This window comes from Duganella sp. Dugasp56 (assembly GCF_047304105.1).
Classification (GTDB): Bacteria; Pseudomonadota; Gammaproteobacteria; order Burkholderiales; family Burkholderiaceae_D; genus Rugamonas; species Rugamonas hordei.
Genome location: NZ_JBGLYQ010000026.1, coordinates 1 through 55774 on the forward strand (window position 1 = coordinate 1; position 55774 = coordinate 55774).

Sequence of the window (55774 nt, forward strand, 5' to 3'; positions counted from 1 at the left end):
TTTTTATTTTACCCCTTCTTGCCTATATTTTAAAATAACACAACCGCTTTTATTTTTTTGGCCCCCGGTTTGGTTCCCCCCCCCGGCCATTCAAAAAAACCGGGGGGGGCCGGGGGGGGGGGGCCGCCGCGTAGGCGGGACTGGGGGATGTGGCGCGGCTTACTTGATGCCGAGTTGCGCTTTGGTGTAGAAGCCGTCGGTGACGACCAGGTCGATGTTGGCCTTGGTCAGCGCGGTCGGTTTGAGCAGCAGCGTATCGACTTGTTTAAAGCCGTTCTGATACTGGGAATTGTAGGCCGGCTTCTCGCCGCGCACCAGCTGGATGGACAGCCGGGCCGCTTCCGAGGCGATCAGCTTGAGCGGCTTGTAGACGGTCATCGTCTGCGAACCGGCGAGCACACGCTTGACGGCCGCCAGGTCGGAGTCCTGGCCGGAGACGGCCACTTTGCCGTCCAGCTTTTGCGCCGCCAGCGCCTGGATCGCGCCGCCGGCGGTGGCGTCGTTCGACGCGACCACGGCGTCGATCTTGTTGCCGTTGGCGGTCAGCGCGTTTTCGATGATGGACATCGCCTCGGACGGACTCCAGTCCTTGACCCACTGCTTGCCGACGATCTTGATATCGCCCTTGTCGACCAGCGGCTGCAGCACCTTCAGCTGGCCTTCGCGCAGCATCTTGGCGTTGTTGTCGGTCGGCGCACCGCCCAGCAGATAGAAATTACCCTTGGGCTTCACCGCCACCACGCCCTGCGCCTGCATCTCGCCTACCATCTTGTTATCGAAGGAGATGTAGGCGTCGATGTCCGCGTTGAGGATCAGGCGGTCGTACGAAACGACTTTGATTTTCGCCTTCTTCGCTTCGCGGATGGCGTTGTTCAGCACCGTGGCGTTGAAGGGAACGATGACCAGCACGTCCACGCCGCGCGAGATCAGGTTCTCGATCTGGGCGATCTGGCGCTGTTCGCTGGCGTCGGCCGACTGCACGAACACCTTGGCGCCCTGCTGCTCGGCGGCGGCGACGAAGTAGTCGCGGTCGCGCGCCCAGCGCTCCAGGCGCAGGTCGTCGATCGAGAAGCCGATCTTGGGATTCTTGGCGTCGGCCATGGCGTTGCCGCCGGCCGTCGCCATCATGACGGCGATGGCCGCCGCGCTGAGTAATTTCTTCATTGATTCCGTCTCCTGTTGGCCTGGGTCTGAGCCCCAACAGCATATTAGCTTATCCAGCTATCAAGCGCCGTACCAACCGGCGTCGACGAAATATTCGCGGCCGCTGCAGCGGCCCGCCGCATCGGAGGCCAGGAACAGGGTCAGCGCCGCCACGTCCTCCACCTCCACGCGCTGCGGCAGGCACTGGCCGGCCAGGATGCGCGCCTCTTCCTCCGGCGTATGCCACAGGGCTTCCTGGCGCGGCGTGCGCACGGCGCCGGGAATGATGCTGTTGACGCGGATGTTGTGCGGACCGAGATCGCGGGCCAGGCCGCGCGTCATGCCTTCGATGGCCGCCTTGGCCGTCATGTAAAGGGTCAGCTCCGGCAAGGCCAGGTGCCACGAGATCGAACCGAAGTTCAGGATCACGCCGCCGCCCTGCTCGCGCATGCCGGGCACCACCGCCTGGGCGCAGAAATAATGATGGCGCAGGTTGACCGCCATGCGGTTGTCCCAATAGCCCTGACTCACATTACCCACCTTGTGGCGGTCGTCGTTGGCGGCGTTGTTGATCAGGATGTCGACCGGGCCGATGTCGGCGAACACCGACGCCACCTTGTCGAGATTCGTCAGGTCGCAGCGGATGTAGCTTGGCGGCGTGGGCAGGATGGAAAGCGCGGCCTGCAGCGCGAACGATTCCTGCTCCGCGATGTCCAGGAAGTGGACGCGGGCGCCCTGGCGCGCAAACGCCTCGACGATGCCGGCGCCGATGCCGCTGCCGCCGCCGGTGACGACGACACGCTTGCCGGCCAGGCCGGGGTAAATTGCATTGATATTTTTTTCCAAGGTCTTATCTCCAGGCAAACTGCGTGGAGGATTCTGACCCGATTCACCAGTGACGGCAATTATGAAACTCACCAATCCCGATCATGATTTAGGCGACGCTGCGCAGATCCGTCACAGTCGCGCCGTCGCCTTTGGGCGCGCAGTTGAGCATCGCCCGGTCCTGGTAGGCGCGCGGCGTGCAGCCCAGCTCCCGCTTGAACACCGCGTGCATGTACTGCACCGACGTGAAGCCGCAGCTGAGCGCCACGTCGGAGATGCTGCGCTCCCCGCGCGCCAGGATATCGGTGGCGGCGTCCAGCTTGAAGCGCAGGATCACGTCGTGCACGCTGCAATCGAGCTCCTGGCGGAAGTACGACTCCAGCGACGAGCGCGAGATGCCGACATACTCGGCCACCTGGTGCGTCTTGATGCCCTGGCAGGCGTACTGGCGGATGAAATGGCGCGCCCGCATCACGTGCGGGTGCTTCGGCGTTTCGTGGCGGGTCGAGGTCAGCACGTTGATGCCGACCGGCGGCACCAGGATGCGCGTGCCGGCCAGGCGCACGCCGTGCAGCATCTGGTCCAGCAGGTGCGCGGCGGTGCGGCCCATCTCCTGCGCGCCCTGGATCACGGAGCTGAGCGGAATGCGCGTCAGCATGCGCGCCAGCGGGTCGTTGTCGATGCCGATCAGCGACACCTGCTCCGGCACCTCGATACCGGCCATGATGCAGGCCTGCAGCAGCTGGCGCGCGCGGGCGTCGGTGACGGCGATGATGCCGACCGGCTTCGGCAGGCTGTGCAGCCACTTGATCTGCTGCTCCACCGCCTCGTCCCACGACGGCGCGCTGGTGCCCAGGCCGCGGTAGATCTGCGGCTCCATCATGTCCTTGCGCATCAGCGTGCGGAAGGCGGTTTCGCGCTCCTGCGCCCAGCGGTTTTCCTGCGCTTCCGGCTGGCTGAACATGGCGAAATGGCGCAGCCCGGCCTCGATCAGGTGATCGTGGGCCATCTTGATCAGCTTGAAATTGTCGGTGGCGACGTAGGGGATGGAGCCGGGATAGTCGGCCTCCCTGGCGTAGGAGCCGCCGACCGCCACCACCGGAATGCGGCTGCGCTCCAGTGCGGAGGCCACGGCCGGGTCGTCGAAGTCGGCGATGATGCCGTCGCCCTGCCAATGCTCGATGCCGGGCAGGCGCAGGCGGAAGTCTTCCTCCAGGAATAAATCCCAGGATGCACGGGTGCTGCTCAGATGAGACGCGATGCCTGCAATGACTTCACGATCAAAAATCTTGTTTGCATTAAACAGCAGCGCAATCCGATGTGACTTCTTCTGCATTTTTCATCCTACCTCGGTCAGGAAAGCACTGGATATTGTGCATGCCTACGAGAAAATACAGGAATGAAAAAAACGCAATCAGCTATATGAATTTTTTATAGGAGACGTTGCGGACGGCCAACAACGATGCCCCGGCCGGCCGTGCTCATAAAGACAACACCGAAGGTATTGGCGTCGCCGACGACGAACTGGGCGTCGCCGGGGCCGCCGTATTGATGGGCGTCGTCGTTGACGCGCAGCCAGCTGGCGCCGGTGTCGGTCGAGCGGAACAGGCCGCGCACCCCGCCCACCGAGCCCCAGATGTAGACGGCCGGATAGCCGGCGCCCGGCGCGGCCTTGCCGAAGCCGACCGCCGCCGCATAGCCGACGTTGCCCAGGTTGGCGAAACTGGCGCCGGAATCGGTGGAACGGGCCAGGCCGCCATCGTACAGCGCGACCCAGACATCCCCTTCCCGGCCCGGCGCCGCGCGCACCACCTTCGAGCCATGGGCCGACGCCAGGCCGCCCGCCGGCGCGAAACTGGCGCCGCCGTCGCCGCTTACCAGCATTTTGGCGCCGCTCAGGGCGTAGAACTTGCGCGGGTTGACCGGATCGGCGACCGGACGGCCGCCGTCCAGTCCCTTGACGGCGCTCCAGCTGTCGCCGGCGTCGGCCGAGTAGTAGCTGACGGCGGATTTTGCCGGGCTGTGCACGATGACCTTGCCGTCCGCGCTGAGGGCCAGCTGGCCCTGCTTGCCTTTCAGGCTGGCGGTTTTCTTCCAGCTGACGCCCATGTCGCCGGACAGGTACATCTCGCCGCCGACCCGCGCCACCACCTTGGGATTGCCGACGGCATAGTCCAGGCCCCAGGTGGTGCCCATGGTCGGCGTGTGGATGGGCGCGTATTGCGTGACGTCGGTGTGGCGGAAGCCGTCGTAGTCGCCGATGGCCGAGATGGCCGGTCCGCCGGGTATGCTGATCATGTTCAGCGGCACGGACTCCTCCAGGCCGGCATCCTCGAACTTCCACACCGCGGGCGCGGCGTGGATATCGGTGGACTTGAAGATGCCGTTGCCGGAAACGACCATGACGGTGTTGGTGTCGAACGGATCGAACTCGATGCTGGCGGTCCAGTGGATGAAGCTGCCGGCGATCCAGCTGACGCCGTTGGCGTCGATCCGCACGCCCTGGTCGACGATGCTTTTCCAGCTCTTGCCGCCGTCCAGCGTCTCGAAGAACTTGTCGCCCATGGTATGGGGCTGGCCGTAGTAGCTGACGGTGGAGACGATCATGCGGTCCGGGTTGCCGGGGTCGACGGTGATGCCGGCATAGGCGCGGTTCAGCGGCGGCGAGATGTTGCTCCACCTGGCGGCGGCGATATCGTACTTCCACACCTGGCCCTGCTCCATGCCCTCGCCGTGCGCCACGTCGCCCCACGGGCCGGCGCCCTGCGCGTAGACCACCACCAGGCTGCCCTTCGCCAGCACCGCGCGCTGCGGCATCAACGCGGTCGGGCCGCCGGCCAGCGCGGTGAAGGTCTTGCCGGCGTCGTTGGACATATACATGTTGGCGCCAACCGAACCATAGCGCGACACGCCGGCGAAGATGCGCGATGTTTCCCGGTCCTTGTCATCGGCCTTGCCGCCGGCGCTGGCCGGGTCGAGCACCACGAAGCTCACGCCGTTCTTGTTGGGCGTGGTGTCGACCTGCAGGGCGTCCAGGTGCCGCCAGGTCAGCCCCTCGTCCACGCTCTTGAACATGCCGTTGGCGCGCGTGCCGACGTACAGGATCTTGCCGTTGGCCGGATCGACCTGCAGCTTCTCGCCATTGCCGCGCCCCATGCCGTTGCCGTGCACCTTGAACTGCCCGGTCACGTCGATCTTGGTGAAGGTCTTGCCGTAGTCGCTGGATTTCAGGATCGCGCTGGCGCCGCCGTTCATGTAGGCGATGCCGGTGGACAGGTAGACCTTGGCCGGCGCGCTCGGATCGATCGCGATCGACTCCACGCCCAGCAGGCCGGTTTCCTGGTCCGATACCCAGTCCAGCAAGGGGATCCAGCGCTTGTCGGCGCCGTCCCAGCGGTAGGCGCCGCCGACGTCGGTGCGCGCGTAGATCAGGCCCTTCCCGGTCTTGCTGGTGATGATGCCCGAAACGAAGCCGCTGCCGCCGATGGCCACGTTGCCCCATGCGTAGGATTCGCCGGCGCCCATCAGCCGCTTCAGTTCCGGCGCCATCGACCGGGCCCAGATCTCGTAGCCCTTCTCGTTCGGATGCAGCAGGTCCGGCATGATGTCCTTCGACAACGTGCCGTCCGGCGTCAGGAATTCCTTGTTGATGTTGAGGAAGAAGACATGCTGGTTGTCGGCAAAGCCCGAGATGATGCCGTTGACCTGCTCATTGATCCGGCGCAGCTCGTCGTCGGGCGTGGCGCCGCGCGGGAAGATCGCCAGCAGCAGGATCTTGGTGTCCGGCAGGCGGCGGCGCAGTTCGTCGATATTGCGCTTGATGCCGATGGCCGTGGTCTTCGGATCCTCGTGGCGATGACCGGTGTTGTTGGTGCCGAACATCAGCACCGCCAGCTTCGGCGCGATGCCGTCCACTTCGCCGTGCAGCAGGCGCCACAGCACGTTCTCGGTGCGGTCGCCGCCGAAGCCCAGCGCCAGGCCGTTCATCGGCTTGTAATAGCGCTCCCACACCGGCGCGCCGCTCTTCTCCCAGCCCTCGGTGATGGAATCGCCGATGAAGACCACCTGCGCGCTCTTGCCCAGCGCCTTGGCTTCGGCCAGCTTCTTCTCGTGGCGCGGAGTCCACCAGTCGATAGACCAGGATTCGTTGAGCTTGTCCGGCGTGACCGACACCGTCTTGTAGTCGGGGCAGCTGGCGTTGGGCTTGCCGTTGGCCTGGTAGCGGATGTTGGCCACCGACACCTCGCCGGTGCCGGTGGCGTCAAGCAGGAACGGCCGCGTGATGGCGCTGAGATCGTCACCGTCGCGCACGAAGCAGCTGACCGGGAACACCACGTGCTGCCAGCCCTTGCCCTCCATCGCGCGCGCCGGGATCACGTACGGCACGTTGCGGCTGCATTTTTCTCCGCAGCCGAGCGCGAAGCTGAGGCCCCCGTGCGACATTTCCTTGACGTTGACGTCCAGCGCCAGCACCCCGCGCGCCAGGTAGGGGCGCAGATCGACCGGCTTGTCGCCTTCCACGCCCAGGCTGGCATACCAGGAGTCCTTGAAGCTCAGGGTCAGTCCCTGGCCGGCCTTGCTCGCGACGACATGGCTGGACGGTATCGTCAGCGACGGCGGGATCACGGCGGTGTCGCCGTCGAGCCGCATGGTCGTCTCGAAGTTCGCCACCGTCACATGCCCCGAATCCAGCGGCTGGCCGGTATAGACTTTCAATTCCTGAGGCGCGGCCGCCAGCGCGGAGGTCGACAATACGGCCAGCGACGCCGCCAGGCGCCAGTTCGGGATTTTCATAGGGGAATGTCTCGCTATTTTGTTATGAGGACATTCTGCAAGCTGCCCTATGGCGCGGCAATTGCGAAATTCACCAAGGGGGGCAATGATTTCAGTCGGGCGTACGGCGCAGCACAAGCTGGTCCGCTGCGCGTATCTTCGCATCGGGCGCCAGCACGCGGGTGATCACTTTCGGGTTGATGCCCATACCCTGCAAAAACTCCACGGCGCCGGGCGTACCGATATCCCGCTGCACTTCCAGCGCTTGCCGCACGATGAACTCAAGCGAGTGCCAGCCCGCAGTGTCCGACGTTTGCTGCGCACGCTGGCGTCTGTCGTGAACTGGATTCATGTTGTTTCCTCGTCCGGGACTGGTGGCTGCAATTGTATGCCAGGACGAATCGCGGTGTCGCCCGCAAGAGTCCACTAGTCGCAGCCGAATCGCTCATTGATATGTCTGACGGCTTGCGCAACCCCGTCCTCGAGCGCCATCGCCCTGGCAACGGCTTCCGCCCTGGTTGTCATTTCCGGCGTGTCTTGCACCAGCCTGAGCCGGCCGGCCAACTGCCTGGCTGTCAGGCTGCGCCGTTTGCTTATCCCGCCGGCCACGCCCATGCGCTGCAATTCCCGCCCCCAGTGCTCCTGCTCGCTGATGTGTGCCACCACAACGGATGGCCTGCCGGCGAGCGTGGCCGACTGCGTTGTTCCGGCGCCGCCATGATGGACCACGGCCTGGCATCGCGGGAAGATCAAGTGGTGCGGCCCGCCCGAGACATACAGCACCTGGTCGCTGGACTCGAAGCCGCATTCGCGCCAGCCGGGACTTTGGATAATGGCGCGGCAGCCCGCCGACCCGGCCGCATCGGTAAGCAGGCGCAGCGTTTCGCTCTGGCTGGCCAGGTCGCGCGGCATCCAGCTGCCAAAGGTCATGTAGACCGGCTTCGCGCCGGCGGCCAGGAACGATGCCAGCGTCTCGGGCAAACGCCCCTCCAGTTCGATGTTGGGCATATCCAGGAAACCGCACACTTGCAGCGACGGCGGCCAGTCCGGCTGCCGCTCGCATATCTGCGGGCTGACCGCCGCCAGCGTCAGGTGCGGCGACAGCCAGACTTCCGTCACGATATCCTCCGTCGGACGCATGCCGAGGCGTTTGCGCAGCCTGTTGGGATAATGGCCTGCGGCCCGATGCAGCAGCGTCCTGGTCAGCCACCACAAGGCCCGATTGCCCAGGCGGCCCAAAGGAATCCCCAGCGGATGGTTGAACGCACTCGGGATCGCCGCATGCGACAGCAGCACGCTGACATAGGGCCGGCCGGCTTGCTCGGCCGCGATTTGCAGCGGATGCATGAAGTAGTGGCCGATCAGCAGGTCGGCGTCCGCGCATAGCTGCTGGGCCGCCGCGAACATGGCCTCTTCCGCCGGCGCAAAGCACAGCCGCAGAATTTCGGCCATTTGCGTCATCGGATTGCGCGTATTATAGGCAGTCCGGGCTATCTTTTCGGCCTCGTCCGGCGAGATAGCGGGCGATGCGATCACGCGGATTGTTACGCCGTTCCGCGAAGCGAGTCCTTCATATGCAGCGTTATCGAAACTGGTGATCAACAACGTGACTTCGTGGCCCGCTGCCTGCAGCCCTTCCGCCAGCGCGAGAAACGGCCGGACATCGCCGTGGCTCCCCCATGTCTGCATGCCTATTTTCATGACGTCTCGCGTGATTGCAACAGCTGGGATTGTAGCTTGATCACCAATATTCAGCAGACGCCGGAAGAGAATCGTAGAATAGCGTATCGATCGACTTTCAATCCAACCGAAGAACCCATGACCGACGACCATCCAGCAGCAGCCCAGCCAACCCCGCGCCGCCAGAAAGCCTATCGCGTCAAGCGCTCGACGGTCCACGGCAACGGCGTATTCGCGCAACGCGACATTGCGGCCGGCGACCGCATCATCGAATACAAGGGCCGGCAGATCTCATGGGAAGAGGCGCAGGAACGGGCCGCGCTGCGAGGCGGCCCGCACAACCACACCTTCTACTTCAGCCTGGCTGACGGCGACGTGATCGACGGCGGCGACCACGGCAACGCCGCGCGCCTGATCAACCATTCGTGCGATCCGAACTGCGAGGCGATCGAGGACGAGGGGCGCATCTACATTTACGCGCTGTGCGATATCAAGAGCGGCGAGGAGCTCAGCTATTCGTATCCGCTGATCTACGAAGGCCGCCACACGCCGGCGATCAAGCGCGCCTTCGCCTGCCGCTGCGGCGCGGCCAACTGCAGCGGCACGATGCTGGCGCCCAAGCCGAGGAAAAAGAAGCAGCCGGTGGAACGCGAGAAGGAGCTGGAGCCGTTATCGATGGCGGCCAGCGTGGCAGAGGATTCGACAACTCAGGCATTGGTGGTTCCTCAAGGAGAAAAACATGCCGACCAAATACATAGACAACTATGAGATCGAGTTCTCGGCCGAGCCGCTGGAAGGCTGCAGCCAGTGGGGCGCCTACATCGCGGTGTTCGCGCCATCCAGCAATCCCATGCACCGCATAAACCTGCTGCACAAGCACCGCGTGGCGGTGGGCCAGCAACTGGCGGACGAAGCCGCCGCCCACGCCGCCGCCGAGGCCGCGGCGCCGGACATCGTCGCATCGATCAAGACCGGCAAGGCACGACGCCCTTAGCGAGCTCTTGCGGTACTTGCCCATCGGCTGATATTCTTGTCCCAATGCTACTATTGGGATGCCAGCCATGAGCCAGAAAGCCAGAGTCTCCCACCGCCACACGACACGCCATGCGGCAACGCTGACGATGATCGACGAGACCCGCCATGCCGCCAGCACGGTGGACTTGTCGCATGGCGGCGTCAGCCTGCAGACGGACTGCCAGATCAAGCTGGCGCAATACTGCGCCGTCTCGTTCCAGGTGCGGCTGGGAGATGCCAGCCACAACGTGCTGGCGATGGGACAAGTGGTCTACAGCGATGCGGATGCCGAACTGGGCTTCAAGACCGGCGTGCAGTTCCTGCGCATCGACGACGCCAGCGTGGACGTCATCAACCGCTTGCTGCAAGCGTAACGGGCGAACCGCCCGCATAAGGTCCATCTTCATCGATGGACATTTTTTTAAATATTTACATAAGCACTTATATAATGTGATAGCATAAACGCATGAAACAAGGACTCGGAACCCAATTGCGACACCTCATCGAACTGCTGGACGGCGCGGTCCAGCAAGCCTATGTGGACGCGGGCCTGAACTACCGGCCGCGCTACACGCCGATCATGCGCGCGCTGGTACAGCAAAAGAGCGCAACCATCGGCCAACTGGCCGAGCTGGCCGGCATCACCCAGCCGGCGGCAACGCAAACGGTGGCGCTGATGAAGAAGGAAGGCCTGCTGCTGGTCGCCGCCAGCGGCGAGGATGGCAGGCAGCGCGTGGTGCGCCTGACGCGCCAGGGCGAGGAACTGCTGCCGCATCTGCAGGCGTGCTGGCAAGCGACCAGGCACGCGGCGGACAGCCTGGATGCGGAACTGGATTTCCCCTTGTCCGAGTGCCTGGCGCAAGCCATCGCGGTGCTGGGGCAGCGCTCCTTTGGCGACCGCATCCGCAGCGCAAACAAGAAAGTACGCCCAACTCCCTAAGAAAGCGGCTATGGAAAATACTCTGGACATGACAAGCAACAAACCCACCGTGGCATCGCGCGTGATGGCATATCCGCTGGTCCGCATCGTGCTCGGCCTGGTGCTGACCTTTGCGCCGGTGCCGCTGACGATGATCATCGCCTCCAAGCTGGTGGACAAGCCCCACCGCATCGCGTGGCCGCAGCTGCTGGCCGCCGTGCTGGTGTGGTTCGGCTACCGCTACTATGTGCGCCGCATCGAAAAACGCCAGCCGGCCGAGCTGGCGACGCCGGGCATGGCGCGTGAACTGGGTGCCGGCCTGCTGCTCGGCGCAGCGCTTGTGGCGATGACTTTTGCCGTGCTGGCGGCGCTGGGCGTCTACCGCTTCGACGGCGTCAACGCGGTCGGCGTCATGATGCTGCTGCCGCTGGCCGAGCTGCTGCTGGTCGGCATGGCCGAGGAGATGATGTTCCGCGGCGTGATCTTCGGCGTCACCGAGCGCTCGCTGGGCAGCAAGGCCGCCATCGTGATCTCGGCGGCGGTGTTCAGCCTGGGCCACCTGCCGAACGAAGGCGTCTCCTTGCTGGCGATGGGCGCGCTGGCCGCCTATGGCGTGCTGCAGGCCGCGCTCTACATGAAGACGCGCCGCCTGTGGGTCTGCATCGGTTCCCACGTCGCGTGGAACTACTGCGTCAGCGAAGTGTTCTCGTCGACCGTGTCCGGCCACGCGGCCACCGACGGCCTGCTGCGCGGCGAGCTGGTGGGCAACGCCATGCTGACCGGCGGCGCGTTCGGCGTCGAAGGTTCGCTGATCACCCTGCTGCTGATTACGGCCGCCGCCGCGTTCTGGCTGCGCCGCGCCTTGCAGTCTCAACAGGCGCGCATATCGGATTGATGCAACGGAGCCGGGTGCTATGTCCGCTGGCGAACTCATCCTGATCCTACTTTATCAGCGGTATTGCGCTGATATGGTGCACGGTCCGGAGCGGGCATGATGATTACACCGATCGCATTTGACGGCGACGGAACCCACCCACAATCTGGAGATCATCATGAATTCGAATCAAAAATCAGGCAGCACCGGCACCAGCAGCAAATCGGATGACACGTCGGCAAATCGCTCTTCGTCCGCAGGCAACGCATCGTCCAAAAATGAAGGCTCCAGCAAGCAGTCGGGTAGCGGCGGCACCCAAGGCGGCACCCACGAGCAGCATGTGGAAGCCGGCCGTCAAAGCCACAAGAACGACGACAAAAACGAAGGTTCGAGCGGCGGCTCTTCCGGCGGCAACAAGCAGTCCGGCGGCAGCGGTTCGTCGTCGAGCAAATCGCGCTAAGCACCAGACACCGGGCCGCTTGACGGCCTGAGCGATCACAAGAGCCGCAGTCGCTCCGCTTCAAGGCGGACGGCTGCGGCTCTTGTCGTTATCGGTGCGCCATCAAGTCTGTGCGGCCATCCGCATCGGATTGACGCAATACGGCCGCTCGCGGTACTCGAAATAGTCGAAGTCGGCATGCAAGGCGCTGCCCGCCATATCCTGGCACGCCATGCCGACAAAGGCGCCGGTAAAGTTGGGCTGGCCGGGCGCGTTGGCTTCGTCCGACAGAATGCTGGCGTCGAATTGCTGCGCCAGCCAGTGCCAGTCGCCGCCGTCCAGCCGATAGCCGAAGTACAGGCGTTCCTCGTCCACTTCCACGCGCAACTGCACCGGCAGGCCCGGCGGCAGCGCGATCGGCGCCGTGAAGGTGTCGGTCTGCACGTGATTGGGCAGGCTGCTCATCACGCGCAAGTGCTTGCCCACCACCTCGTCATGCGTGATGTACAGGTAGTGGAACTTGGCGCCGCCGTAATAGCAGATCAGCCCCGCCTGCTGCTGGTAATGCTCGGGTTCGAATTCAACCACGGTGGACGCGCTGTAGCAATGCGCCTGCTGGCGGCGCGCCACCAGCGCCTGGCGGAACTGGCTGCCCAGGCTTTCGCGACCATACAAGCGCAGATGGCCTGGCCGCTCGGTCAGGCTGAACAACTCTTCCGGCCATGGCGTGCGCAGCCACTGGAAGGCTATCGGCAATTGCGCCGCATCGAACTCCTCGCGCGCAGGCTCGGCCTCGAAGCGGTGCTCCGGCAAGGCCGGCGCCGCGGCCTGCAACTGCGCCGTCCCTTGTCCATCGGCGGTGCGCAGCCAGCCATCCTCGCCCCACACAACCGGCTGGATGGCGGTTTCGCGCCCCAGCGTGCACGTGCCGCGATTGCGCAGCGGCCTGCCGCACAGATACACCATGTAGGTCTGGCCGTCCTGGGTTTCCACCAGGTCGGCATGGCCGGCCCGCTGCAGTTCGGCATCGGGGCGATGGCGCGAACTGAGGATGGTCCGGTCGGGGTGCAGCTCGTACGGTCCATGCAGGTCGCGCGAGCGCGCCATCGTCACGCCGTGGTTCCAGCCGGTGCCGCCCTCGGCGGTGAGCAGGTAGTAGTAGCCGTTGCGCTTGTACAGGTGCGGCGCTTCGGTCAGGCCGTGCGCCGTGCCCTTGAAGATGTTTTCGCGACGGCCGATCAGCCGCCCTTCCCCCACCGAGTACTCCTGCGCCACGATGCCGGCGAAGCGGTTGCTGCCCGGACGATGGTCCCACAGCTGGTTCAGCAGATACTTGCGGCCGTCGTCGTCGTGGAACAGCGACGGATCGAAGCCGCTGCTGTTGAGATAAATCGGATCGGACCATAGCCCATCGATGGCCGGACTGGTGACCAGGTAATTATGGAAGTCGCGCAAGGAGGCGCTGCCGGTGGCGCCGCCGGTCGACGTGCGGCCATAGCGCTTGACGTCGGTGTAGATCAGCCAGAACAAGCCGTCCGCATAGCTCAAGCAAGGCGCCCACACGCCGCAGGAATCCGGCGCGCCCAGCATGTTGAGCTGGCTGGCGCGCGTGAGCGGACGGCTCAGCAGGCGCCAGTTGACCAGGTCGCGCGAATGGTGGATCTGCACGCCCGGATACCATTCAAAGGTGGACGTGGCGATGTAATAGTCGTCGCCCACCCGCACGATGGACGGGTCGGGATTGAAGCCGGGAAGGATGGGGTTTTGAATCATGATGATGTTTTCGAGAGAGGTTCACGCACCAGGCACCACAGCAGCAACGCGGCCAGCAGGTCGAGCACCGCCAGGCTGACAAAAAACGGCGTGTAGCCGACGCGCGCCATCAGCCCGCCGATCAGCAGCGAAAAAATCAGCAGACCCAGGTTGCCGAAGGTGCCGCACATGCCGGCCACGGTGGCCACCTCATTGCGCCGGAACAGGTCCGACGACATGGTGATGACGGTGACGGACAAGGTCTGGTGCGCAAAGCCGGCCAGGCTGAGCAAGGCGATCGCTGCGTAAGGGCTGTCCACGAAACCGACAAAGGCCACACCCATCATCATGCAGGCGCCAAGCGTGAACGCGCCGCGGCGGGCGTTGATCAGCCGCACGCCGCGCTTTTGCAGCGCCAGCACCACCAGCGGCCCGAACAGGCAGCCCATGTCGGCGGCCAGGAAAGGCAGCCAGGCGAACATGGCGATCTGCATCAGATCGAAATGGCGCACCGTGGTCAGGTAGAGCGGCACCCAGAACGCCAGCGTGCCCCAGGCCGGATCGGCCAGGAAGCGCGGCAAGGCGATGCCCCAGAAATTGCGCATCTTGAGGATGCTGAGTATCGACGGCCGTCCGCCGTTGCCTTGCAGATGCTGCTCCTGGCCGGCGGCGATGTGCTGCGCCTCTTCGGCGGACAGGCGGCGATGGCGGGCCGGAGCGTCGTACAGCAGCAGCCAGGCCGCCACCCAGACCAGGCCCAGCGCGCCGGTGATGACGAAGGCGGACTGCCAGTTGTAGTGCAGGATGGCCCACACCACCAGCGGCGGCGCCAGCATCGAGCCGAAGGACGCGCCGATATTGAAGATGCCGCCCGCCAGTCCGCGCTCCTTGGCCGGGAACCATTCGGACACCGCCTTCATGCCGGCCGGATTGGCCGATCCCTCGGCCAGCCCCAGCAGGCCGCGCAAGGCAGCCAAACCCTGCCAACTGGTGGCCATGCCGTGCGCCATGCAGATGACCGACCAGGCCGCCGCGAAAATGGCGAATCCGTATTTCAGGCCGATCACATCCAGCACGTAGCCGCACAGCGGCTGCAGCATGATCGTGCCCTGGAACGCGGCGGTGATGTACGAGTATTCCTGGGTGGTGATGTGCAGGTCAGTGAGCAGCGTGGGAGCGGACACCGCCAGCGTGCTGCGGGTCAGATAGTTGATGATCGCCCCCAGCATGATCAAACCTATCATCCACCAGCGTAGTCCTTTGATCTTGAGCGAGGGCATGTTTGCGCAACCACTTTATTATGGGATTGCAACGATAGCACAATATCCAATCGAAATGGTTGCGCAAACTTCGCGACAAGCAGGGGCCGAACTACGTGATATCCTTATCGTCAGGAACAATAACGTTATTTGCCTTAAAGCCGGGCGCCGATGCATAGGCTCCCCAAATCTTGTCCACGTATCCAGCTGTCGCGCCGCCGGCATTGCTGAGATTATTCGGATCCGGAACGCTACCGGAGTTGTACTGCCTGAGCGCCAGTTTCCAGGCGTCGTCGCTGGAATAGCCTTTTGCCGCCCATTCATCGTGATAGCCCTTCATCAGCGCCGCCCCTGCCAGGAGATTCAAGCGAGGGTCGTTCTTGATCTGGTCCCAGCTGGCGTTCTTCAGTTCAGGCGGCAACTTGTCGCGGTTGTTTTTCTGGAAGTCTTCCCATGTGGTCTGCTGTATCTGCATCAGGCCAAAGCTCTTCCCGCCATCACCCAGTGAATTGGGATTGCCGCTACTCTCGGCCATCATTTGTTGATAGAGCAGCTCTGGCGGGATGCCGGTTTTCTTGGATGCGTCCAGGATTTGCGGCCCCCATTGACCGTAACTTGAATCGCCAGACGGCGACTGCCCACCATTGACCGTAGATACCCTCATGACTTTCTCCCTCTAAATTCGTTAAGAAATGGTTGGAACTAGTGAGGGACAAGCCTACGCATGGTCGCACAACGGCCAATCCGCGCCCTCCTGATTAGGTGAGAAAGCAGCACTGAGCAGTTCCATTCGTTATGGGGTCGGCGATGGAGAGGGACGGTTCGAAGTCTCCATGCCGCTGATTTAATCGATGTTCAGCCAGCAATCACCGTCGCGGCGGCGCCCGGCGCCGACCAAGACTCGTTCGGCAATGCGGTCCGGCACCCGGCTCTGCGCGAAATATTCTGCGGCATCAGTCGCGCCAAGCATTTCCAGGAACACGAGCCCGACGTCGATACGCTGCGCCGTCAAGCGGTCGCGCCGTCGGCACCAGGTGTGATCGATATTTGCGGGTGGCTTTTCCATTTGGAAATGATAGCCATATGCAAGTTGGTCCATTTGATGCATATCAAACTTGTTTATCATCAACGATTTTGTGACTTGCAAATATGTACACTCAGAATCAATTCTTCCCGATAACGAAAGGACTGACAATGAATACCCGCATGGCTTTGACGTCAACGTACGATCCAAGTAATCTGCTCGATACGCTAAAAAATATCCTTCATTTGAAGAACGATGCTGCCTTGTCGCGTACGCTGGAAGTCGCGCCACCGGTGATCAGCAAGATTCGTCACCATCGCTTGCCCGTCAGCGCCTCGCTCCTCATTCGCATACATGAGGCCACCGAGTTAAGCGTCGCAGACTTGCAGGCCATCATGGGGGATCGTCGAACAAAGTTCCGCCTTTCACCGGCACAAGGCCGGCCGAAGTAAGCGGACGACGTGAGCAGGCCGTCTAATTGAAGAGAGTTCTCTCATTCGAAACATCGTACTGGAGAAGCTCGCTTTTGAACCTGTCCGCCCACTTCGTTAAAAACTTCACCGTTGCCGGTGTTTCAAGATGAGCCTTCAGCGATTCCTGATCTTGCCAGCGCTGGACGAGCAGCATGCGCCCGGCGCCGGCATCATCCAAGGTGACGCTGTAAAACAGGCATCCCTTTTCTGCTCTCGTGCTGACAGAAACGGCCTGAGTATCGGCGACGAACTCCTTCACATCGGATGGATTCAGGTGAAGGTGACCCATGAGAATAATCATTTTGCGTGTCCTGTTCTGCTTGATTAAATCGGCAAACCGCCTCATGCGACCGTAAGCACGAGCTTGCCTTGAATATGGCCGCTCGCGGCGCGTTCATGCGCCTTGCGGGCATCGGCAAGCGGATAAATGCTGTCGACCACGGCGCGAACCGTCCCGGCGTCAAGCAACCGCGCAAGCTCTGCGAGCTGCGGCCCGCTCGATCGCACCTGGGTCGCCGAGACCGTGACGCCGAGCTTTTCCGCTTCCTCGGCGCCGGAAAAGCCCAAGGGGAAGATCGGGAACAGCGCGCCGCCACGCTTGAGCGTGCGCAGGAAGCGGCCGGTGGTCGGGCCGCCAACCGCATCGATGACGAGATCGACGCCATGGACGACATCCTCGGGAGTAGCCTTTGTGTAGTCGATGAATTCATCCGCGCCGAGGTCGCGCAGGAGCGCCTCGTGTTTGCCTGACGCTACCGCGATCACGCGCGCGCCCTTCCACTTGGCCAGCTGCACCGCGAAGTGCCCCACTCCGCCAGCGGCGCCGTTGACCAGGACTGTCTTGCCCTCGAGTGGCACGGGCACATGTATGTGCGGCTGAAGCGGGTTCGGCTCGTTGTGCCCGAGTTCTATCATGAACTGCCACGCGGTAAGCAGCGACATCGGCGCCGCGGCTGCATGCACGTGATCAATGCCGGCCGGCTTGAGCGCAACTTCCGATGCCGGCACGCTGACGTACTCAGCGTAAGCCTTGCTGTCCCCGGCAAGGCCGTTCGGAAAGCGCACCATTGAATACACTTCATCTCCGACGGTGAAGTCCTTCACGTCATCGGCCACCGCTTCGACCACACCCGACACGTCCGTCCCCAGAATAACCGGAAAGGACACTTGCGGCCGCCACTCGGGAGGCAGCATTTCATAGCCGTCGCGCAGGTACCAGTCGGGTGGATTGATGCCGACCGCGTGAACGCGGATCAGCACTTCGCCCGGCTTCACTTCAGGACGCGGCGCGTCCTCATAACGCAGAACTTCAGGACCACCGAATTCGTGCTGCCGAATCGCTTTCATCGTGTTGATGGACATCGCTTTCTCCTTGGCTACAAATGAGCTATCATTACCGGAGCAGCGCTCCGAATATAATAGAATATACGGAGCAGTGCTCCACTTGTCAAGGAAGTCTATGCGGGCCGATGCAAAAAAAAATTATGACCACATACTCGCCGTTGCGCGCGCGGTGGTAACCGTTGACGGAGCCGACGCTTCGCTACGCGACATTGCGCGCAAGGCGGATGTCGGGCTAGGCACGCTATATCGTCATTTCCCGACGAGAGAGGCGCTGCTCGAAACCTTGCTGCGCGCCAGCTTTGACGAGCTGACGGCTCAGGCACGCGAAGTGGAAACTGCGGGAGGAATCGATGTTGCGCTCGTGGCCTGGCTGCGCGACGTTGTCGCCTGCGCACGCAACTACAAGGGCGTTATCTCGGCAATGATGGCGGCCATGGAGGATGAAAACTCCGCCCTGCACGCTTCGTGCGTCACGATGCGTGCAGCCGGCACACGGCTTCTTGTGCGCGCCCAGGCCGAGGGGCTGGCGCGCACCGATATGGATGGAGAGGATTTGTTCTCGTTGGCTGCGGCGCTGGCGTGGCTGGGCGATCAGCCTTCGTCCGCGCCACGCGCGGAGCGTCTCTTCAATATCATCGCAAGCTCGATCTTGACGGAATAAGCACTCCGCTAGCCGCCAGACGGTTCGTCGCCCAGCGCGGCGGCACAGCGCTTGAGTAGTTGGCAAAGAAGCTGAGCCTCTTCAGTTGAAAGCGTAGATAGCATCTGGCGTTCCACCACGTCGGCTGCTTTCGCTCCCTCGGCGACGGCCTTTTGGCCTGCCTTCGTCAACTCGGTCATGATGACCCGGCCATGCTCCGGATGCGGGCTCCGCGTAATCAGGCCGCCGCGTTCGAGATTGACGAGGATTCCCTGCATGGTCTGCGGCGTCACGAACGCTGCGCGCGCCAACTCGGCATTCGAGATGCGCGGATTGCCGGCGACTGCAAGCAGGACTGCGTTCTGAGGTGCCGTGATGCCGAGCCGCGCGAGTTCGGCATCCAGTCGTTGCCTCAGCCGGTGTTGCGTGATCTTCAGGTTGTAGCCGATCCAGTCGGCTCCGCTCCGAGGCACTGTTTTCGACGTTGACATATCAGGGACCTTACATTAATATCAGGACCCTTATATTACTCAATAGGAGCTAGCATGACAACCCCAATCGGCCCAGACTTCATCGCCTTGCAAGTGCGCGACCTCTCCGCGTCCCGCAAGTTCTACATCGAGATTTTCGGTTTCGAAGCCTCGTCGCACTGCCCTCCCGGAGCGGTCATTTTCAAGACGGAGCCTATCCCGTTCGCGCTGCGAGAGCCTCTGCGCCCACTGCCCGAAGCGGGGCCACTCGGTGTGGGCATGGCACTCTGGCTCGCGTGCACCGATGCCGATGCGCTGCACGACCTGATTGTCGAGCGGGGCTGCGTGATCCTCAGCCCGCTCGCCGACGGTCCTTTTGGTCGCTTCTTCGTCGCTGGCGATCCCGATGGCTACGCGATCACCTTTCATACGGCGCGGAGCTGACCACACGCTTTACAAACGTCGGCTTTGCGGTGCGGATTCAGCCGGCCCCTGTCGGTTCGGTCGCGGTTCCGGTATCATTCGGCATGAACAAGATTTCTTTCAATCCATTTGTCATTGGTGTCGCTGGCGGAAGCGGCAGTGGCAAGTCAACGGTGTCCCAGCAAGTGCTGGCCTCGTTTGGCGCTGACATGGTCTCGGTCGTGATGCAGGACGATTACTACTGCGACCAAACCCACCTCACCCCGGAAGTCCGCCGCCAGCAGAATTACGACCATCCGCAGGCTTTCGACTGGCCACTGCTGGTGCAGCACGTTCAGGCCTTGCGCAACGGCGAAGCGATCGAGATGCCGGAGTACGACTTCACGATCGACAACCGCTCCAACCGGACCATTCCAGTCAAGCCAGCCCCGGTCATCGTGATCGAAGGCCTGTTTGCCTTGTATGACGCGGACTTGCGCGACATGATGTCGCTGAAGATCTTTGTCGACACCGCCTCCGACATCCGCTTCATCCGCCGCATGCAAAGGGATATTACCGAGCGCGGCCGCTCAGTGGAAAGCGTCGTCGGCCAGTATCTGGAAACCGTGCGCCCGATGCACAAGCAATTCATCGAGCCGACCAAGCGCTACGCCGATGTCATCATTCCGCATGGCGCCAATGGCCCGGCAGTCGATATGATCACCACCAAGGTGGCGAGCGTTATCGGCCAGTTGAAGCGACCCTGATTTTATCGGCGCGAGCCGGATCCGGCGAAGAGGTCATTGCGTAGCGCGGTAGCGGCCGTCGCGGCCTGTCCGGTCGCGCGGCTGATCTGGTTCAGGCCGGCCACGACGTCGCCAACAGCGTACAGGCCCGGGACGTCTGTCCGCTGGTGTTCGTCGACGACGAGGTAGCCGTTCCCATTTACCCTGGCCCCCAAGCCCTGCGCGATGCCGGAGGCGACTTTCGCGCCCAACGCCGGATAAACCGCGTCGAAGGCCAACTCCCCGCCATCAGTGGCAAGAACCAGCTGGCCGTCGAGCATGCGCGCACTGGTCACCGCCCTGTCGACCACCACGATGCCCGACTGCGACAGATCGCCCCGCTGCGCGGCGTCGAGGTCGGTCGCGCCGTCCCACGCCAGGAGCGTCACGTCGTCTGCATAGCTGCGGACGAACTTCGCCTCGCGGGCACCGTGGGCGCCACGGCCGATCACCGCGACCCGCCGGCCGGTTACCTCCAGGCCGTCGCAGATTGGGCAGTAGCGGATCAGCCCGGCCGCGAGCGCGGCGTCGTGAAGGTTTTCGTCGATGGGTGGGCGCACGTCGCGTATGCCCGTGGCTATGATCACCGCCGAAGCCTCGATCATCAGGCCGTTCCCCGCACGGCATTGGAACACGTCGCCGGATCGCTCCACCGTCGCCACTTCCGCAGTGGCGATCCGGGCGCCGTAACGGACCGCCTGCGTCTTGATGCGCTCGACGAGGTCGCGGCCGCTGATGCCGTCGGGGAAGCCCGGGTAGTTCCTCGTCAGCGGGATCGATGCGGCCCGTCCCGCGCCCCGGTCAATGACCTGGACGCTCAGCCGGAAGCGCGCCAGGTAGAGCGCGGCCGTCAGTCCAGCGGGACCGCCGCCGATGACGAGGCAGTCGACCCGCTGGACGTTCTCTTGTGTGCTCATCGAAGTCAGCCGATATCGACGCGCATGGCGATGTTGAAGGTGCCCGCGCCGTTTTTCGCCAGACTGATCATCAGCAGCCCGAGCGATTCGAGCGTCTGCGCCATCTGCAGGCTGCCGACATCCAGCGGACGCAGCCCCAGACTGTCGAGGAAGCCCGAGACGCGGGCCTTGGCCTCGGCATCGTCACCTGCGAAGAACGCATCGAGACGCCCGCCCCGCGCGAGGACGTGGCCGAACAGGGTGTTGAATGCCTTCACGACATGCGCGCCGGCGGGGAGGCCTTTGGCCGTCTCCTGCGCACCGGAACTGCCGTTGCGGGTCGCCAGGCCGGAGAGATCGGGCGCGAACGGATTGGTGATGTCGATGATCACCTTGCCGACTAGCGTCGCCCCGAAATCGGCCACCACCGACGCCGCACTGCCGTATGGCACGGCGAGGATGACGATGTCGCCCTTTGGTGCTGCGCCGTACGTCCCGATGGTCGCGCCAGCGCCAAGCTTGTCGACAAACGCCTGCGCCTTGGACTGGTCGCGGACCATCACCTCGACTGTATGCCCGGCTTTGATGGTACGACCCGCGATTGCCGTGGCCATGCCACCCCCACCGATGATGCTGATTGTAGTGCTCATATTGTTACCTCTTAAAGTTAGCGGATTGCTCGTCATTTCTTACCGGGGCGTCGCCCCGGCAAGACAGCGCGGGTCAGGCGACAGGGAAATAGTGGCCGTTGTCCATGTCGGCGAACAGGTCAGGCTGAGTGGGTTCCCAGCCCAGGGCCTGCCTGGTGATGAGGTTGGACGCCGGTAGATCGAGCGTGACCAGGCTTGCCAGGAAGCCAAAGTACCCCGGCAACATCAGCACGTCCGCAGGTATGCTTACGGCCGGCACGCCCAGGCGACTGCCAATGGCCTCGGCGATGGCGCGGAACGGGATGCCCTCACTCTCGACGCCGTGCCAATATTTGCCAGCCTCGCCCTTCTCCAGCGCCAGGCGGAATAAGACGGCGAGGTCACGGGCGTGCACGGCCGGCCACAGGTTCGCGCCTTCCCCCGGGTAACCGATGACGCCCTTTTCCTTCGCCAGCCCGATCAACAATGGAAGAAAGGCGACGTCGGTCGTGCTGTGGGCGATAGTAGGAATCCGCACGATCGACGACCGCACGCCCCGCTCCGCGAGGCCGATGACGGCGAGCTCCACGGCATTACGAACCCGCAAGGTTCCCTTGTACGCATCGCCGCCGGGAAGCGACGGGTCTTCCTCGGTGGCTGGTCGGCCCAGCTTTTCCCACCCGGGCGCGCCTATGCTCCCCGACACGACCAGCGGCTTGCCGCTTCCAGCCAGCGCTTCGCCGTACGCGAGCATGATCTGAAGTTCCGCAGCGGCCACGGCGTCTATCCCGCCGGAGGGAAGCAGGTCTTGCCTGTGCGCGACATGAATGACACCGTCGGAGTCGGCCGCCGCCGCCTTGAGTCCCTCGAGGTCGGAAATATCCCCGCGCCGCACCTTGGCGCCAAGTGCGGCCACCGCATCCGCGGCCTTGTCCGAGCGGGCAAGACCGGTAACTTCGTGTCCGGCCGCGACCAGCTCGGGAATGATGTACGAACCGATATGGCCGGTTCCTCCAGTAACGAAAACGCGCATAGTGCTGTTCCTTGTGAGTGATGGGATAGCAGAAGGTGGTGACCGCCCTCAACATGCAAACCATGCTAGTCATTTCACTTGTAAAAAGCAAGTGAAATTCCTAAATTTTACTTGCGCCGAGCAAGTGATGTTAAAATCGGCCCATGAAAACGACGAGTAAAGATGACCTTCGGTCCCATTGCGCGGTGAACTACGGGGTCGAGATGTTCGGCGACCGGTGGTCGCTGTTGATCATTCGCGACATCGTTTTTGCCGGCAAGAAGACGTATGGCGAGTTCCTGAAATCGGAGGAGAAAATCGCGACCAACGTCCTGGCTTCCCGCCTGTCCTTTCTTGAAGGGCAAGGGATTCTGTTGAAGGCGCCCAGCCCCGACGGACGCAAGGACTTCTACACGCTGACCGAGAAGGGCCTGGACCTCATTCCCATCGTGCTCAACATCGTCCTCTGGAGCGCGCAGCACGATGCGAAGTCGTACGTGCGGCCCCTCAAGGACTTCGTTGCGCGTATCAGTCAAAACCCCATGCAGGTGAGCGAAGAGGTGAAGGCACTGGTCCGCAACGGCGGATGTCTATTCCCTAACGGCAAAGAATGATCAGGACCGCAATCAGTCGACCTTGACCAGGTCCTTGAAGATCAGTTGACCCCAGCTATTTCCGCGCGCCTGCACAAGCAGTCCACCTTCCACAAGGCCGCCCAGTTTGATCGGCGCGAAACCAAGTTTTTCCGCAAGCGCAGCAACCTCCGCCGCCGCGCCGTCATCGTCGCTCGCCAGGAACACGACTCGCCTGCCACCATTTACGGACGGATCTTGCTCAAGGACGGCAGCAACCAAATGGTTGAAGCCCTTCACCAGTCTTCCACCAGTGAAGGCCTGCGCGACGACCTTGGCGGAAGAAGGCTGTCCTCCCAGTTCCTCACGCGGCACGCCATAGGCATTGGTCACATCGATGATGGTCTTTCCGGCCCAGGTGGGCAGCGCCTTCGCGACCTCCCTGTGCGACTCGAAACGGACAGCCAAAAAGACGATGTCCGCCTTGACGGCTTCCGCCAGTGTTTTGGGAATGATCCCGGGGCCGATCGCGGCCGCAGCGGAAGCGAAGCTTGCCGGGTCGCGCGTGGTTGCAACGGATACTTCGATGCCGCTTCGGGCAAACGCCTTGGCCAGTGCCTGGCCGAGCTTGCCGAAGCCGATAATTGCGTAGCTCATATATTTTCCTTGGGTTTAGCACGCCCTGCCGGCTCCGACTATCGAATGGAGTGACGGCGGGCGTAGCGAATCAGAGTTGCGCCAGGCCGCCGTCGACGGCGACCTCGCTGGCGGTCATGAAGCTGCTGTCCGACGACGCGAGGAAAGCGGCCGCAGCCCCGATCTCAGACGGATCGGCCATGCGCTGGAGCGGAGTCAACGAGGCGAAGAACTTCTGGCCCTCCTCGCCCAGCGCTTCCTTCGCGAGTTCGGTCGCTGTCGCCCCGGGCGACAGCACGTTGACCCGGATGCCGGTGCCCTTCAGATCTTCCGCCCAGGTCCGAGCGAGGTTGCGCACCGCAGCCTTGCTCGCGCTGTAGGCGCTCATGCCCGGGGCGCCCGTGGTGCCGGCGCTCGATCCGGTCAGGATGATCGAACCGCCCTCGCCCATCAGCGGCAGCGCCTTCTGGACCGTGAAGATCGTACCCTTCACATTGGTGTCGAAGGTTTCGTCTATGTGCTCGGCGGTGATCTTGCCGAGCGCAAGCTGGCTTCCCGCTCCGGCATTGGCGAAGACGATATCGAGGGTTCCGCGCTCGGCCTTCACCGCGGCGTAGAGTCGGTCGAGGTCGGCCTCATCGGAGACCGAGCCCTTCACCGCGCGGGCATTGGTCCCGAGGTAGGCCACAGCGGCGTCGAGCGCTTCCTGCCGGCGGCCGAAGATGAACACGAAGGCGCCCTCCTCGATGAAGCGCTTTGCCGCGGCGCGGCCGATGCCGGTAGCGCCGCCGGTGATCACGGCGGTCTTTCCATTCAGTCTGGTCATGATGTGCGTCTTTCCTTGCAGTTTTAAGGAAGCAGGGATTTGCTTCCTTGACCCCAATATAGACCCATGCTAACCTAAGGACAAGTATGCACTTTTTGGTAAGTACACTAACAACTACGGCAATGACGACCATGACGACTCACGAAACCTGCGGTACCGGCGGCTTCTCCTGCGGGCTCGACGCCACGCTCCGCATCATCTCGGGCAAGTGGAAACCGCTGATCCTGTTTTTCCTGCGCGACGGCCCAAAGCGCTACGGCGAGCTCAAACGCCTGACCCAGGGCGTCAGCGACAAGGTGCTGATCCAGCAATTGAAGGATCTGGAGGCCGATCACGTGCTGGCGCGGAATGATTACAAGGAAGTGCCGCCTCGCGTGGACTACACGCTGACCCCGCTCGGTCGCAGCTTGGCCGAGGCGATCGTCCCGCTGTGCACCTGGGGAAACGAGCACATGGAGGAAATGGCGAGCCTGTTCGCCAAGCGCGACACTTTGCGCTATCCGGATGCCCAGACGGAGGAATGAAATGATGCACACCGAGCTCGACTCGGTGCTCGCTGCGCTCAGGAGGGATGCAGGTGGTGTGTGGAAAATTGTTTTCCATCAGGGTACTTTATATCCTGATTCTCCAAGCGCCCATGAGGGGCAGTTCCGGCAATCTGGCAATGGTTAGGGGAATAGTTCCTTAGGGAATTTTTGCGCTGCGCGCGGCGCCTCCGGCGCGCCACCGCTTCGCGGTGGCAAACGGACGATTCGGAGAGGCTCGCCCCGGTAGGGGCGATGCCTTCGAATTCCCCACGCAAGCCCCGCAGGGGGCTTGCTTCTCTCCGCCAAGGCACAAAAACGAAAAGGCCACCCGAGGGTGGCCTTTCGCTTTTGTGTCCTTGGCGGAGAGAGGGGGATTCGAACCCCCGATAGGCTATGAACCTATACACGCTTTCCAGGCGTGCGACTTCAACCACTCATCCACCTCTCCTGCATCCTTCCCCTCTCGGAGAAGCCGCGAATTATAGCAAAGATTCCAGAGAGTACCAACATTATTTGCCTCTCCGGCCTATTGCCCGCATCTACGCGGAGCTCAAAGGCGTCGCAAAAGCAAACTCAGCATGGATTCCCGCTTTCGCGGGAATGACGTGAGTGAGTTAGACGCATGCGGGTGGTTATGACGTCTGTGCGCTGTTAGGACGCTTCCTTCAACTGCTCCAGAATCGCCGGATTCTCCAAGGTCGACACATCCTGCGTAATCACCTCGCCCTTGGCCAACACCCGCAGCAAACGCCGCATGATCTTGCCCGAACGCGTCTTCGGCAGGTTATCCCCAAACCGGATCTCCTTCGGCTTGGCGATCGGACCAATCTCCTTGGCCACCCAATTGCGCAACTCCAGCGCCAGCTTCTTGGCCTCATCCCCAGTCGGACGTGCCTGCTTCAGCACCACGAACGCGCAGATCGACTCACCAGTCGTCTCATCCGGCTTGCCCACCACCGCAGCCTCAGCCACCAGCGGATTGGCCACCAGCGCCGACTCGATCTCCATCGTGCCCATGCGGTGACCCGACACGTTCAGCACGTCATCGATACGGCCCGTGATGGTGAAGTAACCCGTATCCTTGTTGCGGATCGCGCCGTCGCCCGCCAGGTACATCTTGCCGCCCAGCTCCTCAGGGAAGTAGCTAGCCTTGAACCGGTCCGGGTTATTCCAGATGGTACGGATCATCGAAGGCCAAGGACGCTTGACCACCAGAATACCGCCCTGCCCGTTCGGCACATCCACACCGGCCTCATCGACAATCGCGGTCATGATGCCCGGCAGCGGCAAGGTGCACGAACCCGGCACCATCGGCGTCGCGCCCGGCAGCGGCGTGATCATGTGGCCGCCGGTCTCGGTCTGCCAGAAGGTGTCGACGATCGGGCACTTCTCGCCGCCCACCTGCGTGTAATACCACATCCACGCTTCCGGATTGATCGGCTCGCCGACCGTGCCCAGCAAACGCAGCGACGACAAATCGTAATTCTTCGGATGCACCTTCGGATCCACATCCGACGCCTTGATCAGCGAACGGATCGCCGTCGGCGCGGTGTAGAAGATGCTGACCTTGTGCTTGGCGATGGTCTCCCAGAAGCGGCCGGCGTTCGGGAACGTCGGGATGCCTTCGAATACCACTTGCGTCGCGCCCACCGCCGTCGGACCGTAGGCGATGTAGCTGTGGCCCGTCACCCAGCCGATATCGGCCGTGCACCAGTACACATCGGTCGGCTTGATGTCGAACGACCACTTCATCGTCAGCGCGGCCCACAGCAGGTAGCCGCCGCTCGAATGCTGCACGCCTTTCGGGGTGCCGGTCGAGCCCGACGTGTACAGGATGAACAGCGGATGCTCGGCATCGACCCACTCCGGCTCGCACTCGGCCGATTGGCTGGCGACCAGGTCGTGCAGCCAGATGTCGCGGCCTTCCTTGAAGGCGATGTTGCCGCCGGTGCGCTTGTAGACGATCACGTCCTTGATGGTGTCGCAGCCGCCCAGCGCCAGCGCTTCGTCGACGATGGCTTTCAGCGGCAGGTGTTTGCCGCCGCGCATTTGCTCGTCGGCGGTGATCACGGCCACCGCGCCGGCGTCGATGATGCGCTCCTGCAGCGACTTGGCGGAGAAGCCGCCAAACACCACCGAGTGCGTGGCGCCGATGCGCGCGCAGGCCTGCATCGCGGCCACGCCTTCAACCGACATCGACATGTAGATGATGACGCGGTCACCCTTCTTGATGCCGCGTGATTTCAAACCGTTGGCGAACTTGCAGACCTTCTCGTGCAATTCCTTGTAGCTGACGTTGACCGACTTGCCGTCGTCCGCCTCGAAGATGATCGCGGTCTTGTCGGCGTTGCCGTTCTGCAGATTGCGGTCCAGGCAGTTGTACGACACGTTCAGGTGGCCGTCTTCAAACCATTTGTAGAACGGCGCGTTGTCTTCGTTCAGGGTCTTGGTGAACGGCTTTTGCCACACCAGGTTTTCCTTCGCCAGGCGCGACCAGAAGCCTTCATAGTCGGCCTCCGCCTCGGCGCACAAGGCGTTGTAGGCGTCCATGCCGGCCACGTTGGCTTGGGCTACAAACGCTGCCGGGGGTTCGAAGATGCGGGATTCCTGCGGTCCTTGTTGGGTTGTAGTGCTGCTCATGCTTGTCTCCATCCAGTGTTGTAATCGTTTGGCATTAACTTAAACTTTATCGCTTACTGAGCCCTTACAGATTGGCGGTCCCCGGCGGAGGATGTGGCGCTCTAGGCAATTTTACCAATATTTCATCGACCGTACGCAGTATCAACACGCCGGTGCGATTGCTGAGCAGCACGTGTAAAATGTCGCCAGTCATAATATAAAGGAGTTCCGCCGTAATGATTGAGCCAAAACAGAAACTGCGCCCGCTGCCCGCCTTTATCTTCATGACGCGCTGGCTGCAGTTGCCGTTGTACCTGGGCTTGATCCTGGCGCAGTGCGTCTACGTATTCCATTTCTGGGTCGAGCTCAAGGACCTGATCGGCGCCGTGATGGGCAACGAAGCCTCGCTGCAGCACATCCTCGAAGCGGTCGCCGTGCACGCGCCGACGCCCGAAGCCGCGGCAGCCGCCGCCCACGCGCCGGCCAAGCTGACCGAAACCACCATCATGCTGGTCGTGCTCGGCCTGATCGACGTGGTCATGATTTCCAATCTGCTGGTCATGGTGATCATCGGCGGCTACGAGACTTTTATCTCCCGCATGAACCTGGACACGCATCCCGATCAACCAGAGTGGCTGTCGCACGTGAACGCCTCCGTGCTGAAGACCAAGCTGGCGATGGCGATCATCGGCATTTCGTCCATCCACTTGCTGAAGACCTTCATCAATGCAGCCGTCTACGACCCGCAAACACTGATCGCACAAACCGTGATCCACGTCGTCTTCCTTTTGTCGGCCCTGGCGATCTCCTACACCGACCGCATCACCACGCTGACCCACAACGAATCCCATTAACCACGCGAGAACATCATGACCATCATAAAGCAAGAAGACCTGATCGAATCCGTTGCCGCCGCGCTCCAGTACATCAGCTACTACCACCCTGCCGACTACATCGAGCACCTGGCGCGCGCCTACGAGCACGAGCAAAGCCCGGCCGCCAAGGACGCGATCGCGCAGATCCTGACCAACTCGCGCATGTGCGCGGAAGGCAAGCGCCCGATCTGCCAGGACACCGGCATCGTCAACGTCTTCCTGAAGATCGGCATGGGCGTGCGCTTTGAAGGCTTCACCGGCACCGTCACCGACGCCGTCAACGAAGGCGTGCGCCGCGCGTACAACTTCGACGACAACAAGCTGCGCGCCTCCATCGTGGCCGACCCGCACTTCGACCGCAAGAACACCAAGGACAACACGCCGGCCGTGGTCCACATGGAACTGGTCGAGGGCAACACCGTCGACGTCAAGGTCGCGGCCAAAGGCGGCGGCTCGGAAAACAAATCCAAGATGATCATGATGAATCCATCCGATTCGCTGATCGACTGGGTGCTGAAAACCGTGCCGACCATGGGCGCCGGCTGGTGCCCGCCAGGCATGCTGGGCATCGGCATCGGCGGCACCGCCGAGAAGGCGATGCTGATGGCGAAGGAAGTGCTGATGGAAGACATCGACATGTACGAGCTGAAGCAGCGCGGCCCGCAGAACAAGCTGGAAGAACTGCGTATCGAACTGTGCGACCGCATCAACGCGCTGGGCATCGGCGCGCAGGGCCTGGGCGGCCTGACCACCGTGCTGGACGTGAAGATCATGACCTACCCGACCCACGCCGCATCCAAGCCGGTCGCGATGATCCCGAACTGCGCCGCCACCCGTCACGGCCACTTCGTGCTGGACGGCTCCGGTCCTGCCTACATGACCCCGCCTCCGCTGTCGACCTGGCCTGACGTCAGCTGGGCGCCGGACACCGAGAAATCCAAGCGCGTCGACCTGAACACGCTGACCAAGGAAGAAGTGGCCTCGTGGAAGCCGGGCCAGACCCTGCTGCTGAACGGCAAAATGCTGACCGGCCGCGACGCCGCGCACAAGCGCATCCAGGACATGCTGGCCAAGGGCGAGGAACTGCCGGTCGACTTCAAGAACCGCGTGATCTACTACGTCGGCCCGGTCGATCCGGTGCGCGACGAAGTGGTGGGCCCAGCCGGCCCGACCACCGCCACCCGCATGGACAAGTTCACCGACATGATGCTGGAGAAAACCGGCCTGATCGCGATGATCGGCAAGGCCGAGCGCGGCCCGGTCGCCATCGAGTCGATCCAGAAGCACAAGTCGGCCTACCTGATGGCCGTCGGCGGTTCCGCCTACCTGGTGTCGAAGGCGATCAAGGGCGCCAAGGTGCTGGGCTTCGCGGACATGGGCATGGAAGCGATCTACGAGTTCGACGTGGTCGACATGCCGGTCACCGTGGCCGTGGACGCCGCCGGCACGTCGGTGCACAACACCGGCCCTGCGGAATGGAAAGCCCGCATCGAGCAGCTGAACGTTCCTGTCGTGACTGCCTGATGCAAACAGCCCGCTCCCCCGGCAGCCCGATCGGTGTGTTCGACTCCGGCGTGGGCGGGCTTTCGGTGCTGCGCCACATCCGCGCGCAGCTGCCGAATGAAGACCTGATCTACTTCGCCGATTCCGGCCATGCGCCGTACGGCGAAAAAACCGAACAATACGTGGTCGACCGCTCGCTGGCGATTGCCGCCTTCCTGCTGGAGCGCGGCGCCAAGGCGCTGGTGGTCGCCTGCAACACCGCCACCGTGGCCGCCATCAAGGCGGTGCGGGCGCGCTATCCGGATCTGCCGGTGGTCGGCGTCGAGCCGGGCCTGAAGCCGGCCGCGGCGGCCACGCGCAACGGCAAGGTCGGCGTGCTGGCGACGGCGCGCACCCTCAAGGGCGAAAAATTCCTGCAATTGCGCGAGCAGATCAGCGCGGCCAGCAAGGCCGAGTTCCTGCTGCAGCCTGCCGTCGGCCTGGTCGACCAGATCGAGCTGGGCGACCTGCAAACGCCGATGATCGACTCGATGCTGGAAAAATACGTCGCCCCGCTGCTGGAGCAAGGCGCCGACACGCTGGTGCTCGGCTGCACCCACTATCCCTTCGTCCAGACCGGCATCGAACGCGTGCTGCGCGACCACGGCCGCCAGGACGTGGTCCTGATCGACACCGGCGACGCAGTCGCCCGCCAGCTGGTGCGGCTGCTGGACGCGGCCAAGCTGCTGCGCCCCGCCCCTGCCGCCGGCGATCCCGCCGCCACGCTGCGCGGCTACACCACGGCCGACGTCAGCGCCCTGGCGCCAGCCTTCGCCAGCCTGCTGGGACTGCACCCGCCAGTGGAAAAGGTTGCAGTTTAAGCAAGACAGGCTTTTTGAAGAGAAACTTTGCATTTAGATTTGCAGGATTCAAAACTGGCTTGTATAATTCGGCACCTGTCTACGAAACACTAGGCGGAGAGAAGTAAATCAGTGGTGGCTGTAGCTCAGTTGGTAGAGTCCAGGATTGTGATTCCTGTTGTCGTGGGTTCGAGCCCCATCAGCCACCCCAAAAGACACCAACAAATCAAATAGTTACAGATGTTGATTTGTTTCACACAGTGATGAAAACAGCCAGCTTATAGCTGGCTTTTTTTATTTTCGCTGCCGTAGCGTAAACCACCGTTCTCCCAAATGATTATCGTATATACGAAAAATACTTGATCGATGTATTTTCCGTATATACAATTAATCACGTGCAGATCACATTTGACCCCGACAAAGACTGCACTAACCAACAGAAACATGGCGTTTCGTTGGCAGATGCGATCGACATCGACTGGGATACCGCGATAGAGGAACAGGACGACAGAGAGGATTACGGCGAGGACAGGTATAGAGCCTTCGGTGCCATCGGAGATAGGCTTTACTGCGTGGTATATGTAGACCGCGAAGATGGACGAAGGATTATCAGTCTACGAAAAGCAAATGCCAGAGAGGTGAAGAGTTATGTCGAAGCGAACCACTAACGAGAAAGAGGCGGCGCCAGCAGAGAGGGTACCGCAACTGGACGAGGATAGGCGGCGCGCGGTGGCGCGCAAAGCTAAAGCGCTTGCGCTCGTCATGCCTACGGAGGAAGAGGACGCCGCGATCACCAAGGCCGCCCTAGCCGACCCGGACAACCCGCCAATGACCGACGCAGAATTGGCCAAACTCAAGCCAGCGCGTCGTCCGCGCGGTCGGCCAACACTGGACGTGACCAAAGTGCCTACCAGCATCCGCTTTGACAACGTTGTACTGGACTCATTCAAGGCGCTGGGAGATGGTTGGCAGACCCGCATCAACGATGTGCTGTTGCAGTACCTGGTCGAGACACATCAGCTGAGCCACCGATTCCACGCCACGGTGCAAGCTGCCGGGAAAGAGCAGAGCAAACTGGATGAATTCCTGGTCGTGGCACGGAATGCTGTGCACGCCCAAGAAAAGGTGAAGCAACATCTGCTAGCTACCGGCCGCGAAGAGGCAGCACGCGGTGAAGTCTACACAGTGGATATGGGCAACGCCATGGTAGACAATCTGCCGATCATCATGTAACCGACATACGACCGCGTCTCAGTGCAACCTGAAAAACCGCCGTATGCTCGCCAAATAGTTGGCCTGTTGTACTTGCACTGGTTCTGGATGATCGCTGCGGATGGCGTCCAGCACCTGATTGCGGTCGCTGAGCACATGGGCGAATTCGTCGGCCAGCTCGGGACGGTCGTGCAGGATGTTTTCAAAGTTCTCCTTGTCCAGCCGATAGCACAGCGCATCGGTCCTGGCGGTGACCGTGGCGCCGCGCGGCGCGCCGGTCAGCAAGCCTATCTCGCCGAACACATCGCCGGCCTTGAGCGTGGCGCACCAGATGCGCTCCTTCCCTTCGGATTCGAACCAGACGTCGGCCTCGCCGTTGACCAGCAGATACAGCCAATGCGCCACCGCGCCTTGGCGGGTGATGATGTCGTCCTTGATAAACGGCGTGTTGCGCAGCGCTTTGGCCAGCTTGGCCAACTCCTCTTCGGTAAGACCGGAAAACAGTGCGACCTTGCTCAAGGCCTTCTTGCGGATATCCATTTCCGCCAGTAGCCGCACGCTCGAGCGCCGTTCCGAATCCGCATTCAGTCGTACGTCCATGCAAGGATGGGCCAATGAAAGATTCTGCCGCTGCAAGGCGCTGTAAAAATGGATGCGCACGGCGGAATCGGTGCCGTCGTCGTGGCCCGGATTGGTGAGCCAGTAGCGCACCGCGTACTGTATCAAGCCTTCGCGGTAGTCGGTGACGATGCATTCGGGCGGCCGCTCCGCCGAGATGTACTCGATATGCGTCTGGCGCAGGGCAGTCTGGACGGTGGCAATGACTTGCTGCGGCGGCACCCCATCCTCCACCCAGAAATTCACCCAGCGCCGGAACTCCGGCTTGCTCTCCCGGCTGTAGACGTCCACTTTCGATTTCATCAGCACGCTGTTGGGGATGACGATCAGGTTGCCGTTGTTGGTGCGCACGGCCGTGTGCCGCCAATGGACTTCCACCACCTTGCCGCGCACGTCGTCGATCTTGATCCAGTCGCCGATGCGCACGGAATTGTCGAGCTGCAGGGCCAGCCCGCCCAGGATATTGCCCAGCGTTTCCTGCATCGAAAAGGCGACCACGCCGGTGATGACCGCCGACGTGGTGACCAGTCCGCTCAAGTCCAGGCCGACCACGCGCAGCCACACCAGCCCCCAGACGATATAAGTGATCACCAGCAGGATGTCTTCCATGATGCGCGGCGGATGCATGCGCAGGGCCGGCAGCAGCGCGCGGAACGCGGTCAGGCCCAGGATGCGTATCAGCAGCAGCCCGAAGCCGAGCACGGAGGCGCTCTCGAGCAGGCTGGCGGCCTGGCGCTGGTCCATGTCCAACATCAGCTTGGAGGACAAGCTGAGCAGCAGGCACAGGCCGCCGAACAGCAAATTATTGCGGAACATGTGCTGGCTGTCCGGATCGGAGCGGGTCAGCAGCAGTTGGATCATGCTGCTGAGGAGGACAGCGCCGACCAGGCCGGCGTGCCATGGATTGATCCAGGGGCCATCAATCGTCAGCATCTTGTGTCCTCATCCGTTGCTTGCTTGCATGTATTGTGAACTCATCCATGCGCAATGTGAAACAACAACAGCGCGGAGGCTGGATGCTTTCAGCCAAAAACAACGCTTTTCCATTTGAGGGTCGCACTCGGCTGATTTACGGCGTATGCTCAAAGTGAGTATTGCTCCACAGCAGCAAATTTTACAAACAGATCACAACCCTACCCCGTTGTCGCATCGATTGACTTTGCCGCCGTCAGTGGCTCCACACTGATTTGCGCACAAATTTCACCGCAGCCAAATCCCGCTGCCAGTACATCATTTAGATCCTCACATTTGCTTCGCACGTAATGGGCGCGGCCCAGAACATATCGGGAAAAAAAATGAATATGACACTTAAAGCTCGCTTGAGCACCCTGATCGGCTTTCTTGCCCTGATCTCCATCCTCATAGGTTCGCTGGGAGTTTACGGGCTGAGCCAATCCAATGCGGACTTGAAGTCCGTCTACGAGGATCGCACCGTGGCATTGGAGCAGGTCTCGCGCATAGACCGTCTCCTGGTCAGCAATCGACTGAATTTAACGGAGGCTCTTCGGCAAACCGATGCTGCGGAGATCAAGGCAAGAACTGATCAGATTGAAAAAAATATCGCCGAGATCGTCAGTACGTGGGATAGCTACATGGCGACCGCCCTCACGCCGAAAGAAAAAGAAATCGCCGACAAGCTCGCTATCGACAGGAAGAGAATGACCAGCGAAAAAATGCTGCCGGCCGTCGCGGCATTAAAAGCGGGCCAGCCTGAAATGGCGGCGCAATTATCCGTGCAGCTGCAATCGTTGATCCCAGCAGTAACGGACGGCATCAATGCCCTGCGCAAGCTGCAAGTTGACGAGGCAAAGAACGAATACGAAGGATCGAAAGAGCGCTACGGCGTGATGCGCGGCATAGTTCTGGGGGCCATCGTCCTGGGCACGCTGGTGGGCGCCTCGGCTGGCTTCTTCCTGATCCGCGATGTCTATCATCAACTCGGCGGGGAACCGAAATACGCTTCGCAGATCGTGCGCAGCATTGCCGCCGGCGACCTGACCGTGACCGTCGACACCAGCAGCGGCGACACGCACAGCTTGTTGTTTTCGATGCAGACCATGCAGCGCAATCTGGCGCAAACGGTGGGCGAAATACGGGTCTCCACCGACGCCATCGCCACCGCCTCCAGTCAGATAGCCAGCGGCAATCTGGATCTGTCGACGCGCACCGAACAGCAAGCCAGTTCGCTGGAGGAAACCGCCTCTGCCATGGAAGAACTGACCTCGACCGTCAAGCAGAATTCGGAAAATTCCAATCATGCCAACCAGCTTGCCATCTCCGCCTCCACCGTGGCGCAGCAAGGCGGCAGCATTGTGGCGCAAGTGGTCGATACGATGGGCGAGATCAATGCGTCGTCGCGGAAAATCGTCGACATCATCGCGGTCATCGACGGCATCGCGTTCCAGACCAATATCCTGGCCTTGAATGCGGCGGTGGAGGCGGCCAGGGCTGGGGAACAAGGCTGCGGTTTCGCCGTCGTTGCCACTGAGGTGCGCAACCTGGCGCAACGCTCCGCCGCAGCCGCCAAGGAAATCAAGACCCTGATCGGCGACTCGGTTGAAAAGGTCGAGATAGGCGCCAAACTGGTCGACCAGGCGGGGTCGGCGATGCGCACCATCGTCGACAGCGTCAAGAACGTGACCGACATCATGGAAGAAATCACGGCCGCCGGCAACGAGCAAACGGCCGGTATCGAGCAGATCAACCAGGCGATAGTCCAAATGGATGAGGTGACACAGCAAAACGCCGCATTGGTGGAACAGGCCGCCGCTGCCGCGGCATCGCTGCAAGATCAGGCCAGCTGCCTGACGGAGGTGGTCGGCGTGTTCAAGGTCGCGGCGAAAAACGCCACCCGGCCCGCCATCCCGACAAACAACCGCCGTGCTCCGGCCGCCAAGCCAAGACTTGCTTTAGCTGGGAAGCGGCCTGCCTTGACGGCATAGGCGGCAATTACCAACTGCACTTGAAGTTACAATATTTTGCCGCCGCCTGTTGCCCACGGGAACTGGATTAACGCTACAATGATAACGTTTGCATGCGCATGCAAAGATCAGCCCACTCAGAATACTGCCATGTCCGAAGAAAAGACCCCCCTCTACGAAGTCAGCACCTACAGCAAGGACACGCCGGTCGGCCGTCCCGACACCGACGGCCGCGCCGCCGTGTTCGTGCCCACCGACCTGTACGACCTGAACAACTCCGCCGCCATTCGCAAGGGTGCCGGCATCGTCGGCTACGGCAACCCGGACGGTTCGCTCACCGTCTATTTCGAAGCCAACCGCTTCGACGACAGCAGCCTGCACAAGTGGGAAAACAAGGCCCGCAAGGCCTACGACCGCATGGTGGCCGGCGCGCCGACCGTGTCCAAGGCCAAGCTGGACTCCAAGTTTGTCGAGCAAGTCGGCATCATCGACGGCCGGGGCATCCAACTGAAGCAGCCGGAACGCCTGCAACACTGGCTGGAAGTGTCGAACGCAACGGACACCGCGCCGGAAGGCGCTATCGTCGTCTGGAAGACCAAGTAAAAGTTGGCAAAAAGATAGAGACGGGCAGTTGTCCTACATTTTGTCGGACTTTTTGCTGATGCCCGTCCGACATTTCCCGGATTATTCTGATCGCATGGTCAGTCCAATCTCAATCCGGGAGTTTGTCATGGCACGCTATCTCCATATCGCATTCGGCGCACTGTTGCTCAGCCTTGCCTGCGCATCGACCTACGAGCTGTGTTCGGAAAACGTGATGTCGCCTGTTGCCGCTGTGTATCAGCTGCGCTAGGCAACTACGCTAGAGTAGTCTTATTCCTTCAGGCCCAGCATATTCACCAGGCGGTTCAGGTCGCCCTCTTCCCGGATAATCTCGGCCATCAACTCGGGCAGCGGCATGCGCCCCCAGTTGACGGCACGGCGCAGCAGATACGGCGTCGGACTGTGCGGTTCCACCAGGCTTAAATAATCGGCGATCGCGCCCAGCGCGGCATAGGCCTCGTCGCGGTTCTTCCAGCCGGACATCAGCGCCACCGGCGGCGCCAGTCCCTCCGCCATCCCCGACGTTTCCTCGTAGTTGCCTGTCTCTTCCTCTGTCGCCATTTCCTCACCTTTTTGCTCGGGGATCAATTGCTGCAGCACGCGTTCCACCGCCACCAGCGTCCCCTTCAGTTTAGACAGATTCGGCGCCTGCGACCCCAGTTGCAGGTCGACAAAAGCCAACATGGTTTCCAGGCAATTCAGGCAGCGCTGCATCACCTGTTGCCGGTTGGCCAGCTCGCGGCCCAGCCGCTGGTGTGCGTAAGTGATCACTTCGATCCGCGTCAGCTGCGGTTCGCCGTCGTCGCCCGGCTCCATCGCGTGGCCCGCCAGTTCGCGCGCGGTCATGCGGTCCCAGTCGGACAGCGTTTGCGCCGGCGGCTTGCGGGTGGCGATCTTCAGGATCGGCATGTTCACCCGTACCGTCGTCGAGAACGACGCGTTGAGCCACTCCAGCGGCGCGATGCGGGCGTCGGCGTCGCCGTCCTGTATTACCGGATGCAACGGCTCCCAGTACTGGCGCAGCATGCGGTCGACCAGGCTCAGGCCCCGGTACAGGCCGTCGATGCCGTACTGGCGCGTCCACGATTCCAGCAGCCAGGCGGCGATCTGCAAATCCTTGGAACGGGTGGTCAGCATGGTCTTGCAGCGCGCTTCGATCAGCGGCCAGTCGGCCTTCTTCAGCGGCCGCTCCCACTGCCCCATCGGCAGGCTGGGATCGTCCTCCTCGCGCGCCAGGCGGATCTCGGTAAAGATCGGATCGTAGCGCAGCGCCGGGCCGCAAGGCATGTCCTCGGTGATGGGCTTCAGCAGCAGCTCCAGCTCCTGCTGGTTTTCCATGCTCATCAAAGAAAGCGGTATCGGCAGGCTCGGTGCGTTCATAGGGGCTATCGGGGTCGGGAAACTGGGTGTCTTGTCGTCGGAAATCAGGGAGCGCGCCTTGTCCACAAGGTTGCGCAAATTGTTCTTGATGGTCGCCATACGCCTCCGCTACGGTAGCAGCTTGCCGAGTTCGCGCGCAAAAAACTTGGCCGCCAGCGGCGACGTCAGCTTGTGCAGGTCCACCACCGTGGCGCCCGGCGGCACGTAGATCTTTTCCGACAGCGCCCGCAGCCTGCCGGTATCGAAACCTTCGTCGACCTCGTGCATGGCGATCACCACGTGGTCGGAGCCGTTGTCCAGCAAGGCCTGGAACGGATTCGGGCCGGCGTAATGCGACGGCCAGCCATCGTCTATGCACGGATGCAGGTTGTAGAAGCCCAGCCGCGGCACCTGGAACAGCCGCGCGTCGATGCGCTGGCCGAAAGTGGCGCCTATGCACAGGTCCGGCCGCCACTCCTCCTCGTATAGGCGGTAGAACTCCGGCGTCTTCACGCGGCCCTTGTAGGCGGCCAGGCCATGCGACTGCGCCAGCCGCTCGACCATCACCTCTTCCTCCGCACAGTGCGGATACGACCAGACGCGGCGCTCGCGGCTGACGAAGCCGGAGCCGACGTCGTCGGTCGCCACGCCGACCACGCGCACGCGCTGCGCCAGCGGCCCCTTCAGCAGCTCGCTCAGCACATGGAAGCCGCGATGGAAGCTGCCGAACACGGCAACACGAACCAGGGGCGGCAGCGATGACATGACCACTTCTCCGATCACCAGGCCGGTGCCTTGACCGGGAACACCGGCGGCCACACCAGCGGCGTGCGCTTGCCGGCCGCGCTGACGGTCAGCCGGATGAAGACCTTGGCGCGCGTGTCGCGGGTGGCGATCTTGCCGTCGCCGATGGCCGTCATCGGGAACTCGAACTTGAGCAACTGCGAACGCGCGCCGGTGGCAGGCGCGGCATCCGCTTCGCGGTAGGCCGACACCAGGCTGAACAGCGCCCATGGATCCTCGAAGCGGTAGCTGATGGTGCGCTCGTCCACCGACATGCCCGGATGGCCGCCCTCCGCCTTCGGTATCACCGGGCCGTCCTGCGCCACGCGCAGGGTCAGCACCACCGGCAGGCCCGGCTCCCAGCGCAGCGCCCGCGCCGGGTCGCGCTGGTGCAGCGTCTGGCTGCCGATGGTCAGCGCCCAGTCGATGATCTTGTTGCCTTCGCTTTCGACGGCGGTGTTGGCGCGGAATTCCACCATCACATCCAGTCCGACCGGCTGGCCTTCCTCGGTCGGGTACAGCGGCGCCAGGAAGTCGCGCACCTTCTGCATCTGGTCGTCCACCTTGCGCACCGTGGTGGCCGCGGACGGGCGCGACGGATCGCGGTCGGAAGCGAGCGCCAGCACGTGCACGCGGTCGAACAGCTTCAGCACCGAGCCGACTTCCTCGACGTCGGCCGGCACCTTGTCGCTGGCCACCTTGCCGCCGTCCGGCGTCAGCGCGCGGAACGGCGCGCGGTTGGCCAGGCCGCTGTTGAAGGCGTCGGCAAAGCGGGTCCAGGCATCCTGGTAGCCGGTCTGCATCAGCTCGCGGCAACGCGAGTACAGGCCGGCCTGCAGGCCCTGCATGCGCTCGGAGAACACGTCGGTGGCGCGGCGCTGAGCGGCGCGCGCGGACAGCTTGTCGAGACAGTTGCCGATGTCGATGTCGGCCGCGGTGGCCAGCACGAAGTGTTCGAGCGCGGTCAGGCTGCTGGTCGGACTCTTCAGTTTGTAGCGGTTCAGGTCGGCCACCGTGGCCTGCCAGCGTATCACCAGCGGATTGCCGGCCTGCGTGCCGCCCAGTTGCAGCAGCAGCCCTTCCGCATCCTTGCCGGTCGCCTCGATGAACGATTGCTGCTGCGAGACGTAGCCGGCCAGCGCGCCGGCATCGGCCGCGCCGAACGCGTCCATCAGCGGCGCCTTCTCGCCGTTCCACGAGCGGAACGAGCGGTCGCGCGGCACGAACACTTCGGCGCGGGTCAGCGTTTCATCCAGCTGCTGCAGGCGCGACAGGGCGTCGCGGCTGAGCACGGCGGACAGGTTGTCGGCCACGCCGATGGCGCCGATATCCTGCAGCCACGAGCGCACCCGCAGGGCGCGCGCGCGATCGGCCTCGGCGGACGGCGCCTGCACTTCGCGCGCCGATACCAGGTAGGATTGCGACAGCATGTCGCGCGCCGTCTCGCCCAGCGCGGCGTCGGCCAGGTGGGCGGCCGGCGCCTGCAGCATGGCCGGGAACTTCGGCAGGAACTCGGTCTGCACGCGCTTGCGCGAGTCGGCCAGCGCCAGCACCTGGTCCAGCCGCGCGCCATCCCAGCTGACGGTGGCGCCGGACGGCACCTCAGGCAGCCGGCTCAGGTGGTTGACCTTCATGAACGGCTGCGTCAGCAGGCCGTTCAAGGCGTCCAGCAGCACCTTGCGGTCGGCCGCGAAGGCCCACGAGGAATTGGCTTCCGACCATTCCAGGCCGGAGCTCAAACCCTGCGCATGGCTGTCGGCCGACAGCGTCGCATCCCACGAAGAAATGAATTGCGTGAAGCCGTCGTCGACCTGCTTGCGGGCGTCGTCGGAAGCGCTCTTGCCCAGCAGCGAAACGCCTTGCACCTTCTGCAGCAGGTTGTCCCAGGCTGGGCCCAGGTCCAGCGTGTTGCGGTGCATCCAGGCGCCCTTGCCCGAGACCAGGTACAGCTCCTGCGCCCGCAGTGCGGTGCGCAGCGCCTGCCAGATGGCGATGGTGGTGCTGGCTTCGGCCTTCGGATCGGCCTCGTACAACGCGGCCGAACTCTCGGCAATGGTCTGCTCCGCTTTCAGCAAGCCGTTGTTGACGTACAGGCGCTTGGCCGTGGCCTTGACGGCCAGCTTGAACGAACAGCTGGCGGCATCCTGCAGCGGCTCTATCGTCAGCGACTGCACATCCTTGGCCACCTGGCGGAACAGCTTGGCGGTGCGGTCCGGATTGCCGTTCAGTTCGGTCCCCAGCAGCACGCGCACCACCAGCGCCAGGTCGTCGCCGGAAGCCGGCCCGGAGGTGGTCGATTTCAGCCGCATCATCGCCTGCAGCACCTGGTCCAGCTGCTCCATGCGCGCCACGTATTGCAGCAGCGCGGAGAATTCCGGCAAGTCCTCGATGTTGAGCGCGCTGTTCGGCATCGCCGTCATTTCGCTCCAGCGGGCCGGCAAGGTGCAGCGGCCGCCGATGATCAGGCTGCCCGAGATCGGATCGATGGGCACGCCGGTCAGCTCGCTCACGCGCGCATAGGCGGAACGGCGCAGCGGATCGAAGGCGTTGTCGGCGAAGCCTTTTTCCATGCGATTCTGCACCCGCTGGTGCAGGTTGTCGAACCAGCGCCACGAACCGGGCATGAAGAAGGAACCCAGATGGGCATTGCCCATCTGCTCGATGTTCAGCAGCGCCTCCATCGCGCGCTGGCGGCTTTGCGCCGGGTCGATCACGTTGCGGCTGGTGGCTTGCAGGCTGGCGCGCGAATCGCGGTCCAGCTTTTGCAGGTAGACCACGACGTCGGAACTGAGGCGGTGCAGGTTGACGGTGGCGAACACCAGGCCCAGCACCCACACTACGGGCACGGCGACCGCGCTCCAGCGCGCCACCCGGCTCATGGCCGGACGGCGCATGCGATGCACCGACGACGAGCGTACCAGTCCGGCCTCGGCAAAGATCTTGCGTTCGAAGATATCGCGCAGGAAGGCCGGCACGGCGCTGCCCTGCCCCGGCAGCATAGCCTGCGCCGGCGCGTCGGTGGCCAGCGTCGGCTCGGCCCATTCAGGCAAGGCGGCCGGCGCGGTGGTGGTCGTAGCGGCATCGACGGCCGGCAGGCCGGCATCGGCAGGCGCATGACCGTCGCCCAACAGCGCCGCTTCGTCGCTGCAATCGCCGGTCAGGTAGATGCCGCGCAGCAGGAACGGCTCGTGGTAGGCGCTTGGCCGCATCAGTTCTTCGGCAAAGATCTTCAGGCCGGCGCGCAGGCGCTCGATCTGGTTCGGCAGCAGGAAGTACTCGCTGCTGTCCGAGCCGGACGGTTCCAGCGCGCACAGTTCGGAACAGCTGTCCGACAGCGTGCGGCCGATCTCGTTCATGGCCGTGTCCATCCACTGCGCCTGGAACGGCGCGGCCAGTTCGTGCGGCGACGACCAGCCCAGCATCGAGCGGCGCAGCGGCTCCGGCAGCGCGGCGGCGAAGCGGGAGAAGCCCGGTATCACTTCGCAGTCGGCGATGGCGATATAGATCGGGAAGCGCAACGCCAGCCGGTTCTGCGCCAGCCACAGACGGCGGTGGATGGCCTTGGCGCGCGCGGCCAGGTCCAGCTGTCCTGCGCCCTCGGCGTCGAGGAACATGCTGGCCGGGATCGCCACGACGATGGAATCGAACGGCCGGTCCGGACGGTAGTTGCGGCACAGGCCGAGGAAATCGTCCCAGGTGTTGTTGCCGTTGGCGGCGTCCGGATCGGGCGAGCCCAGGTAGTCGGCCTGCAGCTGCACCGCCACGCCCTGGTCGAAGAAGTTCCAGTTCAGGCCCTGGGCGCCGGCGGTCAGCGTGCTGTCCGCGCTGAGCGCGCTTTGCAGGCCGGACTGCAGCAGCGGCAGTTCGCGCCCGTGGCTGCCTTCGTTGAGGATCAGCGTCCACGGCAGGCTGTAGCGTTCCGAGCGCGCCGCGATATTATTTTCAATCAGCTCCACGGCGACGCGGAACGATTGCTTGAGCGAGTCGGCGCTGATCAGGCGCGGCTGCTGGTCGGCCGGCTTGTCGGCTTTTTCCGCGCCCTTCATCGCCGCCCAGATGACGATGGCGAACAGCAGCATGACGAGCAGCGTCAACACCAGCAAGGTGGCGATGGCCGTGTTATCTGACAAGAAATTCAACACTATGCGTCGTCCCGATTAGTTGGTCACACGGTCGTGGCGAGCGCGGCGCGCACGGGCCACGATTGCCACAGCCACAGCAGTTCCGACAAGCCCAGCAGCATCAGCAGCGCCAGCACGAACACCAGGCCGCTGCGGTTGAACTTGGGCAGGCGCCGCGCCGCCAGGTGCGACAGCGTGCTGGCGTACGCCTGCTCGGACAGCGTGCGGTCGCGCCCCTGCAGGTCGGCCGGCCGCAGATACACAAACTGGAACAGCTCGCGCCGGTACTCGGCGATCTTGTCCTGCTTCTGGCCGCGGTAACGGCCCTGGAATCCCAGCGACAGCAAATACAGGTACAGCCGGCCCAGGTTGCGGCGCGACGGCTCGCGTTCGCGCAGCAGCTGGTCCAGGTCGTCGAACACGCGCTCGCCGGCAAAGCTGGACTTGAACAGCGTGGTCTCGATCAGCACGTGGCGCCAGTAGGCGCGCCCGGCCCATTCGGTGTTCAGCAACACCTCGTCGGCCAGCGCGGCCTTGAGGAAGCGTCCCTGCACCTCGGCCTCGATGCCGGCCTTGCCCGCCACGCGGCGCGCCTCCAGCGACTGCAGCTCGATCAGCTGGCACAGCTGGCGGCTCAGCGCCTCGGCCGCCGACCTGGCCTCGCCCTCGCCGACGCGGGTGGCCGCCTGCGCCGAGCGCTGCAGCACGTCGTAGAAATCGCGGAACTGCACCGACGCCAGGTCCACGCCTTCGCTGATGCCGCCGCTCCAGGCGGCCGGTGCCGTCGATGCGTTATTGGCTGCCATCGTCATCATCCTTTAATGAACAACACGACTTCCTGCGGCCGCTGGGCCTGCAGGCTTTCGTTGGCGTTGCTGATCAGCAGAGCCTGATCGGCCACGATAAATTCGTCCGACACCTCGACGCTGAACAGGGTGTAGCCGGCGCTGGCGCGCAGGCCCAGTTCCGGCGCCGCGTCGATGCGGCTGCGCTGCGCGCCCAGCACGCGGCGGTCGGTCAGCGAAGTCCACACGGTTTGCGAGCCGATCACCGCGCCCGCCATCCACTGCGCGGCCGCGCTGTCCTGCTGGCCGCGCAGGCCGATCACCAGCCGCGAGCCCAACCAGTCCGGCTGCATCGCCAGCGAGAACGACTGGCCGTCGTAGTTGAAGGTGCAGGTCTTCCATTCCTGGCTGACCTCGGCCACCAGGTCGGTCAGCGCCTTGAGCACGGCATCGAAGCCGGGCCAGGCGTCGCCATGGTCGTAGGCCGGCGGCGTGATCGGCACGGCGCCGGGACGCAAGGTCGCCAACGGCCCCAGTTGCGCGCACAGCGCCAGGTACAGCGGCAGCGGCTGCACGGCCGGCGCCGACAGCAGCGCTTCCAGCAGCGGCAGGTTCAGGATCAGGCTCGACAGGCGGGCCTTCTGCTCCAGCAGGTTGATGCGGTCCTCGGTGCGCGACGACGGCTGCGCGGTCTGGCGCGCCAGGAACACCGCCTTGTTGCGCATGTGCGTGGCCAGCTGCAGCGCGCGCTGGCGCACCGGCGACGTGGCCGGCACGTCCAGCATCGCCGGCAGGTAGGCGCCGCGATGCACGATCTCGTTGCCCTTGTTGACGGTCATCAGCTGCATCGAGGTGTAGGCGGCCGACGGCACCGGTCCCGCCGCCAGCCCCAGGTTGACGGCCATGCGCGGCACATCGGCCGCCAGCGCCTTCGACACTTCATCCTCCACCAGCGCGCTGGCGACGCCGCGGAACATCGACGGCTGGCCCGGCTGGTGCAGCGCGCGCGTATTGCCGACCACCAGGTACACCGGCAGGTCCTGCTGCGCCATCGCATCGTTCCACTGCGACAGGTCCAGCTCCAGCGACTGCCCCTGGGCCAGCGTGCTGTCGTAGGTGACGGCCATGCCGTTCGGCAGGATCGCTTCCAGCTGCAGGATGCGCAGGCGGCCGGTCGGCAGTCCAGACTCGTCGATGACGAGCTGGCGCACGCCCCAGCCGTAAGGGTTGGTCGCCATCGACTGCCAGGCCAGCAGCGCGTCGATGCGCGCACCTTCCTGCTGGAAGTGCTGCGGCGTCAACATCATCCCTTCATGCCACTGGATGCGATTGGAAAGTTGAGGTGCGGTCATTGAATGTCTTCCATATTCTTTATTGCGGCGCGCCGGGCTTGAGTTCGCTGGCGCTGAAGCCTTGTGCATTCAGCTGCACGACATAGCCGGCGTTGTTCAGCAGCAGCCGGGCGCGGTGTTCGCCGGCGTTGGCGTAACCGGCAAACACCAGCGCGGCCCAGGCCTTCTGGCCATTCCATTTTTTATCGTTCAGCTTGACCGTCTGGTTCGGCACCAGTTCGTACGGATACACGGTCAGCGCTTCCGGGAAGGTGCGCTGCAGCTCGGCGCGCGTGGCGAACCATTTGGCGGCCGGCATATTGCTCAGCGAGTCGAGCATGGCGGCGTCCTTGACCAGCACCACGTCGACGGCGATCGCGCTGTTGCTGTTGGCGTCGTCGGCGGCGCGCAGGGTCAGCACCTTCCAGTCCGGCGCCACCGGTTTCGGGTCCATGCCCACCAGCGAGCGCATGGTGTTGCAACCGCTCAGCAGCGCGGCCGCAAAGGCGAACGCAAGCAGGCTGCGGCGGGTCATGGGCGCTTCCATTCGGTGGCGGGCGTAGGTTTCATCTTCAGCTGCATAAGTCGGTCTTCAAAAAGCCCTGCGCAGGCCATAGCCCACGCCGGCGCAAAACACTGTGAACAAAGCGATCAACAACAGGAACAGTACGAACAGCGCTTGCTTGCGGGTGAAGACGAGCTTGATCGTAGACGGATGCCACACCTCGGAAACTTGCTCGGTATTAATATACAGACCATCCGCTACCAAGGCAATCAACGCCGACGATATAAGAAAGGAAAGTAAATTCCGTGGTCCTTCGCACAACACTTCGACCAGCATAAACACCGGCAAAACAGCTTCCAGCGGCAGGCCCATCGAGGCCAGGACGAAGCTGCCGAGTATCACGGATTTCACTCCGGCAATACCGACCGACCACAGCGCGGCGGTCCAGGACAGCAGGCAGATCCACGCGATGTCCGCGATGGCCAGCGGATGGTTGTACAGGTTGGCGACGAAGATCGACAGCACCGCGAAGAACATCGCCTCGCCGGCCTTGATGAACACCGGCGCGATCGGCGACACCAGCTCGACCAGGCCGCGGCTGAATCCCAGCCGCACGCTCATGCCCTGGATGAAACCCGGCACGGCGGCCACCGCCACCGGCGCGAACAGGCAGACCGTGATCGGCTCGCGCAGCGCCAGCAGCACCAGCAGCGGCGACTTCTTCAGGCGCCAGCAGATGATCGCGACCGCCGCCCCGCAGACCAGCAGCGCGGCGGTGAAGAACGCGGCCAGGAAGCCGCCCATCAGCAGGATCGCCTCGACGCCGGCGGTGGCCGTGGCGGCCGCGGACAGCACGAAGGCGGCGGCCGGCAGCAAGGTGTTGAAGCGGTTGACCAGCGATTCCAGCGCGCGGTACATGCCTTCGAAGATACCGCTGAGCTGGGCCGAACGATGCGCATCCTGCACCGCCACCGCCGCGCCGAAGCACAGCACGCCGATCAGCACCGACGGCAGCGAGCCATAGGCCAGCACGCCAAAGAAATTGTCCGGCACCAGTTCGCCCACGTCCCATCCCGCCGGCGCGCCGCCGCCGGCGTCGCGCATGGTCATGCTGAACTGCGACTCGGAGCGCAGCGCCAGCTTGCCCAACGCCGCCGTCTGCCCCGCCGACATGCCCGAGCCGGCCGCCGTGATGCTGGCCACCAGCACGCCGACCACGGCGCACAGCAGCATCGCCACCAGCGCCATGCCCGCCAGCTGCGCCAGCCGGCGCGCGGAATCGGGCTCGGACGGCAGCCGCTGCAAGCCGAAGTAGACCGCCAAGATCACGAACGGAAACGCCGCCATCTGCAGCAGCGACAGATACAGCGTCGACACCGCCGCCAGCAATCCGGCGCTGTTGGGGAACAGCGTGCCGACCCAGCCGCCCAGCAGCATCGCGCCCAGCAGCGTGGCCGGATGCTGGAAGATATCCTTCAGCTGGAAGATGGCGGGTTTGACGAGGGTCTGCATGGCCGGTCCTAGAGCTTGACGGGTTCGGCGCAGATGGCCGCGACGGCGGCGCAGCTGCCGATCACGGTCACGGCGGTGCGCGCCATCGCGCAGATCGGATCGACCGCCACCAGCAGGATGAACGCGGCCTCGAACGGCAGCGAGAAATAGCTGCAGATGGTGCCGATCAGCGATACCGTCACCACGCCCGCCATACCCGACGAGGCAAAGCCCGACAGCACCGACACCAGCACCAGCACGCCCAGCTCGACCGGCGACATCGCGCGGCCGTACAGCGCGGCGATGAACAGCGTGCCGCAGGCGAAGTAGGCGACGGCGCCCACGCGCAGCAGCGAAATACTCAGCGGCACCAGCAACTCCACCCGCGCCCGCGCGAACTGCAAATGCTCGACCAGCCCGCTGACCATGGCCGGCATGCAGGTGGCGCTGTTGTTGGTCGCCACGCCCAGCGCGAATGGTTCGCGCATGGCCGCCATCACGGCCGCGAACGGCACGCCGGCGCGGCGGCCGATCAAGATCATCGCCAGCGCCATCAGCAAGGTGGACACCACCAGGAACAGGATCACGAAGCCGGCCATGGCGCGGATCGGCTGCAGCCCGGTCTGCGCCACCTGGCTGGCCGCCATGCAGACCAGGATGAACGGTATCGGCAGGTTGACCCAGCGCGTCAGCGTCTGGCAGGCGTGGTAGATGGTCTCCAGCGCCTGGTGCAGGCCGCTCGAGATGCGGCTCGGCACCTGCCCCGCCGCAAAGCCGAACAGCAGCGCGAACACCAGCGCCTTCAGCGTCTCGCCGTTGGCCAGCGAGGCGAAGATGTTTTGCGGGATCAGCGACTGCAGCACTTCCTTCAGGCTGGCGCGGTGCGGCGGCTCCTCCACCGTGCGCATCGCCATTTCCGTGTTGCTGCGGTCGCCGTCGGCGCTGACGATCTTGCCCAGGGCGATGCGGGTTTCGTTGGGCAGGTTGCCTCCGGGGCGCACCAGCACCGAACAGGCCGTCGCCAGCACCGCCACGATCAGCGAGAACGCCACGAACACCACCACCACGCGCTTGAAGATGCGGGCGGCGCCGCCGTCGCGGTACAGGTTCTGCAGGCTGAAGATGACGGCCGAGATCATGAACGGCAGCACGATCATTTTCAGCAGGTCGACATACACCACGCCGACCACGCTCAGGTGCAGCGCCAACGCGGGGGCGGCCCAGCCCAGCACGCCGCCGGCGAGGACGCAGGCCAGCACCGTCCACGGGTTCAGGGCCCAGTGCTGGTAACGCTGCATGCTTGTTGCATCCACGTGGATTTCCTTATTTGGTCGATTTGAGCATGCTGCTCACGGTGGGCTTCTCGGCCCGTTGCGCAATCACTTCATTGACGAACGACAGCAAGGTCTGGTCGCGGATGCCGACCATGATGCTCAGCGGCGACTCCAGGTCGTTGAAGGTCACCGTGCGCAAGGTCAGCGCCAGGCTGGGGTCGTTGTTCACGATCTGCATCACTTCCAGCTCGTCGCGGTAGGCCGCCACCACATCGCCCTTCTTGGCGGCCTCGACCGCCTCGGTCCAGGTCGGATAGCTGACTAGCTTGGCCTTGGGGAAGTTGCGGCGACCGAACTCCTCCCACGACGATCCGGCGATGACGCTGATGGTGCCGGTGAAGTTGCGGATCACTTCCGGCAGCGGCCGGTCGCCGGCGACTTCGGCAAAGCGGATACGGTTGATCAGTAGCGCGTGGCCGAGGCGCATGTAGGAGTTGGAGAAATGCACCATCTGCCCTCGCTTGAGCGTGCGCGCCAGCCGGCTGATGCCCAGGTCGGCGTTGCCGACCGCGACCTGCTCGGCAACGCCATCGAAGGTCTTGGGGCTGCGGTCGAAGCGCACCGGAACGCCGAGTTCCCTGCCGATCAGCTTGGCGAGGTCGACATCGGTGCCGACCAGGTCGCCGCTTTTATTGACCGAAAAGAAAGGCGGGTTATCGGCGGCCAGCATCGAGACCACCAGCTCGCCGCGATTGACGATGCGGGCGATGTCCGGTGCCAGCTGGCGGCCGTCGGCCATCGGGACCAGCGGCGAGCGGCCGGCGTCGGCGGCCGCAGCAGCGGTGGCCGCGCGCGCGGTCTTCTGCCCGCCCTGCGCCCAGCCGGCATTGCACAGGCACAGTGCGGCCAGCAGCAGCATCAAGTTGCGCAGGCGGCTCATTGGGCGGCTTTCTGCACGGCGTTGGCGCGCTCGGTGACGGGCGCGGCGGCGGCCGCCGCGTCGTTGGCGATCTTGCCGGTGATTTGCTGGCGGGCGCGGTCGGCGGCGTTGCCGGCTGCGGTGGCGCCGGGCACAGGCTTATCCACCATGCTCTGGCCGACCTGGTAACCCAGGGCGAACAGCAGCACCATCAGCGCCACGCCGGAAAAGAGGGCCAGCGCGATCAAGCGGGGAGTCAAGCTGAATCGGTATTCCATGATAGCGTTCGCGGTTAAGAGTTCAGGGGATGGAAACGGTGGTCTGGCCCGGCGCGTTGATGCCGATCACGCCGCCCCACATGCACATCAGTTTCGACGAATTGTTCAACGCCGGCATATTGCCGATCAGGACGGTCGGCGAGCCCGGCACCCACGGCGCCGTGGTGGCGGGAATGCACGGCATCGGCGTCAGCACGCCCAGCGCCGCCGCCGTGGCCGCCGCCACCATCGGGTTCGCCATCGACTGGCACATGCCGAACGGCAGGATGTTCATCATCGGCTTGTTGTCCATGATGTTGGCGTCCGGCACCGCGGTCAGCACGCAGTTGGCCGGCAGCACCATCAACGTCCCCGGCGCCACGCCGAAGGTACATTTGAGCATCGCGCCCATGCAGGTCTGTTGTCCCATCAGCTTCCCCTTACCAGCTTTTGCAGCCGGTCCAGAATTGCGGGTGTGGCCGCGACATTGTCGGTGCGCTTGCCCTTGGGGTCGAAGCGCGCGGGCGAGCCGACCGGCTTGCCGTCGCGGTAGATCACTTCTTCCATCAGTTCGCCGTCGGGCCAGTAGCGGCGCAGCGGGCCGTGCAGCAAATTGGCGCGGTAGGTGCAGGTTTGCACCACGCCGCCCTGAGCGTCGAAGTCGGTGGACTCGCCGTCCATCAGGCCGGCCTTGTAATGCGACTTGCGCACGCGCAGGCCTTCGTAAAAGAATTCGGCCGGGCCGTGGATCTGGCCGTCGACCATGTTCAGGCGCGCGGTCAGGTGGCCGGCTTCGTCATACGACAGCGATTGGCCGTTCGGTACGCCCGCCACCATCATCTGCCGCGCGACGCAGCGGCCGTTGACGTAGGTTTCCATCTGGCCGTGGGCGACGCCGTGCTGGAACTGCGATTGCTGCACCAGCCTGCCGTCCTGGCCGTAGACGCGCATGGTGCCGTGCATCTTGCCGGACTCGAAGTGCGTCTTCATCACGGGATCGCCCTTGTCGCCGTACTGCTCGAACGGGCCGTGCAGCACGCCGTCGCGCAGCCATGCGCGTTGCAGCAGCTGGCCGGCGTCGCTGTGCTCCTCGATCAGTTGCGGCTCGGACTGCGGCACTGGCTCGGCGGCTATTTGATCTTCCGGCAGTTCGGTCTCGGTCGCCATGTCAGTTCACCTTGGCCAGTGCGCCCTTGAGGGTCAGCATCGCGCCGGCCTCCACGGTCTGGGTTGCGTCGGCCTTGCTGTTGATGATGGGCGCCTTGTTATCCATCTGCACCGCCGCCTGGTTGACCATCTTCATGCCGGCCTTGTTGGTCAGGTCGGTGCCGGACTGGTTGGTCAGCGTGGTGCCCGACTTGGCCGTCAGCGCCGTGCCGGCCGTGATGCCGTAGGTGGTGCCGGATTCCTCGGTCACCGCCGCGCTGGACTTGATGCTGATGTCGCCGGTGACGGTGATGGTCAGCTTGCCGTCGATGGTGAGCGCGTAGTCGCCCGTCACCTTGTGCGTGAACTTGGCGCTGTTGGTGTGGGTTTCGTCGCCCGTCACGGTCACCTCGCGGGTGCCTTTGACGTTGTGCGTCTCCTTGCCCTTCTGGACGTCGACGGTGCGGTCGCCTTCCTGCAGCGTATGGATCTCCGCGCCCTTCTTCACCGTGGTGGTCAGCGCGTTCTCGATCTCGGTCAGCATGTCCTTCTGCGCGTGCATGTACAGCTGCTCCGAATCCTTCTTGTCCTCAAAGCGTAATTCGTTGCCGGCCGCGCCCTGCTTGGACGACCAGGTGCGCATGATGGTCTGCGTCTGGTTGGCGGGCAGCTCGGCCGGCGTGGCGTTCTCGCCGTTGTAGACGCAGCCCGTCACCAGCGGCCGTTCCGGGTCGCCGTTCAAGTAAGTGATCACCACTTCCTGCCCCACGCGCGGCAGGAACAGCGCGCCGAAGCCCTTGCCGGCCACCGACTGCGCCACCCGCATCCAGGTCGAACTCTTGTCGTCCTTGACGCCGTCGCGGTCCCACGGGAACTGCACCTTGATGCGGCCGTACTTGTCGGTCCAGATTTCCTCGCCGCTGGGACCCACCACCAGCGCCGTCTCGCAGCCGACCGCGCGCGGACGCGCCGTCTGCACCGGCGGGCGGAACGGCACCGTCGCCGGAAACGCCTCAAACGAATTGGTGTACATGTCGTCGCGCGCCGTGTGGTGCACGCGGCGCAGCACGAAGGCGGCATTCAGCGCGGTGACGAAATGGTCGGACAGCGTGAACTTGGTGCCGGCGCTGAACGGATAGCAGAAGCTGTCGCCGCGCAGCACCTCGGCGTTGACCTGGCTGGCTTCCACGCGCAACTTGGCGATGGCCGTCGCCGCGCTGACGGCCAGGTGGCCGGTGGCGAATTCGTACACCGCGCCGCTGCCGTCCGTGGCCGAATGCGTACCCTCCAGCGAGGTGCTTGGATTGATGAAATCGTAATCGTTGACGGTGGCTTTCTTCACCGCGATGGTGTTCTCGTGGGCGAAGCGCGACACCGTGTCGATCGGGTTGTTCATGCCGGTGCGCGGGAAGAAGCGCACCGCCGCCGCGCCCGTGCAGTCGGCGAAATTGGACGACGCGTCGCCCAGCACCATCGTGTGCGCGCTGCTGGTGAAGGTGAAGAAGTAGAAGATGCCGTTCTGCTCCATCAAACGGCTGATGAAATCGAACGCCGTCTCGTCGTACTGCACGATGTAGTCCTGCGCAGTGTAGGTCTGCGTCAGCTTGTCGTCGAAGGTGATGCTGAAATCGCCCAGCACCGCCTTGATGATTTCCGCCACCGTCTTGGCCTGGTAGATCTTGCGGTCGCGCGACAGCGTCAGCAGCCAGAGCATGGGCACCACTTCCGCCTCGTAGGTGGCGAAGTCCATGTCGAAGCCGCTCTGGATGAAGCGCGACACCATGCCGGTGATATAGCGCTTGGTCGCGCCCTCGACGTTCATCGTCACCGTCATGGTCTTGCCGACCACGGTGGCGGCGCTCAGGCTGGTGCTGCTGGAGCGCATGTGCAGGTTGAACTTGAACAGCTCCGAAATGCCCTCGCTGCCTTCGACGGCGTCGAGCAGCAGGTCGTTGTCGCCAAACGGCGACGACACGGCCAGCAGGCCTCCTGGCTGCTCGAAGCCGGTCTTCATGGCTGCCCTCGCAGCGGATGGTCGCGGAAGGTGTAGGCGAAGTGGTCGTCGGCGCCCACGCTCATGTGGATGGCGGTGAACGGCTTCAGCTCCGACATGCGTTCCAGCACCAGCGACGACAGCAGCGGCAGCACCGTCTGCGTCAGGATGAAATCGATGTTGCGGGCGCCGCTGTCGACTTCCGTGCAGCGCGCGGTGACGACCTCGGTCACGCGGTCGTCCCAGGTGAAGCGGGCATTGTGGTTCTCGGCGAAGCGCGCCGCCAGCTTGGCCAGCTTGAGATCGACGATATTGCTGATCTGCTCATCGCCCAGCGGATAGTACGGCACCAGCACCAGCCGGCCCAGGAAGGCGGGGCTGAACTGGCGCAGCAGCGCCGGCCGCAGTTGCTCGATCAATTCGGTCGGATCCGGACGCTTGCCATTGGCGCAGGCCTGCGTGATGACGTCCTGCGCGGCGTTGGACGTCAGCAGGATCAGCGTGTTCTTGAAATCGATGGTGATGCCTTCGCCGTCTTCCATCGTTCCCTTGTCGAACACCTGGAAGAACAGCTCCAGCACGTCCGGGTGGGCTTTCTCCATCTCGTCCAGCAGCACCACGCAGTAGGGCCGGCGGCGCACGGCCTCGGTCAGCACGCCGCCCTTGCCGTAGCCGACATAGCCCGGCGGCGCGCCCTTCAGGCTGGAGATCGAATGCGCCTCCTGGAACTCCGACATGTTGATCGTGACCATATTGCGTTCGCCGCCGTACAGCATGTCGGCCAGCGCGAAGGCGGTTTCGGTCTTGCCGACGCCGCTCGGACCGACCAGCATGAACACGCCTACCGGCTTGCTTGGATCATCCAGCTCGGCGCGGAAGGTGCGCACGCGGCGGGCGATCGCGTCCAGCGCCTGCGACTGGCCAACCACGCGGTCTTCGAGGCGCTCCTTCAGCTGCAGCACGGTGTGGATCTCGTCGGCCAGCATCTTGCCGACCGGGATGCCGGTCCAGCCGGAGATGACGCCTGCGACGATCTTCGAGTCCACGCAGACCGGCACCAGCGGTTCGTCGTCCTGTATCGCTTCCAGGCCTTTTTGCAGGCGCTGCAACTGGTCGCCGCGCGAAATGCGTTCCTCGTCGTCGAGCGCGGCGCCGTCGTCGGCCGATGCGGCGATCTCGCGGCGCAGCGCGACGATTTCGTCGACGGCGCGGCGCTCATCCGCCAGCTTGTCCTTCAAACGTGTTTGCTTGGCCAGCAGCAGCGCCAGTTGCGCATCGAGCTTGGCGATGGCCACGCCCTGGTCCTCACCGCGCGCGTGCTGCTGGCGGGCGATGCGCAGTTCTTCGGTGGCCAGTACGATCTCGTGGTCCAGCGATTCCAGCTGCGGCGGCGCGCCGGCCTGGCCGATCGACACACGGGCGCAGGCGGTATCGAGCACGCTGATGGCCTTGTCCGGCAACTGGCGGCCGGTGATGTAGCGGTGCGACAGGCGCACGGCGTCGGTCACGGCTTCGTCGAGGATCTCGACACCGTGGTGCTGTTCCAGCGTGGCGACCATGCCGCGCAACATGCCGATGGCGGCTTCCGGCGCGGGCTCCTCCACCTTCACCACCTGGAAGCGGCGCGCCAGCGCGGGATCGCGCTCCACGTATTTCTTGTACTCGGCCCAGGTGGTGGCGGCGATGGTACGCAGTTCTCCGCGCGCCAACGCGGGCTTGAGCAGGTTGGCGGCGTCGCCCTGCCCTTCACTGCCGCCGGCGCCGATCAGCTGGTGCGCTTCGTCGATGAACAGCACGATGGGCGTGGCCGAGGCGCGCACTTCGGCGATCACCGATTTGAGGCGGTTTTCAAATTCGCCCTTGATGCCGGCGCCGGCCTGCAGCAGCGCCAGGTCCAGCGTGCGCACGACGACGTTGGCCAGCGATGGCGGCACCGCGCCCGATGCGATGCGCTGTGCGAAGCCTTCCACCACGGCGGTCTTGCCGACGCCCGCCTCGCCGGTCAGGATGGGATTGTTCTGGCGGCGGCGCAGCAGGATGTCGATGATCTGGCGGATCTCGGCGTCGCGGCCGCGTATCGGATCGATGCGGCCGGCGCGCGCCAGTGCCGTCATGTCGACCGTGTACTGGTCCAGCGACGGCGTGGCGCCACCGGCGGCCTGCGGCGTGGGCATGCTGCCTGTCGGCTGCGGGCTGGCCGTAGCCGCCGGCACGGCGGAAGGCGGCAGCACCGTGCCGCCATCCTCCGCCGATCCGGCCAGCAGTGCCGGCAGTTCCTTCTTCAATTGGTCGCGCGGAATCTTCAGCAGTTCGGGCGCGGTCTCGATCAGCATGCCGCGCAGACTGTCCACTTCCAGCATCGCCAGCAGCACGGTGCCGGAGCGTATCTGCTGGCTGCCCAGCAGCATGGAGCTCAGCAGCCACGCCTCCTGGAACAGTGGCATGAAGTGCGGCGACAGCGCCGGCGTGCGGCCGTTGCCGCGCTTGAAGCCGTCCATGCTGCGTTGCAGCTGCGCCGTCACCGCGCTCTCGCCGATGCCGAAGCGCTGCAACAGCAGCACGAAGTCCGGCACTCGTTCTTCCAGCAGCGTAAACAGCAAATGTTCCAGCTCGACGTTGTACTGAGTCTGCTTCACGCAAAGCTCGGCGGCATGGCCCATCGCCCGCTTGCATTCTGGATTGAGCTTGGACAGCAGTGTGCGGATATCGATTTCCATGGCGCTCAGCCTTCCTCGTTCGACAGCAGGAAATTGGCCGGCTGGTAGCGCACCGGCGTGGCATCGTCCGCGCTTCGTGCGCTGCACAGCCAGGTGCTCAGGCCCAGACGCGGCGGCAGCGCTGCGTCGGCGCTCAGGCGCGTCTCTGGACGAACCGCCAGGTCGAGCCGCAGCCGCACCTGGAAGTCGCGCTGCAGATGGCGTCCCACCAACCAGCCGAGCAGCGAATTGTTCTTGGCGCCCGGCAGCAGCGCCGCATACTGCGCCGGCTGCAGCGGCGGCGCATCGAGCGCCATGCCGGCGCCCTGGTCCCAGGCGCGCGCGCCCAGGCTGGCGCCCATGCCGAGACGGGACTGTAAGGTGGCAGGCTTGCCGGGATCGTGCAGTGTGGCGCGGTCGCACGGCGCCAGCGGATGCCAGCCGCCGACGAACTGCTTGCCCGAGAAATGCACGCCCATCCGGTCGCGCACCACGGCCAGCAGCGACACCATCGAACGCGGCGCGGCGCCTTGCAGGCCGGCGTGGCGCAGCCATGCCTGTTCGCCGTCCGGTCCGCGCACGCCCTCCGCGCGCCCCAGGCTGGCCAGCGCGTCGAGGCTGCGCACGATAGGCGCTTCGTTGATGCTGCCGGTGCTCAGCGCCATGTGGTGCTTGCGGCGGCTGCGGTACAGGAAGCCCAGCAAACGCTGATTGAAGATGTCGAGGAAATCCAGGCCGGAGTTGTCGCGCGCGCGGCGGCGGTCCATCAGCAGCTCGGTGAACGGCGTAGGCAGCGGGCCTTGCGAGCCGGCCAACGTCAGCACCGGCGACTTCAAGGTCAGCGGCGGGCCTGGCTGCTTGCTGTCGTGCAGATCGCTGATGTCGCTGGGAGCGAACGACATCTCCACCTGCGCCTTCAGCCGCAGCGCCTCGTCCATGCCGACCGAGGTGCCGACCGGCGCGCGCGCAGGTTCGCTGCGCTCCAGGATGCTGATCGCCTGGAACAGATC

Annotated in this window: 55 protein-coding genes and 2 tRNA genes (1 of these 57 cut by a window edge); 21 read left to right on the forward strand and 36 right to left on the reverse strand. The window is 63.8% G+C overall.

From position 1 onward, the window contains the following. Nucleotides 1-159 precede the first annotated feature (159 nt). From xylF to ACCD07_RS18720, 6 genes are all read right to left on the reverse strand, one after another. Complete coding sequence (gene xylF, locus ACCD07_RS18695; RefSeq protein WP_176655638.1) at nt 160-1164, reverse strand: D-xylose ABC transporter substrate-binding protein; 1005 nt, start codon at nt 1162-1164, stop codon at nt 160-162. A 60-nt stretch (nt 1165-1224) separates the two neighbouring features. After that, nucleotides 1225-1989: an SDR family NAD(P)-dependent oxidoreductase gene (locus tag ACCD07_RS18700; RefSeq protein ID WP_218088014.1), complete on the reverse strand. Its 765-nt coding sequence runs from the start codon at nt 1987-1989 to the stop codon at nt 1225-1227. Between the two features lie 88 nt (nt 1990-2077). Beyond that, a complete protein-coding gene (locus ACCD07_RS18705) occupies nt 2078-3304 on the reverse strand; it encodes a XylR family transcriptional regulator (protein WP_176655637.1) in 1227 nt (408 codons plus the stop codon). Between the two features lie 95 nt (nt 3305-3399). After that, nucleotides 3400-6762 carry a GDSL-type esterase/lipase family protein gene (locus ACCD07_RS18710; protein WP_413448214.1) on the reverse strand — a complete coding sequence of 1121 codons (3363 nt, stop codon included), beginning with the start codon at nt 6760-6762 and terminating at the stop codon, nt 3400-3402. A 91-nt stretch (nt 6763-6853) separates the two neighbouring features. After that, nucleotides 6854-7093, reverse strand: a complete 240-nt coding sequence (locus ACCD07_RS18715; protein ID WP_413448215.1) for a hypothetical protein — start codon at nt 7091-7093, stop codon at nt 6854-6856. Between the two features lie 74 nt (nt 7094-7167). Then, nucleotides 7168-8442: a glycosyltransferase gene (locus ACCD07_RS18720; protein WP_413448216.1), complete on the reverse strand. Its 1275-nt coding sequence runs from the start codon at nt 8440-8442 to the stop codon at nt 7168-7170. Between the two features lie 117 nt (nt 8443-8559). Between ACCD07_RS18720 and ACCD07_RS18725 the strand changes: the two genes are divergently transcribed. The 6 genes from ACCD07_RS18725 (at nt 8560) to ACCD07_RS18750 (ending at nt 11688) form a co-directional block, all read left to right on the forward strand. Beyond that, a complete protein-coding gene (locus ACCD07_RS18725) occupies nt 8560-9189 on the forward strand; it encodes an SET domain-containing protein (RefSeq protein ID WP_176655633.1) in 630 nt (209 codons plus the stop codon). Then, entirely contained in the window at nt 9161-9415 is a 255-nt protein-coding gene (locus tag ACCD07_RS18730) for a hypothetical protein (RefSeq protein WP_176655632.1), read from the forward strand. Before ACCD07_RS18725 ends, ACCD07_RS18730 begins: the two co-directional genes overlap by 29 nt. Before the next feature lie 67 nt (nt 9416-9482). Next, complete coding sequence (locus ACCD07_RS18735) at nt 9483-9809, forward strand: PilZ domain-containing protein (protein WP_176655631.1); 327 nt, start codon at nt 9483-9485, stop codon at nt 9807-9809. 92 nt (nt 9810-9901) lie between these two features. Then, nucleotides 9902-10375 (forward strand): MarR family transcriptional regulator, encoded by a 474-nt coding sequence (locus ACCD07_RS18740; RefSeq protein ID WP_176655630.1) that lies wholly within the window; start codon nt 9902-9904, stop codon nt 10373-10375. 10 nt (nt 10376-10385) lie between these two features. Next, complete coding sequence (locus ACCD07_RS18745; RefSeq protein ID WP_176655629.1) at nt 10386-11249, forward strand: type II CAAX endopeptidase family protein; 864 nt, start codon at nt 10386-10388, stop codon at nt 11247-11249. Between the two features lie 157 nt (nt 11250-11406). After that, complete coding sequence (locus ACCD07_RS18750; protein WP_353400338.1) at nt 11407-11688, forward strand: hypothetical protein; 282 nt, start codon at nt 11407-11409, stop codon at nt 11686-11688. A 102-nt stretch (nt 11689-11790) separates the two neighbouring features. On the opposite strand, the gene ACCD07_RS18755 is transcribed toward ACCD07_RS18750, so the two are convergent. The 4 genes from ACCD07_RS18755 to ACCD07_RS18770 all read right to left on the reverse strand — a co-directional run bounded on the left by ACCD07_RS18755 (nt 11791) and on the right by ACCD07_RS18770 (nt 15777). Further along, nucleotides 11791-13440 (reverse strand): glycoside hydrolase family 43 protein, encoded by a 1650-nt coding sequence (locus ACCD07_RS18755; RefSeq protein ID WP_413448217.1) that lies wholly within the window; start codon nt 13438-13440, stop codon nt 11791-11793. Next, nucleotides 13437-14663 carry an MFS transporter gene (locus ACCD07_RS18760; RefSeq protein ID WP_413448218.1) on the reverse strand — a complete coding sequence of 409 codons (1227 nt, stop codon included), beginning with the start codon at nt 14661-14663 and terminating at the stop codon, nt 13437-13439. Before ACCD07_RS18760 ends, ACCD07_RS18755 begins: the two co-directional genes overlap by 4 nt. Nucleotides 14664-14790: 127 nt before the next feature. Further along, nucleotides 14791-15342: a transglycosylase SLT domain-containing protein gene (locus ACCD07_RS18765; protein ID WP_413448219.1), complete on the reverse strand. Its 552-nt coding sequence runs from the start codon at nt 15340-15342 to the stop codon at nt 14791-14793. 180 nt (nt 15343-15522) lie between these two features. Next, nucleotides 15523-15777: a hypothetical protein gene (locus ACCD07_RS18770; protein ID WP_176655624.1), complete on the reverse strand. Its 255-nt coding sequence runs from the start codon at nt 15775-15777 to the stop codon at nt 15523-15525. Nucleotides 15778-15872: 95 nt separating this feature from the next. On the opposite strand from ACCD07_RS18770, the gene ACCD07_RS18775 reads away from it, so the two are divergent. Next, nucleotides 15873-16154: a hypothetical protein gene (locus tag ACCD07_RS18775; RefSeq protein ID WP_176655623.1), complete on the forward strand. Its 282-nt coding sequence runs from the start codon at nt 15873-15875 to the stop codon at nt 16152-16154. A gap of 22 nt (nt 16155-16176) precedes the next feature. On the opposite strand, the gene ACCD07_RS18780 is transcribed toward ACCD07_RS18775, so the two are convergent. Further along, entirely contained in the window at nt 16177-16476 is a 300-nt protein-coding gene (locus tag ACCD07_RS18780) for a putative quinol monooxygenase (RefSeq protein ID WP_353400328.1), read from the reverse strand. Between the two features lie 41 nt (nt 16477-16517). Beyond that, nucleotides 16518-17537 carry an NADP-dependent oxidoreductase gene (locus ACCD07_RS18785; RefSeq protein WP_413448220.1) on the reverse strand — a complete coding sequence of 340 codons (1020 nt, stop codon included), beginning with the start codon at nt 17535-17537 and terminating at the stop codon, nt 16518-16520. 97 nt (nt 17538-17634) lie between these two features. Here ACCD07_RS18785 and ACCD07_RS18790 point away from each other — a divergent pair, with 97 nt between their 5' ends. Beyond that, nucleotides 17635-18180 carry a TetR/AcrR family transcriptional regulator gene (locus ACCD07_RS18790; RefSeq protein WP_176655620.1) on the forward strand — a complete coding sequence of 182 codons (546 nt, stop codon included), beginning with the start codon at nt 17635-17637 and terminating at the stop codon, nt 18178-18180. 8 nt (nt 18181-18188) lie between these two features. On the opposite strand, the gene ACCD07_RS18795 is transcribed toward ACCD07_RS18790, so the two are convergent. Next, entirely contained in the window at nt 18189-18650 is a 462-nt protein-coding gene (locus tag ACCD07_RS18795; RefSeq protein ID WP_176655619.1) for a MarR family transcriptional regulator, read from the reverse strand. Nucleotides 18651-18704: 54 nt separating this feature from the next. On the opposite strand from ACCD07_RS18795, the gene ACCD07_RS18800 reads away from it, so the two are divergent. Both ACCD07_RS18800 and udk read left to right on the forward strand, forming a co-directional pair. Next, nucleotides 18705-19073, forward strand: coding sequence for a VOC family protein (locus ACCD07_RS18800; RefSeq protein WP_413448221.1), 369 nt, complete (start codon nt 18705-18707; stop codon nt 19071-19073). An 83-nt stretch (nt 19074-19156) separates the two neighbouring features. Next, the gene (gene udk / locus ACCD07_RS18805) at nt 19157-19798 is read left to right on the forward strand and encodes a uridine kinase (RefSeq protein ID WP_176655617.1); all 642 of its coding nucleotides are present in this window, start codon (nt 19157-19159) and stop codon (nt 19796-19798) included. Between the two features lie 2 nt (nt 19799-19800). On the opposite strand, the gene ACCD07_RS18810 is transcribed toward udk, so the two are convergent. The 3 genes from ACCD07_RS18810 to ACCD07_RS18820 all read right to left on the reverse strand — a co-directional run bounded on the left by ACCD07_RS18810 (nt 19801) and on the right by ACCD07_RS18820 (nt 22374). Then, entirely contained in the window at nt 19801-20733 is a 933-nt protein-coding gene (locus ACCD07_RS18810) for an NAD(P)/FAD-dependent oxidoreductase (RefSeq protein ID WP_413448222.1), read from the reverse strand. Between the two features lie 5 nt (nt 20734-20738). Continuing rightward, nucleotides 20739-21362, reverse strand: coding sequence for an NADPH-dependent F420 reductase (locus ACCD07_RS18815; RefSeq protein WP_413448223.1), 624 nt, complete (start codon nt 21360-21362; stop codon nt 20739-20741). 73 nt (nt 21363-21435) lie between these two features. After that, nucleotides 21436-22374, reverse strand: coding sequence for an SDR family oxidoreductase (locus ACCD07_RS18820; RefSeq protein WP_413448224.1), 939 nt, complete (start codon nt 22372-22374; stop codon nt 21436-21438). A gap of 143 nt (nt 22375-22517) precedes the next feature. Between ACCD07_RS18820 and ACCD07_RS18825 the strand changes: the two genes are divergently transcribed. Next, entirely contained in the window at nt 22518-22967 is a 450-nt protein-coding gene (locus ACCD07_RS18825) for a winged helix-turn-helix transcriptional regulator (protein WP_413448225.1), read from the forward strand. Nucleotides 22968-22979: 12 nt separating this feature from the next. Here ACCD07_RS18825 and ACCD07_RS18830 read toward each other — a convergent pair whose 3' ends face one another. Together ACCD07_RS18830 and ACCD07_RS18835 are read right to left on the reverse strand one after the other, a co-directional pair. After that, entirely contained in the window at nt 22980-23582 is a 603-nt protein-coding gene (locus tag ACCD07_RS18830) for an NADPH-dependent F420 reductase (protein ID WP_413448226.1), read from the reverse strand. Nucleotides 23583-23652: 70 nt separating this feature from the next. After that, on the reverse strand, nt 23653-24387 hold the full coding sequence (locus ACCD07_RS18835; protein WP_413448227.1) for an SDR family NAD(P)-dependent oxidoreductase: 735 nt from the start codon (nt 24385-24387) through the stop codon (nt 23653-23655). Nucleotides 24388-24509: 122 nt separating this feature from the next. Between ACCD07_RS18835 and ACCD07_RS18840 the strand changes: the two genes are divergently transcribed. After that, nucleotides 24510-24911: a winged helix-turn-helix transcriptional regulator gene (locus ACCD07_RS18840; protein WP_413448228.1), complete on the forward strand. Its 402-nt coding sequence runs from the start codon at nt 24510-24512 to the stop codon at nt 24909-24911. Between the two features lie 360 nt (nt 24912-25271). On the opposite strand, the gene ACCD07_RS18845 is transcribed toward ACCD07_RS18840, so the two are convergent. After that, nucleotides 25272-25362: transfer RNA gene (locus ACCD07_RS18845), tRNA-Ser, on the reverse strand. Between the two features lie 203 nt (nt 25363-25565). Then, on the reverse strand, nt 25566-27554 hold the full coding sequence (gene acs, locus ACCD07_RS18850; protein WP_413448229.1) for an acetate--CoA ligase: 1989 nt from the start codon (nt 27552-27554) through the stop codon (nt 25566-25568). A 215-nt stretch (nt 27555-27769) separates the two neighbouring features. Here acs and ACCD07_RS18855 point away from each other — a divergent pair, with 215 nt between their 5' ends. The 6 genes from ACCD07_RS18855 (at nt 27770) to ACCD07_RS18880 (ending at nt 31983) form a co-directional block, all read left to right on the forward strand. Continuing rightward, entirely contained in the window at nt 27770-28387 is a 618-nt protein-coding gene (locus ACCD07_RS18855) for a YqhA family protein (RefSeq protein WP_413448230.1), read from the forward strand. A 15-nt stretch (nt 28388-28402) separates the two neighbouring features. Next, nucleotides 28403-29932 carry a fumarate hydratase gene (locus ACCD07_RS18860; RefSeq protein WP_176655607.1) on the forward strand — a complete coding sequence of 510 codons (1530 nt, stop codon included), beginning with the start codon at nt 28403-28405 and terminating at the stop codon, nt 29930-29932. Continuing rightward, nucleotides 29932-30771 (forward strand): glutamate racemase, encoded by an 840-nt coding sequence (murI, locus tag ACCD07_RS18865; protein WP_413448231.1) that lies wholly within the window; start codon nt 29932-29934, stop codon nt 30769-30771. The genes ACCD07_RS18860 and murI overlap by 1 nt, the downstream gene beginning before the upstream one ends. A 114-nt stretch (nt 30772-30885) precedes the next feature. Continuing rightward, nucleotides 30886-30961, forward strand: a tRNA-His gene (locus ACCD07_RS18870). A 184-nt stretch (nt 30962-31145) separates the two neighbouring features. After that, nucleotides 31146-31418, forward strand: coding sequence for a BrnT family toxin (locus ACCD07_RS18875; protein WP_413448258.1), 273 nt, complete (start codon nt 31146-31148; stop codon nt 31416-31418). Further along, complete coding sequence (locus tag ACCD07_RS18880; protein ID WP_413448232.1) at nt 31399-31983, forward strand: BrnA antitoxin family protein; 585 nt, start codon at nt 31399-31401, stop codon at nt 31981-31983. The genes ACCD07_RS18875 and ACCD07_RS18880 overlap by 20 nt, the downstream gene beginning before the upstream one ends. An 18-nt stretch (nt 31984-32001) precedes the next feature. Here the strand turns inward: ACCD07_RS18880 and ACCD07_RS18885 are convergent, their stop codons facing one another. Further along, complete coding sequence (locus tag ACCD07_RS18885) at nt 32002-33513, reverse strand: cyclic nucleotide-binding domain-containing protein (RefSeq protein ID WP_413448233.1); 1512 nt, start codon at nt 33511-33513, stop codon at nt 32002-32004. Between the two features lie 362 nt (nt 33514-33875). Between ACCD07_RS18885 and ACCD07_RS18890 the strand changes: the two genes are divergently transcribed. The 3 genes from ACCD07_RS18890 to ACCD07_RS18900 all read left to right on the forward strand — a co-directional run bounded on the left by ACCD07_RS18890 (nt 33876) and on the right by ACCD07_RS18900 (nt 36354). After that, a complete protein-coding gene (locus tag ACCD07_RS18890) occupies nt 33876-35522 on the forward strand; it encodes a methyl-accepting chemotaxis protein (protein WP_413448234.1) in 1647 nt (548 codons plus the stop codon). 129 nt (nt 35523-35651) lie between these two features. Continuing rightward, entirely contained in the window at nt 35652-36104 is a 453-nt protein-coding gene (locus ACCD07_RS18895) for a hypothetical protein (protein WP_176655602.1), read from the forward strand. A 127-nt stretch (nt 36105-36231) separates the two neighbouring features. Beyond that, nucleotides 36232-36354, forward strand: a complete 123-nt coding sequence (locus ACCD07_RS18900; RefSeq protein ID WP_353400289.1) for a hypothetical protein — start codon at nt 36232-36234, stop codon at nt 36352-36354. Between the two features lie 20 nt (nt 36355-36374). Here the strand turns inward: ACCD07_RS18900 and tssA are convergent, their stop codons facing one another. The 15 genes from tssA to tssG all read right to left on the reverse strand — a co-directional run. After that, a complete protein-coding gene (gene tssA, locus ACCD07_RS18905; protein WP_413448235.1) occupies nt 36375-37484 on the reverse strand; it encodes a type VI secretion system protein TssA in 1110 nt (369 codons plus the stop codon). Nucleotides 37485-37592: 108 nt separating this feature from the next. Further along, the gene (locus tag ACCD07_RS18910; RefSeq protein ID WP_176655600.1) at nt 37593-38228 is read right to left on the reverse strand and encodes a formyltransferase family protein; all 636 of its coding nucleotides are present in this window, start codon (nt 38226-38228) and stop codon (nt 37593-37595) included. Between the two features lie 14 nt (nt 38229-38242). After that, nucleotides 38243-42376 (reverse strand): type VI secretion system protein, encoded by a 4134-nt coding sequence (locus ACCD07_RS18915; protein WP_413448236.1) that lies wholly within the window; start codon nt 42374-42376, stop codon nt 38243-38245. A 35-nt stretch (nt 42377-42411) separates the two neighbouring features. Beyond that, nucleotides 42412-43179, reverse strand: a complete 768-nt coding sequence (locus ACCD07_RS18920; RefSeq protein WP_176655674.1) for a DotU family type IV/VI secretion system protein — start codon at nt 43177-43179, stop codon at nt 42412-42414. Then, on the reverse strand, nt 43179-44504 hold the full coding sequence (gene tssK / locus ACCD07_RS18925; RefSeq protein ID WP_413448237.1) for a type VI secretion system baseplate subunit TssK: 1326 nt from the start codon (nt 44502-44504) through the stop codon (nt 43179-43181). The genes ACCD07_RS18920 and tssK overlap by 1 nt, the downstream gene beginning before the upstream one ends. Nucleotides 44505-44523: 19 nt before the next feature. Continuing rightward, nucleotides 44524-45018, reverse strand: a complete 495-nt coding sequence (locus ACCD07_RS18930) for a hypothetical protein (protein WP_413448238.1) — start codon at nt 45016-45018, stop codon at nt 44524-44526. Between the two features lie 57 nt (nt 45019-45075). Next, on the reverse strand, nt 45076-46500 hold the full coding sequence (locus ACCD07_RS18935) for a dicarboxylate/amino acid:cation symporter (RefSeq protein WP_413448239.1): 1425 nt from the start codon (nt 46498-46500) through the stop codon (nt 45076-45078). An 8-nt stretch (nt 46501-46508) separates the two neighbouring features. Next, entirely contained in the window at nt 46509-47792 is a 1284-nt protein-coding gene (locus ACCD07_RS18940) for a dicarboxylate/amino acid:cation symporter (protein WP_413448240.1), read from the reverse strand. A 10-nt stretch (nt 47793-47802) separates the two neighbouring features. After that, nucleotides 47803-48693, reverse strand: a complete 891-nt coding sequence (locus ACCD07_RS18945; RefSeq protein WP_176655595.1) for an ABC transporter substrate-binding protein — start codon at nt 48691-48693, stop codon at nt 47803-47805. Continuing rightward, nucleotides 48690-48950 (reverse strand): hypothetical protein, encoded by a 261-nt coding sequence (locus ACCD07_RS18950; protein WP_176655594.1) that lies wholly within the window; start codon nt 48948-48950, stop codon nt 48690-48692. Before ACCD07_RS18950 ends, ACCD07_RS18945 begins: the two co-directional genes overlap by 4 nt. Nucleotides 48951-48972: 22 nt before the next feature. Continuing rightward, nucleotides 48973-49359 carry a DUF4280 domain-containing protein gene (locus ACCD07_RS18955; protein WP_176655593.1) on the reverse strand — a complete coding sequence of 129 codons (387 nt, stop codon included), beginning with the start codon at nt 49357-49359 and terminating at the stop codon, nt 48973-48975. Further along, nucleotides 49359-50096, reverse strand: a complete 738-nt coding sequence (locus tag ACCD07_RS18960; protein WP_413448241.1) for a toxin-antitoxin system YwqK family antitoxin — start codon at nt 50094-50096, stop codon at nt 49359-49361. Before ACCD07_RS18960 ends, ACCD07_RS18955 begins: the two co-directional genes overlap by 1 nt. Nucleotide 50097: 1 nt before the next feature. Continuing rightward, entirely contained in the window at nt 50098-52089 is a 1992-nt protein-coding gene (locus ACCD07_RS18965) for a type VI secretion system Vgr family protein (protein WP_413448242.1), read from the reverse strand. Further along, complete coding sequence (tssH, locus tag ACCD07_RS18970) at nt 52086-54785, reverse strand: type VI secretion system ATPase TssH (RefSeq protein WP_413448243.1); 2700 nt, start codon at nt 54783-54785, stop codon at nt 52086-52088. Before tssH ends, ACCD07_RS18965 begins: the two co-directional genes overlap by 4 nt. 5 nt (nt 54786-54790) lie before the next feature. Further along, nucleotides 54791-55774, reverse strand: the 3' portion of a protein-coding gene (tssG, locus tag ACCD07_RS18975) for a type VI secretion system baseplate subunit TssG (RefSeq protein WP_413448244.1). 45 nt of this gene lie beyond the right edge of the window; only the last 984 of its 1029 coding nucleotides appear in the window; its start codon lies beyond the right edge, outside the window; the stop codon is at nt 54791-54793.

Coding starts and splice junctions, on each gene's coding strand:
- ACCD07_RS18920 (WP_176655674.1), bottom strand. CDS start 43,179: ATGACGATGGCAGCCAATAACGCATCGACGGCACCGGCCGCCTGGAGC.
- ACCD07_RS18735 (WP_176655631.1), top strand. CDS start 9,483: ATGAGCCAGAAAGCCAGAGTCTCCCACCGCCACACGACACGCCATGCG.
- ACCD07_RS18750 (WP_353400338.1), top strand. CDS start 11,407: ATGAATTCGAATCAAAAATCAGGCAGCACCGGCACCAGCAGCAAATCG.
- ACCD07_RS18955 (WP_176655593.1), bottom strand. CDS start 49,359: ATGGGACAACAGACCTGCATGGGCGCGATGCTCAAATGTACCTTCGGC.
- ACCD07_RS18715 (WP_413448215.1), bottom strand. CDS start 7,093: ATGAATCCAGTTCACGACAGACGCCAGCGTGCGCAGCAAACGTCGGAC.
- ACCD07_RS18745 (WP_176655629.1), top strand. CDS start 10,386: ATGGAAAATACTCTGGACATGACAAGCAACAAACCCACCGTGGCATCG.
- ACCD07_RS18895 (WP_176655602.1), top strand. CDS start 35,652: ATGTCCGAAGAAAAGACCCCCCTCTACGAAGTCAGCACCTACAGCAAG.
- ACCD07_RS18780 (WP_353400328.1), bottom strand. CDS start 16,476: ATGATTATTCTCATGGGTCACCTTCACCTGAATCCATCCGATGTGAAG.
- ACCD07_RS18835 (WP_413448227.1), bottom strand. CDS start 24,387: ATGACCAGACTGAATGGAAAGACCGCCGTGATCACCGGCGGCGCTACC.
- tssH (WP_413448243.1), bottom strand. CDS start 54,785: ATGGAAATCGATATCCGCACACTGCTGTCCAAGCTCAATCCAGAATGC.
- ACCD07_RS18900 (WP_353400289.1), top strand. CDS start 36,232: ATGGCACGCTATCTCCATATCGCATTCGGCGCACTGTTGCTCAGCCTT.
- ACCD07_RS18855 (WP_413448230.1), top strand. CDS start 27,770: ATGATTGAGCCAAAACAGAAACTGCGCCCGCTGCCCGCCTTTATCTTC.
- ACCD07_RS18785 (WP_413448220.1), bottom strand. CDS start 17,537: ATGTCCATCAACACGATGAAAGCGATTCGGCAGCACGAATTCGGTGGT.
- ACCD07_RS18830 (WP_413448226.1), bottom strand. CDS start 23,582: ATGAGCTACGCAATTATCGGCTTCGGCAAGCTCGGCCAGGCACTGGCC.
- ACCD07_RS18740 (WP_176655630.1), top strand. CDS start 9,902: ATGAAACAAGGACTCGGAACCCAATTGCGACACCTCATCGAACTGCTG.
- ACCD07_RS18945 (WP_176655595.1), bottom strand. CDS start 48,693: ATGAGCCGCCTGCGCAACTTGATGCTGCTGCTGGCCGCACTGTGCCTG.
- ACCD07_RS18800 (WP_413448221.1), top strand. CDS start 18,705: ATGACAACCCCAATCGGCCCAGACTTCATCGCCTTGCAAGTGCGCGAC.
- ACCD07_RS18890 (WP_413448234.1), top strand. CDS start 33,876: ATGAATATGACACTTAAAGCTCGCTTGAGCACCCTGATCGGCTTTCTT.
- ACCD07_RS18770 (WP_176655624.1), bottom strand. CDS start 15,777: ATGGACCAACTTGCATATGGCTATCATTTCCAAATGGAAAAGCCACCC.
- udk (WP_176655617.1), top strand. CDS start 19,157: ATGAACAAGATTTCTTTCAATCCATTTGTCATTGGTGTCGCTGGCGGA.
- tssK (WP_413448237.1), bottom strand. CDS start 44,504: ATGACCGCACCTCAACTTTCCAATCGCATCCAGTGGCATGAAGGGATG.
- ACCD07_RS18820 (WP_413448224.1), bottom strand. CDS start 22,374: ATGCGCGTTTTCGTTACTGGAGGAACCGGCCATATCGGTTCGTACATC.
- ACCD07_RS18720 (WP_413448216.1), bottom strand. CDS start 8,442: ATGAAAATAGGCATGCAGACATGGGGGAGCCACGGCGATGTCCGGCCG.
- ACCD07_RS18960 (WP_413448241.1), bottom strand. CDS start 50,096: ATGGCGACCGAGACCGAACTGCCGGAAGATCAAATAGCCGCCGAGCCA.
- ACCD07_RS18810 (WP_413448222.1), bottom strand. CDS start 20,733: ATGAGCACACAAGAGAACGTCCAGCGGGTCGACTGCCTCGTCATCGGC.
- ACCD07_RS18730 (WP_176655632.1), top strand. CDS start 9,161: ATGCCGACCAAATACATAGACAACTATGAGATCGAGTTCTCGGCCGAG.
- acs (WP_413448229.1), bottom strand. CDS start 27,554: ATGAGCAGCACTACAACCCAACAAGGACCGCAGGAATCCCGCATCTTC.
- ACCD07_RS18840 (WP_413448228.1), top strand. CDS start 24,510: ATGACGACCATGACGACTCACGAAACCTGCGGTACCGGCGGCTTCTCC.
- ACCD07_RS18765 (WP_413448219.1), bottom strand. CDS start 15,342: ATGAGGGTATCTACGGTCAATGGTGGGCAGTCGCCGTCTGGCGATTCA.
- ACCD07_RS18790 (WP_176655620.1), top strand. CDS start 17,635: ATGCGGGCCGATGCAAAAAAAAATTATGACCACATACTCGCCGTTGCG.
- murI (WP_413448231.1), top strand. CDS start 29,932: ATGCAAACAGCCCGCTCCCCCGGCAGCCCGATCGGTGTGTTCGACTCC.
- ACCD07_RS18775 (WP_176655623.1), top strand. CDS start 15,873: ATGAATACCCGCATGGCTTTGACGTCAACGTACGATCCAAGTAATCTG.
- xylF (WP_176655638.1), bottom strand. CDS start 1,164: ATGAAGAAATTACTCAGCGCGGCGGCCATCGCCGTCATGATGGCGACG.
- ACCD07_RS18710 (WP_413448214.1), bottom strand. CDS start 6,762: ATGAAAATCCCGAACTGGCGCCTGGCGGCGTCGCTGGCCGTATTGTCG.
- ACCD07_RS18755 (WP_413448217.1), bottom strand. CDS start 13,440: ATGATTCAAAACCCCATCCTTCCCGGCTTCAATCCCGACCCGTCCATC.
- ACCD07_RS18815 (WP_413448223.1), bottom strand. CDS start 21,362: ATGAGCACTACAATCAGCATCATCGGTGGGGGTGGCATGGCCACGGCA.
- ACCD07_RS18795 (WP_176655619.1), bottom strand. CDS start 18,650: ATGTCAACGTCGAAAACAGTGCCTCGGAGCGGAGCCGACTGGATCGGC.
- ACCD07_RS18705 (WP_176655637.1), bottom strand. CDS start 3,304: ATGCAGAAGAAGTCACATCGGATTGCGCTGCTGTTTAATGCAAACAAG.
- ACCD07_RS18825 (WP_413448225.1), top strand. CDS start 22,518: ATGAAAACGACGAGTAAAGATGACCTTCGGTCCCATTGCGCGGTGAAC.
- ACCD07_RS18910 (WP_176655600.1), bottom strand. CDS start 38,228: ATGTCATCGCTGCCGCCCCTGGTTCGTGTTGCCGTGTTCGGCAGCTTC.
- ACCD07_RS18725 (WP_176655633.1), top strand. CDS start 8,560: ATGACCGACGACCATCCAGCAGCAGCCCAGCCAACCCCGCGCCGCCAG.
- ACCD07_RS18860 (WP_176655607.1), top strand. CDS start 28,403: ATGACCATCATAAAGCAAGAAGACCTGATCGAATCCGTTGCCGCCGCG.
- ACCD07_RS18760 (WP_413448218.1), bottom strand. CDS start 14,663: ATGATAGGTTTGATCATGCTGGGGGCGATCATCAACTATCTGACCCGC.
- ACCD07_RS18950 (WP_176655594.1), bottom strand. CDS start 48,950: ATGGAATACCGATTCAGCTTGACTCCCCGCTTGATCGCGCTGGCCCTC.
- ACCD07_RS18930 (WP_413448238.1), bottom strand. CDS start 45,018: ATGACCCGCCGCAGCCTGCTTGCGTTCGCCTTTGCGGCCGCGCTGCTG.
- ACCD07_RS18880 (WP_413448232.1), top strand. CDS start 31,399: ATGTCGAAGCGAACCACTAACGAGAAAGAGGCGGCGCCAGCAGAGAGG.
- ACCD07_RS18935 (WP_413448239.1), bottom strand. CDS start 46,500: ATGCAGACCCTCGTCAAACCCGCCATCTTCCAGCTGAAGGATATCTTC.
- ACCD07_RS18885 (WP_413448233.1), bottom strand. CDS start 33,513: ATGCTGACGATTGATGGCCCCTGGATCAATCCATGGCACGCCGGCCTG.
- tssA (WP_413448235.1), bottom strand. CDS start 37,484: ATGAACGCACCGAGCCTGCCGATACCGCTTTCTTTGATGAGCATGGAA.
- ACCD07_RS18965 (WP_413448242.1), bottom strand. CDS start 52,089: ATGAAGACCGGCTTCGAGCAGCCAGGAGGCCTGCTGGCCGTGTCGTCG.